A 44,485-nucleotide genomic window follows, 5' to 3' on the forward strand; every position below is an offset into this window, starting at 1 on the left:
TAAATATGCATTTCTGCTTTTGGCAGACGTTTGCGAATCTTTGGCCAAATTTCCGTTTTTAACTGCAAAACGGCATCCCAATTGGGGGCGTGGCGAAAGTTGCCAATGCTAATAAAGTGTTGGCGCTCTTCGAAGCAGGGTAAAGAATCGATGTCTTGTGGCTTCGGCAGCATAAATGGCAGATGAAATACGTGAGTGTCTGGTACGTGAAATTCATCGATTAACAATTTTGTCTCGACTTCGGAAATCATCAAGGTCAAGTCGCAACGGTGGATAGCGGCTATTTCACGAATACCATGGTCGCTGAAAAGGTCTTCTGACGCAAATGGCCTATTTTGTTTAATCGCATCATGCCTGGCTTGCCGTAACGAGTGAAGGTCTTCCGTGTTTAGTACGCGTAATGAGTCTGGGCTAAACTTTTCTACTCGCCAGCCAAATTGCTCCTCCATCATAAAGCGGTCAAATATTACAATGTCTGCTTTTTTGTCTGCAATGTAGGCGTCAAATGAGGCATTGTTGAGCTCAATGTGTTCGGCTTTTATGCCTAATTTGGAGAGGTCTGTCATGTGCTCGGTTTGCTGGGCAGGGCTCGCAAAGGATATTTGCCATTGCTGTTTATAAAAGCACTGCAGTAGTTGCAGCATTCTACTGCCTGCGGCAGAAGAGTTGGGTTCAGGCCAGACGTAGCCGATGATAAGTAGGTGCACGGTGATTTTTCTTGGCCTCTGTGAGCTTTTGGTTCTGTATTTTAACGAGAATCAGGACATATTCATCTGGCTATTGTATCATGACCCACAGATTTGTCTTGCCTACCTCATTTGACGGGATAGTCAGGCAAGACGTAAGCAAAACATGACGTTGAGAAGATATTATGATCATAAAACCAAAGATTCGCGGATTTATTTGTACAACAACACACCCAGTAGGTTGTGAGCAAAATGTAAGAGATCAAATTGCTTTTACTAAAAGCAAAGGGGCGATTGAAAATGGCCCTAAAAAAGTACTCGTAATCGGTGCATCAAGTGGTTATGGCTTGTCTTCTCGTATCGCAGCGGCATTTGGTTCTGGTGCGGCAACCATTGGCGTTTTCTTTGAAAAACCAGGCACAGATAAAAAGCCGGGGACAGCGGGTTGGTACAACTCTGCAGCATTCGATAAAGTGGCGAAAGAAGAAGGCTTGTACGCTAAAAGCATTAATGGCGATGCTTTCTCAAATGAAGCGCGTGATACCGTGATTGACTTGATTAAACAAGATCTTGGTCAAGTGGATATGGTGGTTTACTCTTTGGCTTCTCCGGTTCGCAAAATGCCTGAGACAGGCGAAGTTATCCGTTCTGTTCTTAAACCTATTGGTCAGCCATACCGCTCTACTGCGATTGATACGAACAAAGATGTGATCATCGAAGCGGAAATTGAGCCAGCCACTGAAGAAGAGATTGCTGCAACAACGACGGTAATGGGTGGTCAAGATTGGGAGCTTTGGATGTCGGCTTTGCAAGAAGCGGGCGTGTTGGCGCAAGGGGCTCGCACAGTGGCTTACTCTTACATTGGTTCTGATATTACTTGGCCGATTTACTGGCATGGTGCGCTTGGCAAGGCAAAAGAAGATTTAGATCGTGCTTCTGCGGCTATCGATGCTCAATTGGCTAAGATTGGTGGTGGCGCGAATGTGGCGGTATTGAAGTCAGTGGTGACGCAAGCGTCTTCCGCTATTCCTGTTATGCCTTTGTACTTGGCGATGGTGTTCAAGGTGATGCGTGAAAAAGGCCTTCATGAAGGCTGTATGGATCAGATTTATCGCATGTTCTCAGAGCGTTTGTACAACAACCACAATCCAGCAGAATTGACCGATGATAAAAACCGTCTTCGTCTGGATGATTGGGAATTACGTGAAGATGTTCAGCAAGCGTGTCGTGATCTTTGGCCGCAGGTAAATGACGCTAATCTGTTTGCCGAAACCGATTACCAACTTTACAAAGACGAGTTTTTGAAGTTGTTTGGTTTTGGCTTGAATGGCGTTGATTATGATGCCGATGTCAATCCAGAAGTTGACTTTGATGTTGTTACACTTTAAGTGTTGTGAGTTTTAGATAGTAAAGACTAAAAGGAGCTTTAAGCTCCTTTTTTTATGGCTTGTTATCTCCTATAGTGAAGGGGGTTAGGCTTTGGAGTGTATATGAGATATTCAATGGTGTTGTTCTGTGCTGTTTCTATGTTTGCGAATGCTCAGACAATTGAGCGTCAACCAGTGGATATTATTTATGGTAATCAGGTAATCCGCACTCAACATCAAGTTGTCGTGAGCTCAAAAGACGAAGTGGCCGTTATTCCGGCAGAAAAGGTAAGAGATGGTTTGGGGCCAAATATTGTCATAACGGCGGATGGTCAGGGATTGTCTTATTTGGAAGAAAACGCGATCGCTGATCGCGAGCAAGCTATTTACGATGAAGTAAATAAGCGAACCGAAGAGGCGCCTTTTACGGTTTTGTTTACTGGCAATATTCCCGAAGAGATTCAAGAGAAGCGTCTTCGGATGATGCCTGAAATTGGGATTTTTGGTGACCAAGTTGAACCTAAAAAAGAGCCTGTAGATGGCTCTGCCCCCAATGTTGGTGATTTCTCTCCTATCGGTAAAGGTGTCTCTTCTGGCCAATCTAGCGGGTCAGTTCCGTCTGGAGGGTCAGATCAGCCTAATGGGGCAAAAAGTGCACCCGCTACGGATAAAGAGAGGCTTGAGCAGTTAATCGGTGGTTAATTTATCCGGAGAGGTTTCTATCCAGCCTTGTGACGTTAATTCGGCTGGAAAGGCTTTGTTGTGAATGATGATGTTGCTGATACTCTCTGATCGCAGTTTGTTTTCTAAAAAGTCAATGAAGTCTGTTTTGTCTATGGCTTGGACATTCTCTATCCATTCTTTCTTGGTGTGAAAATCAGGAATAGGTTTGGCTATTTGATGCCATTCTTCTAAGGCGTTGTCGCTTAGGTTTTTGGCGGTCATATTGAGTTCGTCTAGCAGTGCAATTTTTGTGTTGTCAAATTCATCCTTGGTTAAGGCGAGAAGTCGTTTTTCCTCTTCTTTTAAAAAGTCTTCAATGGCACTGATGACGGTTGCCATGTCTTGGTTTGGTGATTGTACCAGTAGCCCTAGAATAGGGGTGTTTCGAACGCTTAGATCTTGTGTTCCAACGATGTAGCCCAGTTGTTTTTGGGTTCTAAGCTCTTGGTAAAATCGGCTGTTGATGAGCTTTCTTAGCATGGCGAAGTACGCTTTTTCAGTGATGGCCTTGCTCGATGTTTCTGGGCTTGTGTCTATCAAGGTATACAGCATCACATTGTCGCTGCTAGTTGATGCAAATGAATAATGCATTTTTTGATTTGCTGGGATGGGTTTGGTTTGTATTTCGATTGGTTTTTTGGGGATCAGTCGTCCAATAAAGCGCTGATGCAAGGAGTGAGCGAGGGCCTGAGTTTGCTCTTTGGTGACGTTGCCGGTGCTGTAGCCAACCAGATCAAAGTTTGCGCGAGCCGCTTTTATATACTGTTGTAAGTCTTCAAATGACAGTGGTGTCAGGGCGTTTTCTAGCTGCTCTATGGTGAAGCTGTCTTTTGTAATGAGAGTGCTAAGGGCGCTATAGGCATTAGTGTAGGCCTGTCTACTTTTTTGATTGGCAAAGTCTTTGGCTAATTGGGTTTTTATTTGAGCAAAGCGTTCGGCGCTTGGACGGAATAAAAACGCTTGGTCTATTAGCCAAGTGGTATAGGTGTTTTGCTTATCTGAGTAGCCGCTTGTGCGTAACGTGATGCCGTTGGCATGTGGGTAAAATTGGTAGCCTAATCCAGCGATATAGGGTGAATAGGTTAATTCGCTTATGCTGTCGTTATAGAGTCGGCTCCATAGTTGATTTAGTAGGGCATTTTGGGGGGAGTCGGCTGCATGGTTAAAACGTATTGCAATAAAATTCATTGCTGTAGGTTTGCCAAAGCTTGGGTCGGATTTGTGCCAGAAGGTGAAGTCTTGCTGATCAAAGACAATCTTTGGTGTGAAGTCTTTTTCGGTGATTAGGCCTAGGTGTTCTGGAATGAAGCGATTTTTTTCTGGAAGGCTAACATGGGTATTTTTTACAGATAGATTGATGAGATCCAAAAATGCAGGACTGAACTCATTGTTGCTATAGGTGCTTTGGTACCAAGGTTCAGTCTGCCATGTTGGTTTTTGTTTTGCCCAGTGTTCAGGGAAGGTTTTGTTGGTAGCAACTTGCACTAATAGATGCTTTGTATCGAGTTGTTTTAGGAGTTGACGAACCTGTTGATTGTCGGCGGCTTTTTCGATACGAAAGCTGCTTAGTATATCAGCAGCCGGAATTTTAAGCAGTTTTGCTGAGAGTGTGCGGGCAAGGTTTTGCGGGGCGGTGTAGTTTTGATTGTTGTACATAAGTTGGCTAAGTTGCACCCCTTCTAATTGATACATGGGGTTGATTGGCGTTGATTGTAATAGGCCTATTGTGGCGAAAATGCGTTTCGCGACCGTATCTATATTTGTTAATCCGCTGTTTGTTAGGTGTGCCGTAACGGTGAAAAAAGCATTGTTTCCATAGTCTGGACTAACGCCCGCAGAGAGGCTGTTGATCAGTCCATCTGCTTTGAGTGAGGCGTACAGAGAACCCTCATTTTCGTTGCCTAAAATATACGATAAGTAGCGAGTGGGTCGGGTTTTGTAATGATTTTCTTGGGCGTCAATTTGGTATTGAAAAGACAGTGTGTTGCTGTCTATTAGGGATTCAATAAATTGTAGCTGTGGTTGGTTTGCTTTAATTAGTGTTGGGTAATGTTGTTTTGTTGGTGTCTGTTTGTTGGGGATATCAGAAAAATATTGCTTAGCGAGGGTGGCCATGTCTTGATGGGATAGATTGGTAACGAGTACAAGGGCCATATTTTCACTGAAATAATGCTCGTTATAGAGTGCTAGGAGTTGCTTTCTTAGGGGGTTCTCGGGTCTATCTTTTAGTGTTTCAAGGTTGCCAACGGTAAATCGGCTGTACGGGTGTTCGGGATTGAGTAATGTTTTAAAGGCTTGATTGTTACGGCGACTTTCATCTTTCAGTTTTGCTTTATACTCAGAGTCAACAGCGTTTTTCTCTCTTTGTGTTAAAGATTCGCTAAACAGGGGGGCGGTGAAAAACTGTGCAAATCTATCCAGTGCTCCTTCGTATGCTAAAGGTTTAATGTCGAAATAATAGTTTGTAGTGTCTGTGCTGGTGTAGGCGTTATTTGAGCCACCGTGATGGTTTACGTAGGATTGGTAGTCGCCCGGTTCTGGGTATTTTTCGGTGCCAAGAAACAGCATGTGTTCTAAAAAGTGTGCCAAACCTTGTTGTTTGTCTGGGTCCTGAAAGCTGCCAACATTGACGGCTAACGAGGCTGAGAAGCGCTCTGCTTGAGGGTCGTTGACCAGTAATACTTTGAGGTGATTAGGCAGCGTTATAAGGCGATAGTCATTTTTGTCTGTTAGGCTTTTATTGGGGATCTCTAGCATGTTCATGCCCGTTGGAGGAGTGGAGAGATCATCGCCTTTTGCTCTGTTTATTTCGTTGCTGATTTGTGTTGTACGGGCTAGTGTGGTGCTTGTCATGATGGCGTTGCTTATAGTTGGCTGAAGGTGGGTTTCTGTTGAGATAGAATCGCTTGCTTGAATCGAAAGACAGGCAAGTGCGAGAGTGATTGCAAACAAATAGGGGATGATTTTACTAATAGTGTTTATCATGGCTTCAGATTACTTAAGCCTGTGATGAGATGCAATGGACAAGTTTTTGTCCATTGCTAAAAATAGATCAACTCTATTGAGCGTCTAGAGATTGTCCGTTTACATTGAGGCTGTCGTCGCCCATTAAATAAAGATAAAGTGGCATAATATCTTCCGCTTCAGGCAGCGTTGTTGGGTCCTCGTCAGGGTAGGCGCTTGCCCTCATGTTGGTTCTTGTGGCGCCAGGGTTTATGGCATTTGCTCGAACATTTGGTGAAAGACTTTGTAGCTCACTAGACAGCAGTTGCATCATTGCTTCCGTGGCGAATTTAGAGATGGCATAGGCTCCCCAGTTGGCTTTGGCTTTTCTCCCTACGCCTGAGGAGGTAAAAATAATAGATGCGTTATCCGCTTTCTGCATAAGAGGGAGTAGGGCTTGGTTTAGCAGTAATTGGCTGGTGACGTTAACGCGCATTACCTGCTCAAACAATACTGGGTCATAGTTTGCAAGATTAGTGCGTTCACCGAGTAGGCTAGCATTATGAAGAATACCATCAAGGTGGCCAAACTCACTTTCGATGGTATTGGCAAGCTCTAGGTAGTCGTGTCCTGCGGCACCATCCAAGTTTAGTGGGACAATGGCAGCCTGCGGATATTGCTGCTTTTCTATATAGTCGTAAACCGCTTCAAGTTTCTTGGTGGTTCGTCCTAACAGAATGACGGTTGCTCCGTGCTTTGCATAAGTAATGGCGGCCGCTCTTCCTATGCCATCGCCTGCGCCTGTAACAAGGATTGCTTTGTCTTTGAGTAGTTGACTCGGGGCTTTATAATCAAACATATCTCCTCCTTGTGTCTTTGTCAGACTTTGGTTTTTTGAGTATGCATTAGGTAATTGACTGACACATCTTTGTCATTCAATTTGTATACTTTGCTCAGGGGGTTGTAAGTCATTCCGGTCATATGGATGACGTCGAGTCCCGCTTGTCTTGCGTAATTATTGAGTTCAGCCGGTTGGATGAATTTTGCATAATCGTGGGTGCCTTTAGGCAGCATTTTGAGTATGTATTCAGCCCCGATGATCGCGAATAGGTAGGCTTTAGGATTTCGGTTTATGGTAGAAAAAAATACGTGACCACCCGGTTTCACTAACGCCATGCAGGCATTTATCACCGAGGAAGGGTCTGGTACGTGTTCTAGCATTTCTAGGCAAGTGACGACATCGTACTGACCAGCTTCCCGTTGTGCGATTTCTTCGGCGGTGATTTTCTCATAATCAATATTGAGCTTGGATTCTGTCAGATGTAGTTTGGCAACAGCTAGAGGAGCTTCACCCATATCGATGCCTTTGACATCGGCACCTAGCTTTGCCATTGCCTCGGATAAAATGCCGCCGCCACAACCTATGTCGATGACTTTTTTGCCCTGTAAGCCTTCTGAGCGTTCATTTATATAGTTGGTACGCAAAGGGTTAATGTCATGCAGCGGCTTGAATTCATTCTCTGTATCCCACCAACGGCTCGCGAGCGCTTCAAACTTGGCAACTTCATCTAGATCTACATTGTTTTGCTGAGGATTTGTCATTTGTTTGGCTTCCGTTTTTCAGTGTTGCTGAGGTTGGAGTAAAGTGATGTTGTATATGGATAAAGTTCATTTTTACAGTATAGCGCCAACCCCGCAGGTGACCAATAGTAAACTTCTTTTGTCTTAATAGTATAACCACTTCGCGCGCTTGGGTGAAATGGAAGGCGTTGAATTGAGATTGGGAAGAGCATAATTGTTAGATTGAGCCACAAAACATGCTCCTCAAAGGGGTGTTATTTATTTCCTTATGTTACAATGCGGCGCTTATAAAAAGATATTAGGGAGTCTTTTTGACTCCAAGGCATAAGGATCGATTGTATCTATGGGTGAATTAGCCAAAGAAATTATTCCCGTCAGTATCGAAAATGAACTTAAGGGATCTTACCTAGATTACGCAATGAGCGTTATTGTCGGTCGAGCATTACCTGATGTACGAGATGGGTTAAAGCCTGTTCACCGTCGCGTTCTATTTGCGATGAATGAACTTAAAAATGATTGGAATAAACCGTACAAAAAGTCGGCGCGTATCGTCGGTGATGTAATCGGTAAATATCACCCGCATGGTGATTCCGCTGTATACGATACGATTGTTCGTATGGCGCAGCCTTTCTCAATGCGTTACACCTTGGTTGATGGTCAAGGTAACTTCGGTTCTGTCGACGGTGACAGTGCTGCAGCAATGCGTTACACCGAAATTCGAATGGCGAAAATTGCGCATCATCTTTTGATGGATCTTGAGAAAGAAACCGTTGATTTCGTGCCCAACTACGATGGCACGGAGTTTATGCCAGAAGTACTGCCTGCGCGTGTTCCTGGACTGTTAGTGAACGGTTCGGCGGGTATTGCGGTAGGCATGGCGACTAATATCCCTCCTCATAATTTGAGTGAAATTATTGATGGTTGTTTGGCGATTATCGACAACGCTGATATCACCATTGATGAGCTGATTGATCATATACCAGGTCCAGACTTCCCAACAGGGGCGTTTATTAATGGCCGTGCCGGTATTATTGAAGCTTACAAAACGGGTCGTGGTCGTATTTATATGCGTGCCCGCCACCATTTTGAAGACATGGAAAAGGGCAATCGCCAATCCATCGTTTTCACAGAGATTCCCTATCAGTTAAATAAAGCGAAAGTGATCGAAAAAATCGCCGAACTGGTAAAAGAGAAAAAACTAGAAGGCATCAGTGAGCTGCGTGATGAGTCTGATAAAGACGGTATGCGTATCGTTATTGAACTGCGTCGTGGGGAAAATCCTGATGTCGTCGTCAATAATATCTTTACGCAAACCCAGTTGCAGTCAGTGTTTGGTATTAATATGGTGGCCTTGGTTGATGGCCGTCCACAACTGCTCAATCTGAAACAGATTCTAGAATGCTTCGTCAAACACCGTCGTGAAGTGGTGACTCGTCGTACTATTTTTGAATTGCGTAAGGCGCGCGAGCGCGGCCACATTCTTGAAGGTTTGGCTGTTTCTTTAGCGAATATTGATCGTGTTATTGAATTGATTCGCACGTCGCCAACTTCGGCTGAAGCAAAAGAGAAGTTGGTGAATGAGTCTTGGCAACCAGGCAATGTCATGGCCATGCTTGAGCGTGCTGGTGCGGATGCCTGTCGTCCAGATGATTTAGATGCCGCTTATGGCTTTGTTGATGGTGCTTATCACTTATCACCAGATCAGGCGCAAGCGATTTTGGATTTACGTTTACACCGTTTGACTGGTCTAGAGCATGACAAGTTACTTGGTGAGTACAAAGCGCTTATTGAGACCATTGGTGAATTGCTGAATATTTTGTCTAATCCTGATCGTTTGATGGAAGTCATCCGCGAAGAATTAGAAGAAGTTAGAGACACGTTTGGTGATGCACGTCGTACTGAGATCTTAACGTCTCGTCAGGATTTGACCATCGCAGATTTGATCGATGAAGCCCCTATGGTGGTGACTATTTCGAACACAGGTTATGCGAAATCTCAACCGTTGGTTGAGTATCAAGCGCAGCGTCGTGGTGGTCGTGGTAAATCTTCGGCGAGCATGAAAGACGAAGATCATATTGAACATTTATTGGTCACCAGTAGTCATGACACCATCATGCTGTTCAGTAATTTTGGCAAAGTGTATTGGTTGCGTGTGTTTGAGATTCCGGTCGCGAGTCGCAGTGCGAAAGGGCGTCCTATCATCAACTTGCTGCCTTTGAGAGAAGGTGAGTCTATTTCGGCTTTATTGCCTTTGCCTGTAGTGGAAGCGGTTGAGGCAGATTCGGATGCGGACGATGAGGTTGCTGACGATGCTATTGTTGAGGCAAGTAGCTACATCTTCATGGCGACAGCGAATGGCACCGTGAAGAAAACGGCGATGCAGCATTTTGCTCGTCCTCGCTCGACGGGATTGATTGCACTTAGCTTGGATGAAACCGATGAGTTGGTTGGTGTGTCTGTGACCAATGGTGAAAACGACATTATGTTGGTTTCTTCTTCTGGTAAGACCATTCGCTTCAAAGAGTCTGATGTTCGCGCCATGGGGCGGACTGCAGCAGGCGTTCGTGGTATTCGTTTGGGTGAGGATGCTAAAGTAGTGTCGCTTATTGTCCCTCAAGACGGTTCAGCTGTATTGATGGCCTGTGAAAATGGTTACGGCAAACGTACTTTGGTAGAAGATTTCCCAGTGTATGGTCGTGGCGGTCAAGGTGTTATCGGTATTCAAGTGTCTGAACGCAACGGTCCCGTTATCGGTGCTGCTCAGGTCGACGAGACAGATGAAATTATTTTGATTACCGATCAAGGTACTTTGGTTCGTACTCGTGTGACGGAAGTGTCATGTCAGGGTCGAAATACTCAGGGTGTTACCTTGATTCGTTTGACCAATGATGAGCATCTGGTTGGTATTGAGCGTGTTGTTGAGCACGATGAAGGTGATGTTGAGATAGGTGAGACGGGCGATGTTGAGATAGATGAGACAGACGATGTTGTCATCGATCAATCGCCGAATGATGGCGAAGAGTCACCCGATAATCTAGATTCCGATACGGAATAGAAAATAAAGCGACGCACCTAGGTGCGTCGCTTTTGTTGTAGATAGGTCCTGAAAATACTAGAGGTAATAAGCAGGATGAGCCGAGTATATAATTTTTGTTCTGGTCCAGCAGCGCTTCCAGAAGCGGTTTTGAAAAAAGCACAGGCTGAAATGTTAGATTGGCATGGTGCGGGTGTTTCTGTGATGGAAATGAGTCACCGCAGTGCTGAGTTTATGTCTATTCTGGCGTCGGCTAAAGCACGGTTGTCGCGTTTAATGAATATCAGTGACGACTATGAAATCTTGTTTGTTCAAGGTGGTGCGTCTACTTTATTTGCTCAAATTCCTGCAAACCTAGTAAACGGATTTGATTCTGCTTGCTTTTTAGACACGGGTGCGTGGTCTTCAAAAGCCATTAAAGAGGCAAAAAGATACACGAACGTTAATGTGGTTGGCTCATCAAAGGAGCAGAACTATCTTACTGTTCCTGACTTTTCCACTCTATCATTGGATGAAAGTGCCGCATATTTACATCTTTGTCCTAACGAAACCATTGGCGGTTTAGAGTTTTCTGATCTGCCAGAGACCAATCTTCCTATCGTTGCGGACTTGTCTTCTACTATTTTGTCTCGAAAAATCGATGTCAGTAAATACGGTCTGATTTACGCTGGTGCGCAAAAGAACGTCGGTCCAGCGGGCGTGGTTATCTGTATCATCCGTAAAGACTTACTGGCGCGCAGCAGTGATGAGTTGCCATCTATCTGGAACTTTGCCAATTTAGCGGCAAATGATTCCATGATTAATACACCGCCAACGTTTGCGATTTATTTGGCGGATTTGGTGTTTGAGTGGTTGGAAGCTCAGGGTGGTGTTGAGGCGATCGAGGCCATTAACATTCGTAAGGCGCAAGCTTTATATGACTTCATTGATTCAAGTGATTTTTATTCAAACCCTGTTGATCCTGCTTACAGATCCCGTATGAATGTGCCGTTCATCTTGGCGGATGAGTCATTAGAGTCTCTTTTCTTACAAGAGTCTGAGGCGGCAGGCCTGCGCACCTTGGCTGGACATCGTTCAGTTGGTGGCATGCGAGCCAGTATCTATAACGCTATGCCGATGGAAGGGATTGAAGCTTTGATTGACTTTATGCGTGCCTTTGAGAAGCGTCACGGATAATAGATACCTAATAGGCAATAAGAACCACGGATAACTAATAGCATGTCAAACTCTAAGCAAGCAGTACCCGATACGCTGCCTTTATTGCGTGATCGTATCGATTCTATTGATTCGCAAATACAAATGCTGATCAATGAGCGCGCTAGATGCGCTCAAAAAGTGGCGGAAGTAAAGCTGGCTGAACAGGGCGGGGAAGCGGTTGTCTTTTATCGCCCAGAGCGCGAAGCGCAAGTGTTGCGCAGAGTGATGGAGCGTAACGAAGGGCCTTTAGGCAATGAAGAAATGGCGAAGATCTTTCGTCAGGTGATGTCCTCTTGTTTGGCGCTTGAGAAGCCAATGCGCATTGCATTTTTGGGGCCTGAGGGAACGTTTACACAGCAGGCTGCATTAAAACACTTTGGTAAGTCTATTATCAGTGCTCCTATGGCGGCCATTGATGAAGTGTTTCGTGAAGTTGAGTCTGGTGCAGCCAACTATGGTGTTGTGCCTGTTGAGAACTCTACCGAGGGCGTGGTTAACCATACCTTGGATAGTTTTCGAGATTCACGTTTAAAGATTTGTGGTGAAGTAGAAGAGCGCATTCATCACCATCTTTTGGTGAGCCCAAATATTAATGCGGATGATGTGACGCACATTTATTCCCATCAGCAGTCTTTGGCGCAATGTCGCGCGTGGTTAGATCGTTACTGGCCACACGTTGAGCGTGTTGCGGTGAGTTCGAATGCTGAGGCGGCTCGCCTTGCGGCTGACGCGGGGCGAAGTGGCCGAGCGATTGCGGCTATTGCAGGTGAAGTGGCTTGTGAATTATATGGCTTATCAAAAGTATCCTCTAATATTGAAGATCGCCCTGATAATACGACGCGCTTTTTGATTGTCGGTAATCAGGATGTGCCGCCCAGCGGTAAGGACAAAACGTCGCTGCTCATTAGTGCTAAAAATGAGCCAGGCGCTTTGTATCGATTGCTTGAAGCCTTTGAGCGTCACGGTGTTGATATGACACGTTTGGAGACTCGTCCTTCTTTAATGAGTCGATGGGGTTATATTTTTTATATTGACTTCGTGGGTCATTATTTGGACGACGACTGTCGTGCTGTGATTGATGATTTACGTGAACGAGCTTCGGAAGTGAAAGTGTTGGGTTCCTATCCAGTAGCTGTGCTTTAGCAATTATTTAAGAGTGTTATGCTTTGATTGGTGAAAGTGATTTTCAGGCGTCCGTTGATATGACGTTTCAGGAAAAAAAGAAGTTTGGCAATGTCATGATCATCGGTCTTGGCATGATAGGTGGTTCGTTCGCTAAGGCGTTGAAAGAGCGCGGCTTAGCGACCCTATATGCGGTGGATCGTCGTGACGGCGAGCTGGCTTTGGGTGTGTCGACAGGGGTGATTGATTATCCTGCCGAATTGTCTGCTGAGTTTGTCTCAAGAATGGACGTTATTGTTCTGGCAACGCCTGTTAGAGCAATGGAGTCTGTTTTGGCCGATCTCAAGCCTTTTTTGTCTGAGCAGACGCTAGTGACGGATGTGGGGTCGACAAAAGGTAGCGTGGTTGAGGCTGTGCGTCGTGTCTTTGGGCATGTTCCTGCTAATTTTATTCCTGGTCACCCTATTGCCGGCGCCGAGAAAAGTGGTGTGTTGGCCTCTAATTCACGGCTTTTCGAAAAACACATGGCGATAGTGACCCCTTTAGCGGATAGCAATCCTGTATTACTGGATCGCTTGCATCGTCTTTGGCGTGCGGTTGGTGCTGATGTGGTGAGCATGGATGTTAATCACCATGATCATGTGCTCGCCTCCTCAAGTCATTTGCCTCACTTGCTGGCCTATACTTTGGTTGATGCGCTGGCCAATGGGGAGCGTAGTCAGGATATCTTTCGGTTTGCGGCGGGTGGCTTTCGTGACTTTACTCGCATCGCTTCCAGTGACCCGGTTATGTGGCGAGATGTTTTTTTAGCCAACAAAGACGCAACGTTAGCGACCCTAGATCACTTTACTGATCGGCTGGCCGATATGCGAGCCGCCATAGAGCAGGGTGATGGCGCTAGTATGTTTGGTGTGTTTACTCGAGCAAAATCTGCGCGAGATCATTTTCTTCGCTTGTTAGAGCAGCGTACAATAGGCTCCACCAAGGAAGTTCGTCCGGTTTCTGTTTCCGTTTTGCCTGCTTCTGCGATTAAAGGTGAGGTGTCTTTGTTGGGTGACAAATCTTTGTCACATAAAGCGATTACCATAGCCGCGCTGTCAGAAGGTGTGAGTGAAATAAGGAATATTGATTTAACGGGTGATGTGCGCATTACCATGCAAGCCTTCCGAGATATGGGGGTTGTCATAGAAGAAGCCTCGGTGGATCATTTGCGTGTTCATGGTGTGGGGGTTAGAGGGTTAAAAGCACCGATTGCCCCTATTAATGTTCATCAATCCAGAGAGAGCTTGTATTTATTGTTACCAGTTTTGGCTGGGCAGTCGTTCCCCGTTTCTGTTATTGCCGAAGGCAAGCTGCTCAATCAGTCAATGGCGGATTTATTTTCTTTGGTGCGCCAAATGGGTGGGAGTGTCCTATCTGAAATGGCGGATTGTTTGCCTGTTAATCTGTTGCCAGGTAAGCCTTTGGATGTGTCGGTTAATTTAAAGACTGGCTCTGAGCGACTGCGTATGTCTGCTTTTTTGGCTGCCTTGTATTCGCCTGTTGAGGGTGTCGTGACAACATTGTCTAAAGAGTTGTCTCATTGTGAAGTGTTGTTGCGTCATTTTGGTGTGACAATATTGGATCATGTCGAAGGATTTAAGGTTGTTCCTGCTCCATTGGTCGGTGCAGACATAGTGCTGTCGGGTGATGAATACGAATTGACTTGGCTCGTGTTGTTGTCCAGTCTTTTGCCAGGTTCGGATTTGTCGATCGAAAATGCGGGTTTGGATTCAGTGTCTTTTGCGTTATTGGCTTTTTTGCAGTCAATTGGTGCTGATGTGACTATTCCAGCACAAAGTGGCTCTGGGTTATTTAAAGGTAAAGTGCAAGTCGGTTTTGCTGAGCTTCGCGCGTTTCATTTGTCGCCTGAGCAAAGCTATCGTTTTAGAGATCAGCTGCCTTTGTTGTGTGTTGTGGCGGCATACGCGAGAGGCGAAAGTTTTATTCAGGGTGTCGGTTCTTTGCCTTATTATCATGAAGACAGAGTATTAGCTTTTGTTGACGCGCTTGAGTATATGAAAATAACGTGTGTGTATGAGAATGGTGATTTGCTCATCAAGGGTGGGCTTCCGCAGGGTGGTGAGCTGGATTGTGCGGGTGATGATAAATTGGCGCTTGCTATGTTGGCGCTTGGTGCACGCAGTCAATCCATAACAAAAGTCCATGATTGCCAAAGATTATTAGAAGAATTTAACGAGTTGGAGAGTGTTACGGTGCAATTAGGTTTTCATTGTTCGGTGACGCAGTAGTTTTTTAAGAGGAATAGTTATGATCAACCAAGGCCCAGTTATTACGATTGATGGTCCAAGTGGTGCGGGTAAAGGCACTGTAAGTCAGTTAATCGCAGAAAAGCTGGGATGGCATATATTGGATAGCGGTGCTTTATATCGACTGCTTGCGCTGGCTGTCTCTCATCATGGTATGTCTTCTGACGATGTTGATACTTTAAAAGTGTTGGCTGAGCATTTGGATATACAGTTTCAACAATCAGCAGAGGGTAAGGTTGAAATTATTCTTGAAGGCGAAGTTGTGACTCAAGCTATTCGCACCGAAGGGGTTGGAAATTGTGCGTCAAAATTGGCGGCTATTCCAGAAGTTCGAGAAGGGTTGTTGTTGCGTCAGCGTGCTTTTTCGCAAGCGCCGGGCTTGGTTGCGGATGGTCGAGATATGGGAACAGTAGTGTTTCCTTCCGCGCAAATTAAAATCTTCTTAACCGCTTCCGCAGAAGAGCGTGCACAGCGTCGGTTGCAGCAATTGCAGCAAAAAGGTGAGACGGTTAATCTGGATGAACTGGTTAAGACCATCAAAGAGCGAGATGAGCGGGATGCGAATAGGGCAATTGCCCCCCTTGTGCCTGCTGCAGGCGCTTTGGTAATAGACAGTACAGCGTTAACCATAGAGCAGGTTGTTGAGATTGTTTTTGCAGAAGCTGTGAAGGCGGGTCTTGTCTAATCTGTTCTTTTTTGCGTCTACTTTTTTGCAACAAGAATGTGCTATAATAGTTTAAATGTTATTCAAGTCGGTAAAAGTGCCAGCAAGCTTTTATCGCATCATCCAAAAAAACTGACCCGCATTCGCTGGCAATGTGGATATGGCCTAGTTCTTTATATGGGCCGACTATATAGGAAATACAATGACTCAAAGCTTCGCAGAACTGTTTGAAGAAAGCCTATTAACCGTCGAAATGGCGCCAGGCTCAATTGTTACTGGTATCATTGTTGATATTGACAGTGAGTGGGTAACTGTTCATGCAGGTCTTAAATCTGAAGGCGTAATTCCTCGTTCTCAGTTCCTAACGGAAAGTGGTGAGTTCAACTTAAAAATCGGTGACGAAGTTAAAGTTGCGCTTGATGCTGTTGAAGATGGTTTCGGTGAGACTAAATTGTCTCGCGAAAAAGCTAAACGTGCAGAAACTTGGTCTGTTCTAGAAAAAGCTTACGAAGAAAACGCCATTGTTCACGGTGTTATCAATGGTAAAGTCAAAGGTGGCTTCACAGTTGATATCGCTAATATCCGTGCTTTCTTGCCTGGTTCTTTGGTAGATGTTCGCCCAATTCGCGACACATCTCATTTGGAAGGTGTGGATCTAGAGTTCAAACTTATCAAGCTTGATCAAAAACGTAACAACGTTGTTGTATCTCGTCGTGCCGTTATGGAAGCGACTAACAGCGCTGAACGTGAAACGCTACTTGCTTCTCTTGAAGAAGGTCAAGAAGTTAAAGGTATCGTTAAGAACCTTACTGACTACGGTGCGTTCGTTGATCTTGGTGGTGTTGATGGTCTTCTACACATCACTGACATGGCTTGGAAACGCATTAAGCACCCAAGCGAAATCATTGCTGTTGGCGATGAAATCGATGTTAAAGTTCTTAAGTTCGACCGCGAGCGTAACCGCGTGTCTCTAGGTCTTAAGCAGTTGGGTGAAGATCCATGGGTGGCTATCAAAGCCCGTTACCCAGAAAATACTAAAGTGACAGCGAAAGTCACTAACTTGACTGATTACGGCTGCTTCGCAGAGCTTGAAGAAGGCGTAGAAGGTCTAGTACACGTTTCTGAAATGGATTGGACTAACAAAAACATTCACCCATCTAAAGTTGTTCAGATCGGTGATGAAGTTGAAGTGATGGTTCTTGACATTGATGAAGAGCGTCGTCGTATTTCTTTGGGTATCAAGCAGTGCACAATGAACCCATGGGAAGAGTTTGCAACTTCTTTCAACAAAGGCGACAAAATCTCTGGCGCAATCAAGTCTATCACTGACTTTGGTGTGTTCATTGGTCTTGACGGCGGTATTGATGGTCTTGTTCACTTGTCTGACCTATCTTGGGACGAAACAGGTGAAGAAGCCGTACGTCAATACAAGAAAGGCGATATGCTAGAAACTGTTGTATTGTCTATCGATGCTGAACGTGAGCGTATCTCTTTGGGTGTTAAGCAACTTGAAGAAGATCCGTTCCTTGCTTTCGTTGCAGAAAATGACAAAGGCACTGTCGTAAACGGTACTGTTTCATCAGTAGATGCGAAAGGTGCAGTTGTTGTTCTTGCTGAAGGCGTAGAAGCGACGTTGAAAGTGTCTGAAATCAGCCGTGAGCGTATCGAAGACGCAACGACTGCATTGAAAGAAGGCGATAAAGTAGAAGCAGCGATCATCAATGTTGATCGTAAAGCTCGTACTATCGCTCTATCTATCAAGCAGAAAGATGCGACTGAAGAGAAAGCTGCGTTGAAATCTCACTCTGAGAAGCAACAAGCGGAATCAAATGGTCCTACTACCATTGGCGATTTGATCAAAGCACAACTAGAAAACCAAAACTAAGATTTGATTTTTAGTTGTGATAAAAAGCGGACCTAGGTCCGCTTTTTTTTTGATTTTTTTGTCGATTCTTCCCGAATTTATTGACAAGAAAACTATACACATAACATGTGGATAACCATGGGTATAGACCCGGTGTATGTTTTTCTAGCGCAGTGAGTTCAGTAGCTTTTCGGTGTCTTCTTCTGTCCAGTTATCTTTTTCCAGTAATGCTTTTAGGGCTTTGCTCTGTTGTGCATTGTGAAGGTTTTTTTGAAACTTTGCGTAATGGAAGTCTTTTATAAGGCGTTCGTCGTACTCTGAGCGATAAAGTGTTGGTTTTTCGATCGTTTGTGCCTTTTCTTTTTCAAGAGCATCGATTTTTTTGTAAGTGTTTAAGAGCTGTTTTTTATTCATTTCTTACTCTCTTATGTTTGCTCAATTCGAAGTATTTCGAAGTGATCAATTCTTGCGCACCACTTCACATTGAGGTTCCAAAGCTTGATGCCGTGTTCTCTGTCTAGTTGTTCTGATAAATAAGAAGGCCTAGGGTCTTGTTCAATAATCTGTTTTATTAAAGTGGCTATTTCTTTGTTATGCAAGTTTTGGTATTGCGTGCATTGGCTTTTTGCGAGTTCGGAAAATAAGACGGGCTTTTTCATTGTTTGTGCTGGTGTCGGAGCAAAGCCGCCTTTTGCATCGACAATATTGTCTGCGTAAGGAAGGTAAGGTTTTATGTCCAGAACGGGCGTTCCATCCAATAAATCTGCACCATGTAGATCGATAAAGATTTTCTTATCTTCTTGATAAATTCGACCGATTTTTACGACAGAGAGCCCAATAGGGTTGGGCCTGTGTGTGGCTCGGGTCGCAAATACCCCCATTTTTGTTTTTCCGCCTAGGCGTGGAGGGCGTATTTTGGCTTTCCAGTTTTCTGTTATGCAGGCGTGAAAAATAAATTGGATCCAGATATGAGAAAACCCATCTAATCCTTCTAGGGCGTCTAATCGGTTGTAAGGTGGGATTAGCTCTAAGCGTGCTGTGGCTTCTGTGACAAGCCCAGGTTGGCGTGGGATGCCGAATTTTTCTTTGTAGCAAGAGTGAACTACGCCAATAGTGGCTAGGTTAAAAGAATTGGGGGATGACAATGAGCTATCCTTTCGTGTAAAACTGCGCTAAATGAATAAAAATATTGTGATAGTATACTGCCTAGATGAAACAGATCACGACTTATTTGGTGGTCGGTTGCTGTGATTTTTTTAACTGTTATCAGAGAGTGAAAATGTCTTTAGAATCTTATATGAATCAAATTGGTCAGCAAGCTAGGGCGGCTTCTCGTCTGCTTGCTAAAGCGTCCACCCAGCAAAAAAACATGGCATTATTTGCTATGGCTGAGGCTTTGGAAAATGCTCGACCTCGATTGATATCCGAGAACGCTAAAGATATGGAAAATGGCCGTATCAAGGGTTTGGACTCAGCGTTGCTTGATAGGTTGCTTTTAGATAATAAACGCATCGATAGTATGATTGAAGGTTTAAAGCAGGTAGCGGCTTTGCCTGATCCTATTGGTGAGATATCAAATATGGTGTATTTGCCATCTGGGATTCAACGCGGGCAAATGCGCGTTCCTTTAGGTGTGATTGGCATTATCTACGAGTCCCGTCCCAATGTGACGATTGATGCGGCGAGCTTATGCCTAAAATCGGGTAATGCGACTATTTTGCGTGGAGGGTCTGAGGCTTTCTATTCCAACCAAGCCATTGCCGAGGCTGTAACGGTCGGTATTGTCGCGGCTGGACTGCCTGAGCACGCTGTGCAAGTTCTTAATACGACAGACAGAGACGCGGTTGGAATGTTGATCTCCATGTCGGAGTATGTTGATGTGATCGTTCCTCGAGGCGGTAAGAGTTTAATAGAGCGCATTAGTAAGGATGCTCGTGTCCCTGTTATAAAGCATCTAGATGGCAACTGCCATGTATACGTCGATGATGAGGCTGATTTGGAAAAAGCGTTTGCTATTGCTATGAATGCAAAAACACGCCGTTACGGTGTTTGTAATGCGATGGAGTCATTGCTAGTGCATTCGGCTGTTGCTGAAAAGTTTCTGCCTAAGTTAATGGCTGCGTTGCAAGAGAAGGGTGTGTCTTTAGTAGGGTGTGAGCAAACTCGTGCTATTGATTCTTCAGTTGAGTTAGCGACAGAGGAAGATTGGTATACAGAGTATTTAGCGCCCAAGTTGTCCATTAAGGTTTTGGCGGACATGGATGAAGCGATCAGTCACATTAATAAGTATGGTTCCCATCATACCGATGCGATTGTTTCGCAGAATTATTCTAAAACACGTGCATTTTTGACCGAAGTAGATTCTTCATCCGTTATGGTGAACGCGTCCACCTCTTTTGCGGATGGTTTTGAATATGGATTTGGGGCAGAAATTGGCATATCTACCGACAAGATTCACGCTCGTGGACCGGTTGGGTTGTTGGGGTTGACCAGTCAAAAGTACATTGTTCTTGGAGATGGTCATACTCGTGACAATTAATAGTCTGAGAAATGTTGCTTCAACGTCAGGTTTGGCCATTATGGGCGGTACATTTGACCCTGTTCATAATGGTCATCTAAGAACCGCGGTTGAAATTTTAGATCGTTATCACTATTCGGGAATGAAGCTAATACCTTGCTTTCAGCCTGTTCATAAAGATCGACCCAGTGTTCTGCCTGAGCAAAGACTTGACATGGCAAGGCTGGCGATATCTGGTGATGCTCGTCTGAGTGTTGATGCTCGTGAGATTGATAGAAAAGGTCCCAGTTATAGCATTGATACATTGCGGGATCTGCGATCTGAAATTGGCCCAGATGAGTCACTTATCATGGTGTTGGGTATGGACAGCTTTTTATCTTTGCCAACGTGGCACAATTGGCAGCAAATAATGGATTATGCGCATTTACTGGTTGTCTCTCGACCTGGTTGGGAGCCTGATTTAATCTCTGAATTGAGTGGTTTTTGCGAAAACTATCGTGCCGCATCGTCGCATGAGTTACAATGCGCGCCCTCAGGGCGGGTCTGGTTTGAGACTCTTACTCCTTTGGGGATATCCTCTAGCATGATCAGGGCGCTGGCTCGTAAAAACGAGTCGATTGCTTACCTATTGCCGGAGCCAGTCCAAAAATATATAGAACAACATCAATTATATCGATAGGGTAACGTAATTATATGAGTCAGCTTAACTTAACGGCAGAACAAATTTTGGCTTTTGCTGTTGAAGCATTGGAAGATGTGAAAGGTGATAAAATCACCGTATTAAACGTAAGTAATCATACGGATATGATGGATTACATGGTGATTTGTACTGGTACATCAAAACGTCATGTGAATGCTTTGGGTCAAAATGTGTTTGAACATTTGAAAACACAGGGTCTTCAACCATTAGGTTCTGAAGGTCGTGGTATGGGCAGTGATTGGGTTTTAGTCGATCTACATGATGTCGTTGTGCATGTGATGACTGACGAAGCTCGAGCATTTTACGATCTCGAGAAGCTGTGGGATATTAAGCCAGAAAAAATGTAAGGCTCTTTTAATGCGCGTTCGTTTGATTGCTGTTGGTAGTAAAATGCCGAAGTGGGTGACTGAGGGGTACGATGAGTATGCTAAACGCTTGCCAAAGGATTTTTCTTTAGAACTTGTTGAAATTCCTATGTCGTCACGTGGGAAAAATACGGATATACCAAAAGCCATTCGCAAAGAAGGAGATAGCATGCTAGAGGCTATACCTTCTGGAGACAAAGTCATCGCCATGGAAGTGCTTGGCAAGGAGTGGTCCACCGATCAGCTGGCGGATCAGACTGAACAGTGGCGGATGGATGGTCATAACGTGAGTTTGCTCGTGGGTGGACCTGATGGTCTAGATCCCAGATGTACGGCTCGTGCGGACCAAGTTTGGTCTTTATCCCGTTTGACATTGCCGCATCCTATGGTGAGAGTGATTCTGGCAGAACAAATTTACCGTGCTTGGACGCTCATGAATAACCATCCGTATCACAGATAAGGTAAACCTGGTGAGCCGTCGACATCAAAACTTCCGAAATTATCGTCAAGAGCAGCGACTGACACAAGGTCGTGTTATTGCGTCCGCTATTTTTGTTCTGTTAATGGCGCTTGTGCTGATGGCGCGATTGTTTTATCTGCAAGTGGTACAGCATGAACTCTACCAAACCAAGGCAGATGATAACCGTGTCATGTTGGTTACCGAGCCCCCCCCTAGAGGTCTGATTTACGATCGTAATGGCTTGGTACTTGCTGATAATAGGCCGATACACAGCTTGACTGTGATTCCTGAACGGGTTGAAGATTTTGCTAAATTAAAGCAAATGCTTTCGGGGATAGTCGCTATTAGTGATAGCGAGTGGGAAGATTTTGAGAGTCGTCTTAAAGAGTACCGTCGACCATATCAATCTCTCACTTTGAAGTCACAATTAACCGATGAAGAATGGGCGAAAGTGTCGGTTGATCTCTACAGGCTTGATGGTGTTCAAGTAGAAGCCCAATTGACGCGCTATTATCCCTATGGTGAAGCTTTTGCCCACGCTATTGGCTATGTTGGACGAATCACAACCGATGATTTGGAGCGAGTTGATAGGTTGGCTTATCAAGGTGCTTTGTTCATAGGTAAGACAGGTATAGAAGGTTTTTACGAAACAACACTTTTTGGGGAAGCCGGTCTTAGCAAGGTGGAAGTAAACGCTCGTGGTCGCATTATGTCCGAACTTGAGCGACAAAACCCTACACCTGGTAAAGATTTGCATTTGTATTTGGATGCTAGGCTTCAGCAGTACGCTTATGATCTTTTAGGTGACTATACCGGTTCTGTCGTAGCCATAGATCCTGAAACAGGCGGGATTCTTGCTCTTGTTTCTAAACCAGGATTTGATCCAAATTTATTTGTTCGGGGTATTTCTTATGATGATTACTCCGCACTTCGTAAATCTACCAAATTACCGCTTTTTAATCGTGCCTTGCGTGGTGGTTATCCGCCTGCGTCAACCATTAAGCCTTTTATGGGGCTGGCCGGATTAGAATATGGTTTTGCCAATTGGACAGAGCGGTATTTTGCGAGAGGGTATTATCAAATTAATCCAGATGGTCGTCGCTATCGTGACTGGAAGCGTACAGGACATGGATGGATTGATTTAGAGCGTTCTATTATTGAGTCAGTTGATACCTATTATTACCAGCTAGCCAATAAAATGGGTATTACGCCCATTCATAATTTTTTATCACGCTTTGGTTTTGGGCGTAGCACTTTGCTTGATTTAAATGGCGATAGTATTGGTTTATTGCCATCAAATGAATGGAAAAAAGCAAAATACAAAGAGCCTTGGTATCCGGGAGACTCCGTTAACGTTGGTATCGGTCAAGGCTTCATGGTAGCAACGCCCATCCAAATTGCTTCGGCGACGTCTGCATTGGCCAGTCGAGGCCACTATTTTTACCCTAGAATGACTGCGATGATAGGGGATAAGCCTGCTGAGTTTGCAGAAGGGCTTGGTGAAGAGCACGATATTGTTCTGAAGGACCAGCGTAATTGGGAGCGAATGGTTGAAGCGATGCGCAAAGTCATTACCGACTCACAAGGAACGGCGCGGCGGTTACAGGGCACACCTTATGAAATCGCGGGTAAAACGGGCACTGGACAAGTATTCAGTCTTCAAGAGGATCAAGAATATGACGCGGATTCGTTGGAAAAACGTTTGCATGACCACGCGTTATTTATCGGTTTTGCTCCGGCAGATAAGCCCAAAATTTCGGTATTTGCTATTTTTGAGAACGGTGGAAGCAGCTCGAAACCAGCGGATTTGACCAAAAAATTATTCGATGCTTATCTCTACGATGATTACCCTGCCGAATACGATTATTTAAAAGGTAATAAAAATGAAGGATAGCTTTTATCGCAGGGCAATAGCTTTCACCAATGCGCGTTTATGGCTATTGGTCCATGTTGATATTCTGTTGATAGGATCATTGTTATTACTGATTAGTGGCGGCTTGGTTATTCTGTACTCCGCGTCAGGGCAAGACGTGGCTATGGTCGAGCGGCAAGTGTTTCGCTTGGCGGTTGGGATGTTTGTTTGTCTAATATTGGCGCAGCTACCACCAAAATATATGCGTCGAGCTTCGCCGGCATTGTTTATTTTTATTACGCTATTATTGGTTGGGGTATTGTTGTTTGGTGTCGGGGCAAAAGGGGCTCAGCGATGGTTGGCCTTGCCTGGAGGGTTGCGTTTTCAGCCTTCAGAAATTATGAAAATTGTGATGCCTATGATGATTGCTTGGTATTTTTCTGATAAGCAGCTGCCGCCGAGTTTCAAGCAAATCGTCACCGTGATGGTGCTTATTGCTCTTCCTGTGGTATTGGTTGCTAAACAGCCAGATTTAGGGACCTCTTTGCTGGTAGCTGTGTCTGGGGTTTTTGTGCTGTTTCTTGCAGGACTTGGCTGGCGTTATATTATTGGTGCAGCAGCTTTGGCGCCTATTGCTGGTTATATATTGTGGCAGTTTATGCGCGAGTATCAACGTCAGCGAGTATTGACGTTCTTGAATCCGGAGAGTGATCCTCTTGGGTCTGGTTGGAACATTATTCAGTCTAAAACGGCTATTGGTTCTGGTGGTCTGTATGGTAAAGGTTTTTTAGAAGGGACTCAGGCTCAGTTGGACTTTTTACCTGAAAGCCACACGGACTTTATCATTGCTGTTTTGGCTGAAGAGTTTGGAATGCTGGGCTGCGGCGTTTTGATTCTGGCTTATTGTCTTGTTATCGCTCGGGGCTTATATATTGCAGCAAATGCTGAGGATAATTACGCGCGCTTGCTAGCAGGCAGTTTGACACTGACTTTTTTTGTTTACATGTTTGTAAATATTGGCATGGTATCAGGTATTCTGCCAGTTGTTGGGGTACCCTTACCACTGGTTAGTTATGGTGGTACCTCTATTATTACTATCATGGCGACATTCGGAATTTTAATGTCAGTACAAACACATAAAAGAGCGAGATGATGATTAAGCAAGCTGCAGTGGTATTTTTAACGCTTGGTCTAACTGCGTGTAGTAGTGTGGATCATTCGGAGTTGCCTTTAAATTCTGGCGTTAGTGAAGCGCTTTTGGAAGATATGCCAGCAGAATGGGCAGATTCTTACGCGGGTAATCCTGAGGTGCAGAGTTTTATTTCGCGTCTTGTAAAAGAGCATGATTACGATAGAAACCGTCTGGAATTGGCATTTTCTCGCATCAAGGTGCGCCCTAAGGTGATTGAGAAGTCCGATAATCAGCCGGAAGTTTTGATACCCTACTATGAATACAAAACGCGTTTTGTGAACGAGGAAAGAGCCAAGCTTGGCTATCAGTTTGCTCAGAGCAACCGTGAATGGTTACGTAAAGCTGAGCAAGAATTTGGTGTTGACCCAAATGTTATTGTTGCGCTCATTGGCGTGGAGACGTATTACGGGCGTATCACAGGTTCTAGAGATGTTTTTACATCACTGACTACTCTAGCCTTTGATTATCCTAGACGTAAAGTTTACTTTCAAAGTGAGCTTGAAGCTTATTTATTGCTCGCTCGTCAAGAAGGATGGAACATTGGGCAAACAAAGGGGTCATATAGTGGGGCGATGGGGATGGTGCAGTTTATGCCCAGTAACTATCAAAAATTGGCTATAGATTACGACAAAAATGGTCATATCGATCTATGGGGTTCTGCTGCGGATGCCATTGGCAGTGTTGCAAACTATCTTAAACATCATGGTTGGCAGAAAGACCAGCCGTGGTTTGTGATGGCCTCTGTTGGCGATCCAGAGAAAGTAAAAGATGAAATCAATCGTGGTAGAGAGCCCAGTAAAGACATGGTCGATTGGTCGGCACTGACTGTGCTGCCTACTCAGTCTTTTATACCTCAGAAAACAGGTTTGATTGCATTGAGAACTGGGCCTGAAGAGATGTCTTACTGGTTAGGTTATAAGAACTTTTTTACCATTATGGATTACAACCCTAGTAGGCGATATGCCATGTCGGTATTGGAACTCGCTGAGAGTATAGGTAGCTATGAAAATCATTAATATGCTATTTGTTGCTGGCTTAAGCTTGCTAGTATTGAATGGGTGTATGAGTACGCGTCATGTGCTTGGGAAAGATGAAATTGACTACGAAAAAGCGTCTGGTGGGGGGCGCTATACTATATTGCAAGATCATGGTCCGACTGGGGATTTTAATACCGATAATATTCCTGAGCCGGTACCCAAGTGGGAGCCAAAAAGTCGAGGCGGAAACAAGAGTCCTTATGAGGTTTGGGGAAATCAGTACTGGGTGATGGCTTCAGCTCAAGGTTACGTTGCTGAAGGTAAAGCCTCTTGGTATGGCAATAAATTTCATGGGCATAAGACGTCAAATGGGGAAACATATGACATGTATGGCTTTTCCGCAGCACACAAATCGCTGCCACTACCCACTTATGTCAAAGTAACCAACCTCGATAATCATCGTTCTGTTATAGTGCGAGTCAATGATAGGGGGCCGTTTCATGGGGACCGTTTGATTGATCTTTCCTATGCCGCAGCGGCACGATTGGACTATCACAAGAAAGGCGTCGCACGGGTTAGAGTTGAGGCAATCACACCAGCAAAAGGTGATGTTTATCGCCCCTCTAAAGCCGTTCTTGAAACGCCAGCTAAACAAGTGAAAGGCTTGCCAGCTAAGGCTTTGCCTACCGTTTCGTCGTTGTCAAAAGGGTCCACAAGTGCATCATCTGACATAGTTTTTTCTCATCTTCAAGTTGGTGCTTTCAGTGCAGAAGAATCGGCGAATAAACTAAAGCAGCGTCTCTTTGAGGCGTTTGATACCAGTATTAAAGTTACCATTCATAAGCAGGATGACGGCTTGTATAAAGTTTTGGCTGGACCTTTTGAAAGCCAAGGATCATTAGCTGAATGGCAACAAAAATTACAGCAAGAAGGTTTTGGCAGCCCAGTTAGGGTGGCTTTATTGCCTTAGTGCTATTTTGTTTGGGCTAGAGATTCATAGAATGCTCTAGTATTATTCACCAACATTTTTAAGAAGACGATATTTTTGAGTATGAAAAAACTTCTGGTTACTTTATCCCTCGTGTTTGGCTTTATTGGCGGCTCTGTATTCGCTGCACCTGCGTTGATACCGACGCCTCCACAATTATCGGCAAGCAGTTACATTTTGATGGACGCTTATACGGGCGATGTCTTAGTAGAGCACAATGCTGATGAGGCTTTGCCGCCAGCGAGTCTGACTAAATTGATGACAGCCTATATTGTTGAATATGAACTCGCTCGTGGAAATTTGTCTATGGAAGACAAAGTGACGGTAAGCGAAAACGCTTGGCGTATGGAAGGGTCACGTATGTTTATACGTGAAGGGACGCAAGTGTCTATAGAAGATTTGCTCCGTGGTATTATCATTCAATCTGGTAATGACGCCAGTGTCGCGGCCGCAGAGTATATTGCTGGAAGTGAGTCGGCTTTTGCTGATTTGATGAATCAACACGCCAAGCTATTGGGCATGACAAATACAAATTTTGTCAATTCGACAGGCTTTCCTGCTGAGAATCATTACTCAAGCGCTCATGACATTGCCAAAATATCGCGTGCGACCATTTTGCAATTTCCAGAAAATTACGCCATGTATGCGGAAAAAGAGTTTGTCTACAATGATATCCGCCAACCTAACCGTAATCGTTTGTTGTGGCGTGATAAAACGGTTGATGGTTTGAAAACGGGACACACAGAAGCGGCAGGCTACTGTTTGGCAGCATCTGCTGTACGTAACGGCACACGATTGATTACCGTGGTTATGGGAACGGCATCGGATGCTGCGCGAGCGGCTGAAGCGCAAAAGCTATTAGATTTTGGCTTTAGATACTATGAAACTCGCAAACTCTACAGCCGTGGCCAAGTAGTCAATAATGCGCAGGTTTGGGGTGGTAGCCAGTCTAGTGTGAAAGTTGGCTTTGCCGAAGATGTGCTTGTTACTATGCCTCGTCAGCAAAGTGATGCCATGACAGCAACGTTAGACATGCAGCCTGAAATCGTCGCACCTATTGCGATTGGTGATGTGCTCGGTAAAATCGTGGTTGGCTCCGAAGCGGGTGTACTACTAGAGCGCCCAGTGGTTGCATTAGAAGCGGTAGAAGAAGGTGGTTTCTTTAAACGAATGTTTGATAAAATTAAACTATTCTTTATGAACTTGTTTTAAGCCCCGATAGGCGAATGGTAGATTGAATTAATGGCGTTAATTACAAAAGATGGTGATCAAGCTGAGAAAGCGGTCGATGCACCTAAAATTGAATTTCCTTGCGAAAATTATGTTATCAAAGTGGTCTCACTTGATGTTGATGGTATTCATACCGAGATAACAGAATGTTTGCTTGTACATGCACCAGAAATGGATACAAAAGCTGAAAACACCAATCGTTCTAGCAAAGGTCGGTTTGTCAGTTTTAGTTTCCGTATTGTGGCTCAAAGTGAGGATCAATTATCGGCATTGCATCGTGACTTAATGTCAATTGACGCCGTTAAGATGGTCATGTAAATGGAACGTGATTTAATTTGCCGTGATTTGGGGGTTATTGATTACACGGAAACATGGGAGCGGATGAAACAGTTTACTCAGACTCGTTCTAAAGACGATGCTGATGAAATCTGGTTGCTAGAGCATCCCTCTTTGTTTACTCAAGGCCAAGCGGGCAAAGAAGAGCATCTTTTGGCTCCGGGTGATATTCCTGTCATTCAGGTTGATCGTGGTGGCCAAGTTACCTACCATGGGCCAGGGCAATTAGTGGCCTATGTTATGGTAGACTTAAAACGCTTGGGCATAGGGGTTCGTGATCTAGTTAGCGTATTGGAACATGCGGTGGTCGGCACTTTGATACAGAACGCAATAGAAGCGTATCCAAAGCCTGATGCGCCAGGTGTGTATGTTAATGAACAGAAAATTGCATCGTTGGGTTTACGTGTGCGCAGAGGTTGCTCCTTTCATGGGCTAGCCTTAAATGTTGATATGGATCTCACCCCATTTAATCGTATCAACCCGTGTGGCTATCAAGGCTTGCAGATGGTGGATATGAAGCGACTTAATAAAGACGCTATTTTATCAAATGTAAAGGTTCAGTTGGCGAATCAGTTAGCTGAGCAACTCGGATACAGTTATCCGGCTATCCAACAAGGGTGGAAATAGAATGACAGCAGAACGCAAACGCGTTGTCCAAGGGGAAAAACTACGCGGTGCCGATAAGATGGCGCGTATCCCTATTAAGATTGTTCCTACAGAAGAAATTCCACGTAAGCCTGATTGGCTTCGTGTTCGTATGCCTGCGTCACCTGAAATCGCGCGCATTAAAGCGACTTTACGTGAGCACAAGCTTGCCTCTGTATGTGAAGAAGCAAACTGCCCAAACTTGGGTGAGTGTTTTAGTAACGGTACCGCGACTTTTATGATTATGGGCGAGATTTGTACTCGTCGTTGCCCTTTTTGTGATGTGGCACATGGTCGCCCGAATCCGCTTAGTGCTGATGAACCAAAAGAATTGGCGGCTGCTATTCGTGATATGAAACTGAAATATGTGGTTATTACTTCCGTAGATCGTGATGATCTTCGTGATGGTGGTGCTCAGCATTTTGTTGATTGTATTAGAGAAACGCGTGCCGCAAGCCCGAATATAGAAATCGAAACATTGGTGCCAGACTTCCGTGGTCGTATGGAAGTAGCAATTGATACACTGTCAATAGCACCGCCAGATGTGTTCAACCACAACTTGGAATCCATTCCGCGCTTGTATCGTCAAGTGAGACCTGGATCTGACTATCAGTGGTCCTTAGATCTTTTGAAAAACTTTAAAGATCGTTGTCCGGATGTACCAACGAAATCAGGCTTGATGGTTGGTATGGGCGAGACATTTGAAGAAATAGTTGAGGTGTTAAAAGATTTACGAGCTCATAATGTAGATATGTTAACAATCGGGCAATACTTACAGCCTTCAAAGCATCATTTTCCTATGGCTCGCTTTGTGCCGCCTGAAGAGTTCGCGCGCTATGAGCAAGTGGCAAAAGAACTAGGCTTTAAGCATGCTGCGTGTGGTCCTTTGGTCCGCTCATCGTACCATGCGGATAAGCAAGCCCATGGTGAACGCGTTTCTTAATTTGTTCGTTCGTTAGAATAAAGCGGCGTTAAGAGGTTTCTTAGCACCGCTTTTTTTATTTTAACTAAATCTAAAAAGTATAACATGTGCGTGTTTTACTATGATTGTCTGATTAGAAACAGCCGCTATTTTATAGTTATTTAGACTTTTGGAGATGATATGAAGCCTTGGTCAATCAAAGACTCAATGGAACTTTACAACGTAGGTCACTGGAGCAGTGGTTTTTTTTCAATTAACGATAAAGGGCGTGTTATTGCATTACCTGATAGGGAAAATAGCATCGATTTAACAGAGTTGTCTGTCGCGCTAAAACAGCAAGGCATCCCTTACCCTTGTTTGGTTAGATTCCCGAATATTCTTCACTCACGTATAGAAAAAATTACCAATTCATTCCAGCAAGCCATAGAGCATTACGACTATCAGGCAAAATACGCCATTGTTTATCCAATAAAAGTAAATCAGCAGCGTCGTGTCGTGGAAGAAATTGCGGCATGTCAGCCTGATAATGCGTCTACAGTTGGCTTGGAAGCGGGTAGTAAGCCAGAACTGATGGCCGTGTTGGCTATGCATAAAAATGCAGATGGCATTATTGTGTGTAATGGCTATAAAGATCGTGAATTTATTCATCTTGCCTTGATGGCCGAAAAAATGGGTCATCAAGTGTTTATTGTTGTTGAAAAAATGCATGAGCTTGATTGGATTTTAGAAGAGGCTGCTAAAATTGGGGTGCAGCCACGTATTGGTATCCGGATTCGTTTGGCGTCTACTTGCACGACTCACTGGGGCAACAGCGGTGGTGAGAAATCGAAGTTTGGATTAACGACGTCGCAATTGCTGCGTGCAATTGAGCGCCTGCGTGAGTTGAATTTACTGCATTGCCTTGAGTTAATTCACTTCCACTTAGGTTCGCAAATTACTCGAATTCGAGACATCCAAAACAGTTTAAAAGAATGTGCTCGTTATTATGCTGAGCTTCATCAAATGGATGTGAAAGTAAAATGGGTGGATGTGGGCGGTGGTTTAGGCGTCGACTATGAAGGAACGCGCTGTCAAAACGATTTTTCGGCGAACTACAGCATTGGTGAATATGCTAATAATGTGGTGTTTGCTTTCCACAACGTCTGTGAACAATATGAACTTCCGCACCCACATTTGATTTCTGAATCGGGTCGTGCCGTTACGGCCCATCACGCGATGATGATCGCGGATGTTTTCTCTCACGGCGCTGAGCTTTTACCCATTGAAGAGCCCGCAGAAGACAGTGAGCTTGAGTTACAACGTCTTTGGGCGTGTTATCAAAGCTTGAAAGGACAGAACGAAGAAGAAAGTCGTTCTCTGGTGGAAATCTATCACGATTTGCTCGATGACTTTAATGATAGCCTAACACTCTACAATCATGGGCAGCTTAATTTGTCACAAAGGGCGCAAGCGGAGAACTTGTTTTTGTCCGCGTGCCGCAATTTATTGCCGCGTTTAGACAATCGCAATCGAGGTCATCGTGCGGTGATTGATGAGCTGAATGAGCGATTGGCTGAGAAATTATTTGTCAATTTGTCCGTGTTTCAATCTATGCCAGATGCTTGGGGTATCGATCAATTGTTCCCTGTATTGCCACTGCAAGGATTAGATCAAGCGCCTTCCTTTAGAGGCAAGATACAAGACGTTACTTGTGACTCGGATGGTTGTTTGTACAGCTACGTGGATGGTCAAGGTATAGAGTCGTCCCTGCCGTTGCCTCCGCCACCACCTAAGGGTGAAGACTACTTGATGGGCTTCTTTTTAGTGGGAGCTTACCAGGAAACATTGGGCGATTTGCATAACTTATTCGGCGATACTTGTTCGGTAGACGTTTACTTAACGGATGACGGTTTTAGAATTGACCATGTATTGAAAGGCGACAGTGTTCAGGATGTACTTAAATCCGTTAGCTATAATGAGCAGGAATTATTAAAAAGCTATGAAGATAAGATCGCTGCAAGTCCGCTTAGTCAAGAAGAGCAAGTTACTTTGCTGGCAACCTATAAAAAAGTGCTAGCAGGTAGCACTTATTTGAATCAAGTATAAAATCGGTATTTTGCTTCGTTGTGCGAGATTTTTTTGGAGGTAGTAGAGGATGAGTAATGTAAAAGTGGCCTGCGTTCAAATGGCGGTCGGTACAGATTTTCAAGCAAATTTAGACAATGCAGTGGCACAAGTAAGAGAAGCCGCTGCGAATCAGGCCAATATTATTCTGTTGCAAGAATTGTTTATGGGGCCGTATTTTTGTATTGATCAAAAGCCTGCATATTTTGATTGGGCTCAGCCGGTCAACGATTGCTTAGCAATTCAAACCATGAGCAAACTTGCTAAAGAATTGGGTGTTGTGTTGCCAATTAGCTTTTTTGAGCGCGATGGCAATGTTTTTTATAATTCTTTAGTGATGATCGATGCAAATGGCGATGTCATGGATTTGTATCGTAAGACACACATTCCTGATGGCCCAGGTTATCAGGAAAAATATTACTTCACACCTGGTAATACTGGAGTGAAAGTGTGGGACACTCAGTTTGGTCGCATCGGTTGTGGTATTTGTTGGGATCAGTGGTTTCCTGAGCTGGCTCGAGAGTTAGCGTTAAAGGGCGCAGAGCTGATCTTTTACCCTACCGCAATAGGTTCTGAGCCACCTTATCCAGAGTGGGATTCTAAAGATCATTGGCAAAGAACCATGCAAGGTCATTCCGCGGCGAACATGGTGCCTGTTATTGCCGCAAATCGCGTCGGCCGAGAAGAGGGCGAAAATAGCTTTATTCAGTTTTATGGCTCTTCCTTTATGACCGATGAAATGGGAGCAATGAAATGTGTTGCAGGTCGTGATGAGAGTACCATTCTGTACTCAGAATACGATTTAGAAGCCATTCGTAAAGCTCGTCGTTCCTTTGGTTTATTCCGTGATCGTCGCCCAGATCAGTACCAAGCAATTACTGCCGGTGCAGGGAGTTCTTGGGAAAAATAGCACAGACAGTATAAAAAAGTGCCCGCATTATGCGGGCACAAACTGTCCTTATCCTTATTGACTGAAGGGGGGAACATCAATAAGGGAGATCTATTTGCACTTGGCTTTTTTAATAAGCCAGAAAATGATAAGTAATACAGTGCAATCCTAAATGTCACTGATGACAAGTTATATGTCTTCTTGTATGGATACAGCAATACGAGATTTGAACGCTTGCCTGTCAGTGTAGATCTATCCTAACTATAGTCCGATATTTGAAAAAATGCGGATATAATCTTAAATTTGTATCGTTATTAAACAATTTAGTATGTGTCTTAGAGAGTCGATGAAGGTATTTAGTTCCTCCAGTGCACTGCCTTATTTTGCTGTTTTTTTGTCTAGCAAACTGGTATCGAACGATGTGACTTATCGTATTATGGTTGAAAATGTGCTTGAGCTAGCGCGAGCTCAGCCAGGTTTTCTTGGCACCGAATACGGTGCAGGAGAGATGGATTTGCTGGTCACCTACTGGCAAACTAAAGCAGCAGCAGAGGCTTGGTTGAATCATGATATGCAGCGCAGGATTCTCTCTATAGGTGAAAATGTTTGGTATGAAGAATATTCGTTGAAATTGTCTGAAGTGATGAGTGATATGTCATTTAAGTGCTCTAATCGGTCCTTGCGTGCGTCTCGTTTCCCTAAAATTGTCACCAAAAGGGGGGTGTTGACGATATTAGACGAATCTCAAGCGTCGCTTTTACGTGACTATGTCAATCAAGAAAAAGCCTTTCTTTCCCCATGGGAGCCGCAACGTAGTGACGCTTATTATTCTCTTGAGACGTGTCAGTTACGCATTCGAGAAATGCGCCGAGACTTCTTGGAGGATAAAGGGGTCGTGTTTTGTTTTTTGTCGCCCAATGAAGACAGAATGCTAGCTTATAGCAATTACTCGAACATAATCCGTGGTGTTTTTCAGGCTTGTAATCTTGGTTACAGTCTTCGTGAGAGCGAACAAGGAAAGGGTATTATGCATGAGGTTCTTAGCGCGGGTTTGGAGTATGTTCATAAGGAGTTGCATATTGATCGAATTCAAGCCAGCTACATGCCAAGAAATGCTAAGAGTGCGGCGGTGCTCAAAAAACTCGGCTTTGATAAAGAAGGGATGGCGAGAGATTATCTGAAGATCAACGGTCGTTGGGAAGATCATGTTTTAACCGCTTTAGTGTTGCGCTAACGAAATTTATTATTCAATTAGGCTTTGTTAGCACCAAAATTCGTCCTTTGCTTTGTTGTGCCGTCATGACAGACAATAGAGTGATGCTTTCTTTGCTTGGGTTCAAAACGGCTCGACGCTCTTGTTTGATAATGACTTTTCCAAATGTAGGGCAGGTTTCTGGCGGTTTTTTACCATTCGATATAAAGGCGACACCGTTTAACGGAAGCAGGTATTGAGTGGCATTTTTTTGATAGTAGAGTGTTTCTTTAAAGTGTGGAGGGTATAGCTCCAGAGCAATGCTTCCTGACGCGCCTTGCCAAAGCGGCCAAGTTTTTATGTGATTCCTGCCGGGGATGAGCTCAACTGTACCAGAAGACACTTTTTGAAATACGTCATTTTCCTCAATCTGTTTGGTTGAGCTCAGGCGTATCAAGCAAAGTTCAACGGTTGGGGTTAGCAAGGTAATATTATTGATTGTGCGCGCGGCTAGCCAAATTCCTTGGTGTGTTTTTAGTACGGTTTCTTTTTCAGTGAGATGAGCGTTCTGTTGTGTTGTCTGTTGTAGGTAGATGTCACCTTTAATGATAAAAACAAACGTGTCGGCTGGGTGGTGATAGAAGCGTGTGGGGGTGGCATTTTGAAAAAGGGATTCTTGTGCAATAAAAAGATCATTCTGTTGGCAAATGATGAAGCGCTTACTCGTCTCTCCGAGACTGTAGGTCATTAAGCCGAGGGTATTTTGATCTGATACGTTCATCAATAGACGCCTTTTTAATTGTCACGTGTATTGAAACACGAGAATAGTGAGCTTTCCATGATAATCTTAATGGTAATGTTGCAGTGAGTTAGGGTGTTTCTTTATAGTTGAGCCCATATTTATTTATGAAAACCGCATGGCTGATCATTTGTCCATGCAAACGATAGTAGAAGGAAAGTTTCCTTGAGTGAGTTGTCAAATTTCGAGTCGAATGAAACCCTTTCATTAAAAGACTACACAGAAAAAGCGTACTTGAATTATTCCATGTACGTTATTTTAGATCGAGCTTTGCCGCATATCGGTGATGGGTTAAAGCCAGTTCAGCGACGTATTATCTATGCGATGAGTGAATTGGGGCTGAAATCCAGCGCGAAATACAAAAAATCCGCTCGTACCGTGGGTGACGTACTTGGTAAATTTCACCCTCATGGTGATAGTGCTTGTTACGAAGCCATGGTGTTAATGGCCCAGCCCTTTTCATACCGTTATCCTTTGGTTGATGGTCAAGGTAACTGGGGCGCACCAGATGATCCAAAATCGTTCGCCGCCATGCGTTACACCGAATCTCGGTTATCAAAGTACGCAGATCTGTTATTGAGAGAAGTCAGTCAAGGTACGGTTGATTGGACCCTCAACTTCGACGGAACGTTGCAAGAGCCTTCGGTCTTGCCGTCCCGCCTGCCTAACTTATTACTTAATGGTACAACAGGTATTGCCGTCGGTATGGCGACGGATATTCCGCCGCATAACTTGCGCGAAATCGGCGGTGCCTGTATTCATCTACTGAATAATCCTAACGCAGAATTAGAGGATTTGCTTAACTTTGTTCAAGGCCCTGACTTTCCGACAGGCGGCGAAATCATCACGCCAAGAAGCGATATAGTTAAGTTATATGAAACGGGCAAAGGACAGATTAAAGCAAGAGCCCGTTTTACTCTTGAAGAAGGCGAGATTGTTGTTAATGAGCTGCCTCATCAAGTGTCAGGTAGCAAAATATTAGAGCAAATTGCCGCGCAGATGCAGGCCAAGAAGCTGCCTATGGTTGTCGATTTACGTGATGAATCTGACCATGAAAACTCGACTCGTTTAGTGATTGTGCCTAAATCAAATCGTGTTGATATTGATGCGTTGATGACGCACCTTTTTGCTACAACGGATTTGGAAAAGTCCTATCGCGTCAATATGAATGTGATTGGATTGGATGGCTTGCCGCAAGTGAAGCCATTGAAGGACTTTTTATCTGAGTGGCTGCGTTTCCGTATCGATGTTGTTCGCCGTCGCTTGCAATTCCGCCTTGATAAAGTCATGAACCGTCTGCACATTCTAGAAGGTTTGCTGATTGCTTATTTAAACATTGATGAAGTTATTGACATCATTCGAACGGAAGAAAAGCCTAAAGTGGAGTTGATGGCACGTTTTGGTTTGAGTGATATGCAAGCTGAATCGATTTTAGAGCTGAAGTTGCGTCACCTTGCTAAGCTTGAAGAGATGCGCATCAAGGGTGAACAAGACGAGTTGGAAAAAGAGCGTAAGCAGCTAGAAGGGTTGTTGTCTTCTGATCGTAAATTAAAAAAATTGATTACCGATGAGATCCAAGAAGCCATTGATGATTTCGGCGATGATCGTCGTACCCCCATTGTTGCTCGTAAAGAAGCTCAGGCGTTCAGTGAGGAAGATTTATTGTCTAATGATCCGATCACTGTTGTCTTATCCAAACAGGGCTGGATTCGTGCCGCGAAAGGTCATGATATTGATGTCCATGGTTTGAGTTATAAATCGGGTGATGAATTTCTTGTTAGTACTAAGGGGCGCTCGAACCAAACCTTGGTTTTACTGGCTTCTAATGGTCGAACGTACTCGATTAAAGCCCATACTTTACCATCGGCTCGCGGTCAGGGTGAGCCTATTACGGGGCGTATCTCACTAGAAAAAGACGCCACAATTGTCTCTGCTGTATTGGATAATGAAGAGGCTTATTACTTAGTGGCCAGTGACGCAGGTTATGGTTTTGTTGCTCAGCTTAAAGAGCTATATGCGAAAAATAAAGCGGGGAAAGCCACTTTATCGTTACCAAGAGGTGCCCAAGTGATGGCGCCTGTGTTTGTTCAAAATCCGGAGCAAGGTCGTGTGGTAGCGATTTCCAATGAAGGGCGTATGCTGGCCTTTGATGTGGCTTCTTTGCCCCAAATGGCAAAAGGTAAAGGGAATAAGATGATCAGTATTCCAAGCGCACGCGCTGCGGACAGAGAGGAATTGGTCGTTGCGTTGGCTTGTGTACAGCCTGACGATTTGTTACTGGCTCATGCTGGTAAGCGCTTTATCTCTTTTGCAGCCAAAGAGCTTGAAGAATATGTGGGTGAACGTGGCCGTAGGGGATTAAAGCTGCCACGAGGGTTACAGCGAATTGATAGCCTTGAAGTTAAGATTGGCGAAGGCAAGTTGGCAAAAATAGAAGAACCGACGACTCCGAGTTTACTCGAGTGATGGATATATTAGCGTTGAGGTCATAAACTTATCACCTTGTGATGCAAAAATGAATGGACTCCCAATAAGAGGAAATGAACATGAAAGGCAGTAAAAAAGTCATAGACAGCTTAAATTCTTTGCTGGCAAATGAGTTAGCGGCAATTGATCAGTATTTTATTCATTCTCGTATGTATGAAGATTGGGGGCTTAATAAGCTTTATGAGCGCCTCAATCATGAAATGGAAGAAGAAACTCAGCATTCGGACTGGCTTATCAAGCGTATCTTGTTTTTGGAAGGTGTGCCTTGTATGACGAAACGCCGCGACTTGCTAATAGGATCTGATGTTCGCTCCATGATGAGTAACGATTTAACTCTTGAGCTAGAAGTGGTTAGCAGCGTGAGAGATGCCATTGCGGTGTGTGAGTCAGAAGGTGATTATCAAACGCGTGAGACGCTTGAGCGTTTGTTGTTTGATACGGAAGAAGACCATGTTTATTGGTTAGAAAAACAGCTTGGCCTAATGGAAAAAATTGGCATGCAAAATTATTATCAATCTCAAATGGCAAATTAAGGGGGCGTTATGAAAGGAGATCGTGAAGTCATTTTGAGTTTAAATAAAGTATTGGCCAATGAATTAGTGGGTATTAACCAATATTTTCTTCATGCTCGAATGTTTAAGGACTTTGGTTTTAGCGCACTGGACAAAGCTGACTATAAAACGTCTATTCAGAAAATGAAAAACGCAGACCGTTTGATCGAGCGCGTGCTTTTTTTGGAAGGCTTGCCGAACCTGCAAGATCTTGGTCGTTTGCGTATTGGTGAAAACAGTGAAGAGATGATCTCAGCAAACCTAGAGTTTGAACTGGATACCTTGCCAACTCTAAAAGCCGCCATTGATTTGTGTGAGCAAAAGAAAGATTTTATTAGTCGTGACGCTCTGGAGAAAATCCTAGAAGAGCAAGAGGAACAGATTGATTGGCTTGAAACGCAGCAACATTTAATTGCTAGTTCTGGAATTGAAAATTACCTTCAATCACAAATGTAATCACTCCGTTATTGCTAGCGTGCAATAACGGATTTTAAGCAACCTGAACTTGAGTTTCTGCTATTTTAAGAAGCTCATTGTTCAGTAGCTTTTTAGCACACTGACAGCATTTTCCACACTGGCTACCAATGCTATGTTCTTGATAAAGTTCACGCATGGTGGTCGCCCCCTCTTGGATGGACGCTTTGATAGCTTTGTCTGATACCTGATTGCAAATACAAACGTACATAAATGAAAATCACTCTCACCAATATTCTAGTTATGCGATTCTATTTTTAATGCTAATGATTATCAATAGGTAATAATTTATCTGTTTGCTTGGTTTGATAGTTTTTTTGTTGCTTTCTGTAGGGGATAGCCAATCAGATCAGCTAATAGGTTGGATCTGATTGGTTATAAGGGAAGGGTTGGGTGGATCAGTGTTGTTTTTCGGCGATATCAGTCAGCACCTTCAGGAAGGACTCTGGATCATGCGCGCCTTGAACCATGTATTTATCATTAATGACATAAGTAGGCACCGAGTTAATCTCTAGGCTACGTAAATGCTGTAGTTTTTTCTGTGTGAGTGCCTTGGCTTCGTCACTAAGGGCGTATTCAAAGTCAGAGGTTTTCATGCCGATGCTTAAGGCAACGTCCTCAAGAATACTTTGATTCCCTATGTCTTTCCCATCGGTAAAATAGGCGTGAAACAAGGCTAATACAAAGGGCGTGGCTAGGTTTGATTTTGTCGCTGCTAGTACAAATTGATGAGCAAGCTTGGTGTTTGGGATGCGGTCTTTTTCTGAAAAATTGAACTGTATACCCGCTTCAATACCTACCTGTTGAATGGCATGCGTGGCTTCATTGAGCTTTTCAGGGCTGCCAAACCGCTCGCCTAAATAGCGTTCTCGGTCAGCGCCTTTTATTGGCATATCTGGATGCAGTTCAAAGGGCTGCCAACGAATGTCGATACGGTAATCATCCCCCAATTGTTCAATGGCTTGTTTAAGGCGAGAGTAGCCTAAATAGCACCAAGGGCAAACAACATCTGAAATAATGTCGATACGCAGATCGGCCATGTGTTCTCCTAAAGAATAAAGTACTGAGTTTATAAGGTATTTAATTGACGCTTAATGCAATGCACTGGCTGATTTCAGTATAAGAGCGTCCGCTTTCTTCGTGCCAATGATTGAACGCAGCTTGTGCTGCTTTCCAGGCGGACTGAGTGTCCCTACCTGTGGTAATGATCTCATGATGACGTAAATAGCCTTCTACATCTCTGGTAAGCATGAAGGTGTCTTTGCCCATGGCTCTTAATGTATAGGGGCCAGTGTTACCACCAAGGCGTGCGCCATGCTTTTTTAAATAAGCCCACAAACCAATGATGTCATCATTTGGCCAGCTAGCAACAAAGTGAGAGAAGGATCCATGGCTGGCTTGGCATTCGCTGATCATTAAAGCGTTTTCTCTAATCGTCATTACTTTGCCGAAGTTGCGAATAATGCGAGTGTCCTTGGCTTTCTCTTCCCACATTTCGTCATGGATTAGCAACATTTTCTCGATATCGAAACCAAAAAAAACGCTTTCAAAGCCGGGCCATTTGTTGCGAACCACTTGCCAATTAATGCCAGATTGAAAGACTTTCTGAGAGAAGGCAGCTAGCCACCTATCGTCTGTGTGTTGGTCCAATTGTGCTGGGCTTAGCGGCACAGAGAGCATACTTTCTAGGTGTTTTTTTCCACCATGTCGAAGGGCGGCTCTGTCATAAATGGATTGAAAGAGTTCGTATTTCATCTTGGACTCCTATTTTGTGGCGGCCAGTTTACCATAAGCTTTGCCTTATATAATGGCTGAGCGAATAACTTGTTGGGTATTTTAGTGATGGACGCTATGTGTTTGTCCTATAATGCCAATAAATGCCCCTGTCGAGAGAAGTTGAATGACACACTTAAGCGTTAACCTGAACAAAATTGGCTTACTTCGAAATTCTCGTGGAAGAGATTACCCAAATTTGATTGCTATGGCGGAGCGTACGTTACAGCTTGGTGCGTTTGGTATTACCATCCACCCAAGACCTGATCAGCGTCATGCGACTTACCAAGATGCCTACGATTTAAAGACCTTGTTGAAGCGTTTTCCCGGCGCCGAATTAAATATAGAAGGCTTTCCAGATGCGCAGTTTTTAGAGGTTGTGCTGGACGTAGAACCGGATCAATGTACCTTGGTACCGGATGATCCAAATCAACTGACGTCTGACCACGGCTGGAACATGGCTCGTGATCAAGATGCATTACGCCCCGTTATTGCTAAACTTAAAGCGAAAGGAATTCGTGTGGTTTTATTCATGGATCCAGAAGCTGAAAACATGGCATTAGCGAAAGACGTGGGTGCTGATCGAGTGGAGCTTTATACGGAAGCGTACGCCAATGCGTTTGGTAAAGACGGTTTTGATGAAGTACTTGAAACTTACCAGCAAGCTGCTCAAGCCGCTTTAGATGTTGGCTTAGAAGTGAATGCGGGACATGACTTAGATTTGCAAAATGTTCAGGCTTTATGTGAGCCGGGTAGAATTATGGAAGTCTCCATTGGCCATGCACTGACCGTAGAGGCGTTGGATCTGGGCTGGAATAATGTGGTAAAAGCTTATCTGGAAAAACTGGCTTGAGAACGCAATGGTTGGGTTTGAGACTTGAGTATGCAAGACGCAAAACGATCACAGTGTGAGCTGTGTGATTTTTTAGTGGGGCAGTGTGTTTGCCAGTGGATCCCGGAGCTTGCTACACGCTTACAAGTCTTGGTTTTGCAAGACCCGAAAGAAGCGCGACACGCCAAAAATACCGTGCCATTACTGTCTTTAGGTTTGCCGTCAGTGGAATGTATTTCGACAGCAAACCAAGATAGGTTAAGACGTGTTTTGGCGCACAAAGACCCAGCGAAATGGCGTTTGGTGTTTCCAGCAGAGGGCGCTGTTTTTATCGAATCGTTAGGAACAGACTCTGTGGCTGAGATTGAGGGCGTCATTTTACTTGATGCGACGTGGCGAAAGGCGAAGAAATTGTATTTCACTGAGCCCTTATTGCATGCCTTTGGTGCCGTATGTTTTGCACAGCCGCCATTAGGGCAATACAGCATTCGCAAGTCACCTAATATTCAGTCGTTGTCGACCCTAGAAGCGTGCGCTTATGCCATAGAGCAAATTGCAGGTGAAAATATGCAGCCGCTAAGGGTGTTTATGGTGGCCGCGCAAGAATGGCAGTGGCGTCAGCAACCGTTGAAACATCGACACCTTGATTAATTATTAATGTCTTAATAAGACAGTAGAGAGATGTGAAATTATGATGAGTAAACAAACCGAAATTGAAGCCGCTGTGTTGCGTCGTCTTTTGAAGCACCTTGATGATAATAAGTCCGTGCAAAATATTGATCTGATGAATTTAGCGGGATTCTGTCGTAACTGTTTAAGCAAATGGTATATGGCCGAGGCAGAGCAACAGGGCGTCAAAATAGATTATGATGAGGCGCGCGAATTTGTCTATGGCGAGCCATATGACACGTGGAAAGCCAAGTATCAGCCAGAAGCCACCGCAGAGCAGTTGGCTGCTTTTAATGCAAAGTCTAAGACTGGCCAGTAAGACAACAATGAAAAAACGAATTGCTTCGTTTTTTTCTTTTATTGAGACACGCAAACGTATGGTTTGTGTGTGCCTTATTGTTTTGTGTATTCCACATTGGTGGCTTTATGCTGATGTGTCAGATAAATACCGTAAGTTAGCTCAGCAAGCCGGCGTGACTTATGGGGCTGACGCCGAGAAGCGTATTTTAGCGTGGCGAAAGCTTGTCAGTGAATCCAAGGCACTGCCAATTACGGAGCAGCTGGCGCTGGTGAATAATTTTTTTAATCAAATGGACTTTGTTGACGATATGCAACTATGGGGGAAGGAAGATTATTGGGCAACACCTATTGAATTTTTGGGGATGCGTGCCGGAGATTGTGAGGACTTCACAATCGCTAAATATTTTACGCTCAGAGAGCTTGGGGTACCGGATGACAAGCTGCGTTTGGTTTATGTCAAGGCGCTTACTTTGAACCAGCACCATATGGTGTTGGCCTATTACCATAAACCGACTTCTGTTCCTGTGTTGCTGGATAACCTTGATAAAGAATTAAAGCCTGCGTCAAAACGCAATGATCTTTTGCCTATATATTCATTCAATGCTGAGAATTTATGGTTGTCGAAAGAAAAAGGGCGTGGTGTGCTAGTAGGAGGCTCATCACGATTGAGCTTGTGGACAGATTTAAATAATCGTTTTAATACGATGACAAATTAGGAGAACGTGGATGACGCTGTTCCGCCAATTAATAATCACGATTGTTGCCATATTCTCATTGATGCTGATTGTGGTCATGGGGATCAATTTTAATACCACGAAAGGCTATTTAATCAGCCAGCTGCAATCGACGACTCAGGATTCCGCCACGTCATTAAGCATGTCCGTGTCGGATTTTATGGCTCTGGAAGATTACGCATCCGTGCAAAGCAGCGTGAATGCGGTGTTTGATAGTGGCTATTTTTCGGAGGTGCGTATTCATGTTTACGATACTGATGAAAATATAGTGCGATCTAATGAAACCAAAATTGATGGCGTTCCTACTTGGTTTATTCAGCTCATTGATTTTAAAGTGCCAGTTGCTCGTGCGATTATTTCGAATGGGTGGAGTGAGCTAGGGCAAGTCTATGTTACCGGTAGTGCTGGCTATGGTTATTATCAATTGTGGCTTGCGTCGCGTGATTTACTGCTTTCTTTTTTGGTGATTGGCACCATTACGCTGATATTAGGCGGGATTGCATTGCGTTATTTATTTCAGCCGTTAGCCGAGCTTGAAAAACAAGCGGAAGCCATACAGCAGCGTCGCTTTATACAGATGATTAAAGTGCCGAAGACGCGGGAGTTAAGATCCGTCGTTTTATCAATGAACCGTATGGCTGAGAAACTAGAAAAAGAGTTTGCTTCAGAAGTCGAAACCGCCCAGTGGCTTCAGGCGAAAGCCTTTAAAGATCCGGTAAGTGGGTTGGGAAATCGTCATTTTTTTGAGAGTCAGATGAAATCTCATTTTGCTGAACAAGAGCGAGGCATAGATGGTTTAGTTTTGATTAGTTTGGCAGATTTAGGGAAACTAAATAACGAACGTGGTTATGAATCGGCGGATATGTTCATCCAGTCTGCCGCCGATATTCTAACTAAAAAGGTATCGACACTTTCTTCTTTTTCTACGTTGGCGCGTTTATCCGGGGCGGATTTTGTTCTACTTATCCCTAACTTTGATCATGGTCAGCTGACTAAAGTAGTCGATGAAATTATGATTGAGTTAATGGAATTAAATACAGCGAGCATTAGTTACTCGGTTGCGGTAGCGAATATTGGTGCCGTGACCATTGATGGGTCTGTCGAACGTTCAAGTGCTATGTCACAAGCGGATGCCGCTTTGCGAGAGGCCAAGCGAGAAGGGATAAATACCAGTAAAGTATTTGATCTGAATATGGGTCAAAACATGGCGATCAACAGAACTTCTTGGAAAGGGATACTGGAAACGGCTATTCAGAATCGTTCCTTTAAGCTGAAAAAGCAAAAAATAGCCACATTAGATGAGTCATCAGTCACACTTCATGAAGAAGTATTTATGGGGCTAGAGCATGGCGGTAAGGAGTATCATGCTGGTTATTTTATTGGTTTAGCTGAGCAGTTTGATTTGGCCAGTCAGATAGACCAGGTCATTATTGAGCGGGTGATTGAGTTTATTAAAACAAAGAATGTAACAACGCCCTTGACCGTGAATTTGTCTGCGTCTTCTTATGCAAAGTCTGCTTTCATTGAATGGCTTGATAAAACATTAAACCAACTTCCTATAGATGTGAAAAGAAAGCTCATGTTTGAAATCTCAGAGCAAAGTGTTTTGGTCGAAGAGGAACAAGCCAGTACCTTAATTCGAATATTGAAAAAGCAAGGTGTGAAGTTTGGGATTGATAATGTGGGTAAGCAGTTTTCCGCATTCCAATATCTGCAGACTCTTATGCCGGATTATGTCAAAGTGGATTCCTCCTATACCCGTATGGCGGCAGGAAAAGAGTCTGAATCCTTTTTCATGCACACCCTTTGTAAGATGTTTAGCAGCTTAAACATTGAAGTGATTGCGACTGGTGTGGAAAGCGAGAAACAACTGACGGCATTGAAGCGCTTTGATGTCACAGGAGGGCAAGGGTTTTTAATCGGACGAGCACAGGAATTGTAAAGCGGAGTTCTTGGTTGGGCTTTGGTTCAGGGCGAGAGCGTGAACATATTTTGAACAGTTTTGCC

Annotated in this window: 41 protein-coding genes (1 of these 41 only partly in view); 31 read left to right on the forward strand and 10 right to left on the reverse strand. The window is 44.2% G+C overall.

Features of this window, described 5'->3' with window-relative positions; genetic code table 11:
• Window positions 1–707 carry the 5' portion of a glycosyltransferase gene (locus DK187_RS06920; RefSeq protein ID WP_204355592.1) on the reverse strand. The gene continues 523 nt to the left of window position 1, outside the view, so 707 of the gene's 1,230 nt are visible here — the first part of the coding sequence; the start codon lies at window positions 705–707; its stop codon lies beyond the left edge, outside the window.
• Window positions 708–871: 164 nt separating this feature from the next.
• Here DK187_RS06920 and fabV point away from each other — a divergent pair, with 164 nt between their 5' ends.
• Together fabV and DK187_RS06930 are read left to right on the forward strand one after the other, a co-directional pair.
• Window positions 872–2,074, forward strand: coding sequence for an enoyl-ACP reductase FabV (fabV, locus tag DK187_RS06925; protein ID WP_111606604.1), 1,203 nt, complete (start codon window positions 872–874; stop codon window positions 2,072–2,074).
• 102 nt (window positions 2,075–2,176) lie between these two features.
• A complete protein-coding gene (locus DK187_RS06930; protein ID WP_111606605.1) occupies window positions 2,177–2,755 on the forward strand; it encodes a hypothetical protein in 579 nt (192 codons plus the stop codon).
• Here the strand turns inward: DK187_RS06930 and DK187_RS06935 are convergent.
• The 3 genes from DK187_RS06935 to ubiG form a co-directional block, all read right to left on the reverse strand.
• Window positions 2,741–5,761: an insulinase family protein gene (locus tag DK187_RS06935; RefSeq protein ID WP_223232344.1), complete on the reverse strand. Its 3,021-nt coding sequence runs from the start codon at window positions 5,759–5,761 to the stop codon at window positions 2,741–2,743. The two genes, DK187_RS06930 and DK187_RS06935, sit on opposite strands and share 15 nt — an antisense overlap.
• Before the next feature lie 73 nt (window positions 5,762–5,834).
• Window positions 5,835–6,578 carry a YciK family oxidoreductase gene (locus DK187_RS06940; protein WP_111606606.1) on the reverse strand — a complete coding sequence of 248 codons (744 nt, stop codon included), beginning with the start codon at window positions 6,576–6,578 and terminating at the stop codon, window positions 5,835–5,837.
• A gap of 20 nt (window positions 6,579–6,598) precedes the next feature.
• Window positions 6,599–7,321, reverse strand: a complete 723-nt coding sequence (gene ubiG / locus DK187_RS06945; RefSeq protein ID WP_111606607.1) for a bifunctional 2-polyprenyl-6-hydroxyphenol methylase/3-demethylubiquinol 3-O-methyltransferase UbiG — start codon at window positions 7,319–7,321, stop codon at window positions 6,599–6,601.
• Between the two features lie 322 nt (window positions 7,322–7,643).
• On the opposite strand from ubiG, the gene gyrA reads away from it, so the two are divergent.
• From gyrA to rpsA, 6 genes are all read left to right on the forward strand, one after another.
• On the forward strand, window positions 7,644–10,355 hold the full coding sequence (gene gyrA, locus DK187_RS06950; RefSeq protein ID WP_111606608.1) for a DNA gyrase subunit A: 2,712 nt from the start codon (window positions 7,644–7,646) through the stop codon (window positions 10,353–10,355).
• 75 nt (window positions 10,356–10,430) lie between these two features.
• Complete coding sequence (serC, locus tag DK187_RS06955) at window positions 10,431–11,510, forward strand: 3-phosphoserine/phosphohydroxythreonine transaminase (RefSeq protein ID WP_111606609.1); 1,080 nt, start codon at window positions 10,431–10,433, stop codon at window positions 11,508–11,510.
• A 42-nt stretch (window positions 11,511–11,552) separates the two neighbouring features.
• Window positions 11,553–12,674, forward strand: coding sequence for a prephenate dehydratase (pheA, locus tag DK187_RS06960; RefSeq protein WP_111606610.1), 1,122 nt, complete (start codon window positions 11,553–11,555; stop codon window positions 12,672–12,674).
• Window positions 12,675–12,697: 23 nt separating this feature from the next.
• Entirely contained in the window at window positions 12,698–14,944 is a 2,247-nt protein-coding gene (locus DK187_RS06965) for a bifunctional prephenate dehydrogenase/3-phosphoshikimate 1-carboxyvinyltransferase (RefSeq protein ID WP_111606611.1), read from the forward strand.
• A gap of 19 nt (window positions 14,945–14,963) precedes the next feature.
• Window positions 14,964–15,647 (forward strand): (d)CMP kinase, encoded by a 684-nt coding sequence (cmk, locus tag DK187_RS06970; protein WP_111606612.1) that lies wholly within the window; start codon window positions 14,964–14,966, stop codon window positions 15,645–15,647.
• A 181-nt stretch (window positions 15,648–15,828) separates the two neighbouring features.
• Window positions 15,829–17,511, forward strand: a complete 1,683-nt coding sequence (rpsA, locus tag DK187_RS06975) for a 30S ribosomal protein S1 (protein WP_111606613.1) — start codon at window positions 15,829–15,831, stop codon at window positions 17,509–17,511.
• 144 nt (window positions 17,512–17,655) lie between these two features.
• Here rpsA and DK187_RS06980 read toward each other — a convergent pair whose 3' ends face one another.
• Both DK187_RS06980 and tsaA read right to left on the reverse strand, forming a co-directional pair.
• Complete coding sequence (locus DK187_RS06980; protein ID WP_111606614.1) at window positions 17,656–17,904, reverse strand: hypothetical protein; 249 nt, start codon at window positions 17,902–17,904, stop codon at window positions 17,656–17,658.
• An 11-nt stretch (window positions 17,905–17,915) separates the two neighbouring features.
• Window positions 17,916–18,635: a tRNA (N6-threonylcarbamoyladenosine(37)-N6)-methyltransferase TrmO gene (gene tsaA / locus DK187_RS06985; RefSeq protein WP_111606615.1), complete on the reverse strand. Its 720-nt coding sequence runs from the start codon at window positions 18,633–18,635 to the stop codon at window positions 17,916–17,918.
• A gap of 134 nt (window positions 18,636–18,769) precedes the next feature.
• On the opposite strand from tsaA, the gene DK187_RS06990 reads away from it, so the two are divergent.
• From DK187_RS06990 to DK187_RS07060, 15 genes are all read left to right on the forward strand, one after another.
• Entirely contained in the window at window positions 18,770–20,029 is a 1,260-nt protein-coding gene (locus DK187_RS06990; protein ID WP_111606616.1) for a glutamate-5-semialdehyde dehydrogenase, read from the forward strand.
• Window positions 20,019–20,687, forward strand: a complete 669-nt coding sequence (nadD, locus tag DK187_RS06995) for a nicotinate-nucleotide adenylyltransferase (protein WP_261599250.1) — start codon at window positions 20,019–20,021, stop codon at window positions 20,685–20,687. The genes DK187_RS06990 and nadD overlap by 11 nt, the downstream gene beginning before the upstream one ends.
• Window positions 20,688–20,701: 14 nt before the next feature.
• Window positions 20,702–21,055, forward strand: coding sequence for a ribosome silencing factor (gene rsfS, locus DK187_RS07000; protein ID WP_111606618.1), 354 nt, complete (start codon window positions 20,702–20,704; stop codon window positions 21,053–21,055).
• 10 nt (window positions 21,056–21,065) lie between these two features.
• The gene (gene rlmH, locus DK187_RS07005) at window positions 21,066–21,533 is read left to right on the forward strand and encodes a 23S rRNA (pseudouridine(1915)-N(3))-methyltransferase RlmH (RefSeq protein WP_111606619.1); all 468 of its coding nucleotides are present in this window, start codon (window positions 21,066–21,068) and stop codon (window positions 21,531–21,533) included.
• A 10-nt stretch (window positions 21,534–21,543) separates the two neighbouring features.
• Window positions 21,544–23,427: a penicillin-binding protein 2 gene (gene mrdA, locus DK187_RS07010; RefSeq protein ID WP_111606620.1), complete on the forward strand. Its 1,884-nt coding sequence runs from the start codon at window positions 21,544–21,546 to the stop codon at window positions 23,425–23,427.
• Entirely contained in the window at window positions 23,417–24,538 is a 1,122-nt protein-coding gene (gene rodA / locus DK187_RS07015) for a rod shape-determining protein RodA (protein ID WP_111606621.1), read from the forward strand. The genes mrdA and rodA overlap by 11 nt, the downstream gene beginning before the upstream one ends.
• Window positions 24,535–25,593 (forward strand): lytic murein transglycosylase B, encoded by a 1,059-nt coding sequence (gene mltB / locus DK187_RS07020; RefSeq protein WP_223232345.1) that lies wholly within the window; start codon window positions 24,535–24,537, stop codon window positions 25,591–25,593. Before rodA ends, mltB begins: the two co-directional genes overlap by 4 nt.
• Window positions 25,580–26,524 (forward strand): septal ring lytic transglycosylase RlpA family protein, encoded by a 945-nt coding sequence (locus DK187_RS07025; protein ID WP_111606623.1) that lies wholly within the window; start codon window positions 25,580–25,582, stop codon window positions 26,522–26,524. The genes mltB and DK187_RS07025 overlap by 14 nt, the downstream gene beginning before the upstream one ends.
• 81 nt (window positions 26,525–26,605) lie before the next feature.
• Window positions 26,606–27,754 carry a D-alanyl-D-alanine carboxypeptidase family protein gene (locus DK187_RS07030; RefSeq protein ID WP_111606624.1) on the forward strand — a complete coding sequence of 383 codons (1,149 nt, stop codon included), beginning with the start codon at window positions 26,606–26,608 and terminating at the stop codon, window positions 27,752–27,754.
• A gap of 30 nt (window positions 27,755–27,784) precedes the next feature.
• Complete coding sequence (locus tag DK187_RS07035; RefSeq protein ID WP_111606625.1) at window positions 27,785–28,090, forward strand: YbeD family protein; 306 nt, start codon at window positions 27,785–27,787, stop codon at window positions 28,088–28,090.
• On the forward strand, window positions 28,091–28,735 hold the full coding sequence (gene lipB / locus DK187_RS07040; protein WP_111606626.1) for a lipoyl(octanoyl) transferase LipB: 645 nt from the start codon (window positions 28,091–28,093) through the stop codon (window positions 28,733–28,735).
• 1 nt (window position 28,736) lies between these two features.
• Window positions 28,737–29,696: a lipoyl synthase gene (lipA, locus tag DK187_RS07045; RefSeq protein WP_111606627.1), complete on the forward strand. Its 960-nt coding sequence runs from the start codon at window positions 28,737–28,739 to the stop codon at window positions 29,694–29,696.
• Window positions 29,697–29,855: 159 nt separating this feature from the next.
• Entirely contained in the window at window positions 29,856–31,760 is a 1,905-nt protein-coding gene (speA, locus tag DK187_RS07050; protein ID WP_111606628.1) for a biosynthetic arginine decarboxylase, read from the forward strand.
• A 49-nt stretch (window positions 31,761–31,809) separates the two neighbouring features.
• Entirely contained in the window at window positions 31,810–32,688 is an 879-nt protein-coding gene (gene aguB, locus DK187_RS07055) for an N-carbamoylputrescine amidase (protein ID WP_111606629.1), read from the forward strand.
• Between the two features lie 325 nt (window positions 32,689–33,013).
• A complete protein-coding gene (locus DK187_RS07060; protein WP_111606630.1) occupies window positions 33,014–33,901 on the forward strand; it encodes a GNAT family N-acetyltransferase in 888 nt (295 codons plus the stop codon).
• Window positions 33,902–33,914: 13 nt separating this feature from the next.
• On the opposite strand, the gene DK187_RS07065 is transcribed toward DK187_RS07060, so the two are convergent.
• Window positions 33,915–34,640 carry a hypothetical protein gene (locus tag DK187_RS07065; protein ID WP_111606631.1) on the reverse strand — a complete coding sequence of 242 codons (726 nt, stop codon included), beginning with the start codon at window positions 34,638–34,640 and terminating at the stop codon, window positions 33,915–33,917.
• Between the two features lie 183 nt (window positions 34,641–34,823).
• Between DK187_RS07065 and parC the strand changes: the two genes are divergently transcribed.
• The 3 genes from parC (at window position 34,824) to bfr (DK187_RS07080) (ending at window position 38,152) form a co-directional block, all read left to right on the forward strand.
• A complete protein-coding gene (gene parC, locus DK187_RS07070; RefSeq protein ID WP_111606632.1) occupies window positions 34,824–37,124 on the forward strand; it encodes a DNA topoisomerase IV subunit A in 2,301 nt (766 codons plus the stop codon).
• 80 nt (window positions 37,125–37,204) lie between these two features.
• Window positions 37,205–37,678, forward strand: a complete 474-nt coding sequence (gene bfr, locus DK187_RS07075) for a bacterioferritin (RefSeq protein ID WP_111606633.1) — start codon at window positions 37,205–37,207, stop codon at window positions 37,676–37,678.
• A 9-nt stretch (window positions 37,679–37,687) separates the two neighbouring features.
• Window positions 37,688–38,152: a bacterioferritin gene (bfr, locus tag DK187_RS07080; RefSeq protein ID WP_111606634.1), complete on the forward strand. Its 465-nt coding sequence runs from the start codon at window positions 37,688–37,690 to the stop codon at window positions 38,150–38,152.
• A 34-nt stretch (window positions 38,153–38,186) separates the two neighbouring features.
• Here the strand turns inward: bfr (DK187_RS07080) and DK187_RS07085 are convergent, their stop codons facing one another.
• The 3 genes from DK187_RS07085 to DK187_RS07095 all read right to left on the reverse strand — a co-directional run bounded on the left by DK187_RS07085 (window position 38,187) and on the right by DK187_RS07095 (window position 39,925).
• Window positions 38,187–38,381, reverse strand: coding sequence for a (2Fe-2S)-binding protein (locus tag DK187_RS07085; protein ID WP_111606635.1), 195 nt, complete (start codon window positions 38,379–38,381; stop codon window positions 38,187–38,189).
• A gap of 187 nt (window positions 38,382–38,568) precedes the next feature.
• Window positions 38,569–39,210, reverse strand: a complete 642-nt coding sequence (locus DK187_RS07090; RefSeq protein ID WP_111606636.1) for a DsbA family oxidoreductase — start codon at window positions 39,208–39,210, stop codon at window positions 38,569–38,571.
• A gap of 40 nt (window positions 39,211–39,250) precedes the next feature.
• A complete protein-coding gene (locus DK187_RS07095) occupies window positions 39,251–39,925 on the reverse strand; it encodes a DNA-3-methyladenine glycosylase I (protein ID WP_111606637.1) in 675 nt (224 codons plus the stop codon).
• A 145-nt stretch (window positions 39,926–40,070) separates the two neighbouring features.
• Here DK187_RS07095 and DK187_RS07100 point away from each other — a divergent pair, with 145 nt between their 5' ends.
• The 5 genes from DK187_RS07100 to DK187_RS07120 are packed head-to-tail and all read left to right on the forward strand — an operon-like array spanning window position 40,071 to window position 44,420.
• The gene (locus tag DK187_RS07100) at window positions 40,071–40,796 is read left to right on the forward strand and encodes a pyridoxine 5'-phosphate synthase (RefSeq protein ID WP_111606638.1); all 726 of its coding nucleotides are present in this window, start codon (window positions 40,071–40,073) and stop codon (window positions 40,794–40,796) included.
• 30 nt (window positions 40,797–40,826) lie between these two features.
• Window positions 40,827–41,426, forward strand: a complete 600-nt coding sequence (locus DK187_RS07105) for a tRNA-uridine aminocarboxypropyltransferase (RefSeq protein WP_111606639.1) — start codon at window positions 40,827–40,829, stop codon at window positions 41,424–41,426.
• A gap of 43 nt (window positions 41,427–41,469) precedes the next feature.
• Complete coding sequence (locus tag DK187_RS07110) at window positions 41,470–41,763, forward strand: DUF1244 domain-containing protein (RefSeq protein ID WP_204355595.1); 294 nt, start codon at window positions 41,470–41,472, stop codon at window positions 41,761–41,763.
• Between the two features lie 7 nt (window positions 41,764–41,770).
• Window positions 41,771–42,460, forward strand: coding sequence for a transglutaminase-like cysteine peptidase (locus DK187_RS07115; RefSeq protein WP_188322970.1), 690 nt, complete (start codon window positions 41,771–41,773; stop codon window positions 42,458–42,460).
• Between the two features lie 10 nt (window positions 42,461–42,470).
• Window positions 42,471–44,420, forward strand: a complete 1,950-nt coding sequence (locus DK187_RS07120) for a bifunctional diguanylate cyclase/phosphodiesterase (protein WP_111606641.1) — start codon at window positions 42,471–42,473, stop codon at window positions 44,418–44,420.
• Window positions 44,421–44,485: the final 65 nt, after the last annotated feature.

The sequence above is a fragment of the Marinomonas arctica genome, from assembly GCF_003259225.1.
GTDB classification, from domain to species: Bacteria; Pseudomonadota; Gammaproteobacteria; order Pseudomonadales; family Marinomonadaceae; genus Marinomonas; species Marinomonas arctica.

What these genes read in the sequence shown, in the direction of transcription:
- fabV (WP_111606604.1), top strand. Translation starts at nt 872, where the DNA reads ATGATCATAAAACCAAAGATTCGCGGATTTATTTGTACAACAACACAC.
- DK187_RS06930 (WP_111606605.1), top strand. Translation starts at nt 2,177, where the DNA reads ATGAGATATTCAATGGTGTTGTTCTGTGCTGTTTCTATGTTTGCGAAT.
- DK187_RS06935 (WP_223232344.1), bottom strand. Translation starts at nt 5,761, where the DNA reads ATGATAAACACTATTAGTAAAATCATCCCCTATTTGTTTGCAATCACT.
- DK187_RS06940 (WP_111606606.1), bottom strand. Translation starts at nt 6,578, where the DNA reads ATGTTTGATTATAAAGCCCCGAGTCAACTACTCAAAGACAAAGCAATC.
- ubiG (WP_111606607.1), bottom strand. Translation starts at nt 7,321, where the DNA reads ATGACAAATCCTCAGCAAAACAATGTAGATCTAGATGAAGTTGCCAAG.
- gyrA (WP_111606608.1), top strand. Translation starts at nt 7,644, where the DNA reads ATGGGTGAATTAGCCAAAGAAATTATTCCCGTCAGTATCGAAAATGAA.
- serC (WP_111606609.1), top strand. Translation starts at nt 10,431, where the DNA reads ATGAGCCGAGTATATAATTTTTGTTCTGGTCCAGCAGCGCTTCCAGAA.
- pheA (WP_111606610.1), top strand. Translation starts at nt 11,553, where the DNA reads ATGTCAAACTCTAAGCAAGCAGTACCCGATACGCTGCCTTTATTGCGT.
- cmk (WP_111606612.1), top strand. Translation starts at nt 14,964, where the DNA reads ATGATCAACCAAGGCCCAGTTATTACGATTGATGGTCCAAGTGGTGCG.
- rpsA (WP_111606613.1), top strand. Translation starts at nt 15,829, where the DNA reads ATGACTCAAAGCTTCGCAGAACTGTTTGAAGAAAGCCTATTAACCGTC.
- DK187_RS06980 (WP_111606614.1), bottom strand. Translation starts at nt 17,904, where the DNA reads ATGAATAAAAAACAGCTCTTAAACACTTACAAAAAAATCGATGCTCTT.
- DK187_RS06990 (WP_111606616.1), top strand. Translation starts at nt 18,770, where the DNA reads ATGTCTTTAGAATCTTATATGAATCAAATTGGTCAGCAAGCTAGGGCG.
- rsfS (WP_111606618.1), top strand. Translation starts at nt 20,702, where the DNA reads ATGAGTCAGCTTAACTTAACGGCAGAACAAATTTTGGCTTTTGCTGTT.
- rlmH (WP_111606619.1), top strand. Translation starts at nt 21,066, where the DNA reads ATGCGCGTTCGTTTGATTGCTGTTGGTAGTAAAATGCCGAAGTGGGTG.
- rodA (WP_111606621.1), top strand. Translation starts at nt 23,417, where the DNA reads ATGAAGGATAGCTTTTATCGCAGGGCAATAGCTTTCACCAATGCGCGT.
- mltB (WP_223232345.1), top strand. Translation starts at nt 24,535, where the DNA reads ATGATGATTAAGCAAGCTGCAGTGGTATTTTTAACGCTTGGTCTAACT.
- DK187_RS07025 (WP_111606623.1), top strand. Translation starts at nt 25,580, where the DNA reads ATGAAAATCATTAATATGCTATTTGTTGCTGGCTTAAGCTTGCTAGTA.
- DK187_RS07030 (WP_111606624.1), top strand. Translation starts at nt 26,606, where the DNA reads ATGAAAAAACTTCTGGTTACTTTATCCCTCGTGTTTGGCTTTATTGGC.
- DK187_RS07035 (WP_111606625.1), top strand. Translation starts at nt 27,785, where the DNA reads ATGGCGTTAATTACAAAAGATGGTGATCAAGCTGAGAAAGCGGTCGAT.
- lipB (WP_111606626.1), top strand. Translation starts at nt 28,091, where the DNA reads ATGGAACGTGATTTAATTTGCCGTGATTTGGGGGTTATTGATTACACG.
- lipA (WP_111606627.1), top strand. Translation starts at nt 28,737, where the DNA reads ATGACAGCAGAACGCAAACGCGTTGTCCAAGGGGAAAAACTACGCGGT.
- speA (WP_111606628.1), top strand. Translation starts at nt 29,856, where the DNA reads ATGAAGCCTTGGTCAATCAAAGACTCAATGGAACTTTACAACGTAGGT.
- aguB (WP_111606629.1), top strand. Translation starts at nt 31,810, where the DNA reads ATGAGTAATGTAAAAGTGGCCTGCGTTCAAATGGCGGTCGGTACAGAT.
- DK187_RS07060 (WP_111606630.1), top strand. Translation starts at nt 33,014, where the DNA reads ATGAAGGTATTTAGTTCCTCCAGTGCACTGCCTTATTTTGCTGTTTTT.
- DK187_RS07065 (WP_111606631.1), bottom strand. Translation starts at nt 34,640, where the DNA reads ATGAACGTATCAGATCAAAATACCCTCGGCTTAATGACCTACAGTCTC.
- bfr (WP_111606633.1), top strand. Translation starts at nt 37,205, where the DNA reads ATGAAAGGCAGTAAAAAAGTCATAGACAGCTTAAATTCTTTGCTGGCA.
- bfr (WP_111606634.1), top strand. Translation starts at nt 37,688, where the DNA reads ATGAAAGGAGATCGTGAAGTCATTTTGAGTTTAAATAAAGTATTGGCC.
- DK187_RS07085 (WP_111606635.1), bottom strand. Translation starts at nt 38,381, where the DNA reads ATGTACGTTTGTATTTGCAATCAGGTATCAGACAAAGCTATCAAAGCG.
- DK187_RS07090 (WP_111606636.1), bottom strand. Translation starts at nt 39,210, where the DNA reads ATGGCCGATCTGCGTATCGACATTATTTCAGATGTTGTTTGCCCTTGG.
- DK187_RS07095 (WP_111606637.1), bottom strand. Translation starts at nt 39,925, where the DNA reads ATGAAATACGAACTCTTTCAATCCATTTATGACAGAGCCGCCCTTCGA.
- DK187_RS07100 (WP_111606638.1), top strand. Translation starts at nt 40,071, where the DNA reads ATGACACACTTAAGCGTTAACCTGAACAAAATTGGCTTACTTCGAAAT.
- DK187_RS07105 (WP_111606639.1), top strand. Translation starts at nt 40,827, where the DNA reads ATGCAAGACGCAAAACGATCACAGTGTGAGCTGTGTGATTTTTTAGTG.
- DK187_RS07110 (WP_204355595.1), top strand. Translation starts at nt 41,470, where the DNA reads ATGAGTAAACAAACCGAAATTGAAGCCGCTGTGTTGCGTCGTCTTTTG.
- DK187_RS07115 (WP_188322970.1), top strand. Translation starts at nt 41,771, where the DNA reads ATGAAAAAACGAATTGCTTCGTTTTTTTCTTTTATTGAGACACGCAAA.
- DK187_RS07120 (WP_111606641.1), top strand. Translation starts at nt 42,471, where the DNA reads ATGACGCTGTTCCGCCAATTAATAATCACGATTGTTGCCATATTCTCA.